A 57671-nucleotide genomic window follows, 5' to 3' on the forward strand; every position below is an offset into this window, starting at 1 on the left:
ACTGGGTTCCCGCCTTCGCGGGAATGACAATTACGCTTCAGCTTAACGAATCTCGGCGATGGTTTCAAGAATCACGCGACGGTCGAGGAAAGGTTCTGTTTTTCCCTGGACGATTTGACCGTCTTCGGGGCCTTTGCCGGCCACTAAAATAATGTCACCTGCCTGGGCATGATGCAGGGCGTACGCAATGGCTTGTCGACGGTCGGGAATGTCGTGGGCGTCCGGCGCGCCTTGTTTCAACTGGGCACGAATGACGTCTGGATCTTCGAACCGCGGATTATCATCCGTGAGGATTACTTGGTCTGCGTGATCAGCCGCCGCTTTTCCCATGGGCGGGCGGGTGCCAGGGTCACGACCACCGCCGGCGCCAAAGACAATCCATACTTGTTTTTGGGTGTGCTTCTTCAGGGCTTTCAGAACGGTTTGAATGGCGTCTTCTGCATGGGCATAGTCAACATACACAGCGGCGCCCTTTGGGGTGTTTGCCACGAATTCAAGTCGACCGGCGGGGGGGGTCAGATGCGGAAGGCCTTGGATAGCCCGCTCCACATTCACCTCTGGGTCGGCAAGCACCAGCCCGAGCGCGCAGAGGGCATTATAAACCTGAAACTCTCCCATAAGGTGAAACGTAATGGTGTAGGGCCGACCCAGCAAAGAGAGCTCTGCTTTCTGGCCCTGAGGCAGCGGGATGAGGGATTTGATATGCAGGTCTTTGCCGCTCCGACCATAGGTTAAGATTTTAACCCCATGACTTCTTTTTTTGAGAGCGTCAAACTCAGGAATGTCGGTGTTCAAAACCGCCACGCCATGGGACGGCGTGAGCAGATCGGAAAAGAGACGCCCTTTGGCATCGAGGTAATTTTCAAGCGTGCCGTGGTAATCCAAATGGTCCCGGCTAAAGCTGGTGAAACCTGCTGCCGAAAAGGACAGTCCGTCGAGTCGGTATTGGGTGAGGCCGTGGCTGGAGGCCTCAAGGGCCAAATGCGTGATGCCTTTGTCATGAAGGGCTTGGAGACTTTGGTGCAGATAAACGGGGTCGGGGGTGGTGAGATGTTTCTTGGCCTTAAACCAGGTGCTTTGAATCCCAAGTGTGCCCATACTGGCAGATTTGTACCCCAGATGTTCCCATAACTGACGGGCGAATTCCACGGTGGAACTTTTCCCGTTGGTGCCGGTGACGGCCACGATATGGGCGGGGGCTTTGGGGTAAAACAAAGCGGCGATCTTCGCGAGGCATGATTTTGCATTGTCTGTTTCGAGGAACGCCACCTGGGGAAAAAGGTCTTTGTATTGTTTGCACGCAGAGGAGGAAGCAACGATAACGGTGGCTCCTTTATTAATGGCTTCTGGAATGAAGGTTTCCCCATTGACTTGGGTGCCCTGAATGCCCACAAAAATAAAGTGGGGATGGAGGTCGCGCGTGGAAGACGTCACTCCTTTGATCTGTGTCGCCAGAAGGGGAGGAGGTGAGGACACAAGCGTCGCCACGCGCAGGGTTTTCAGCTGGGCGAGAAGCTTACTGAATTGCACGAGTGGCTCCTCGCCCTTCTTGTTGAATGCGCATGGCGGATTGAATGGCAGGGGACGTTTCGTCCACGGGCATCACCTCTAAGAGAGACGCTGCTTTTTCGATCACTTCCTTAGCGATGGGGGCAGCGACAGCGCCTCCGGTGGAAATACCGCCGGCAGCACCGCCATTTTTGGGTTCATCGAGCATGATGAAGACAAGGTATCGCGGACTGGTGATGGGGAAGGCCCCTACAAAGATGGCTCGGTGCTTACCTTTAGCCACATAGCCTTTGCCACCTTCCACTTTTTTGTTGGCAGATCCTGTTTTTCCGCCCACCATATAGCCGACCGCATTGGCTTTCTGGCCAGAGCCACTCTTTACTACCAGGTGCATGAGACGGCGCATTTTTTCTGACGTAGCGGCTGAGATGATACGGGTATAGGTGTCAGCCCCTTCTTTTTTAAGCAGGGTGGGGTTGCGCAGAACACCCCCGTTTACCAAGGTGGCAATGCCGTTGGTGAGATGCAGAGGGCTGATGGCCAAACCATATCCATAAGAGATGGTAGCCATGTTAATATCTTTCCACTCTCCGCGAGGGGCCATGGGAACTCCGTTTTCGCCTAATTCAATTTTAAGGGGTTTCAAGAAACCAATCTTCTCGAAGAATTCCTTTTGACGTTTTGCCCCCACTTTGAGGGCTGTTCTAACGGTTCCAATGTTGGACGAGTACATGAAAATCTCGGGGATGGAGAGCCATCTGTTTTTAGGATATAGATCGCTGATTCTGAACTTCCCCACATGGAATGGCTTTGATGTGTCGAATCCATCCTGTAAAGACACGACCTTGTAATCAAGAGCCATGGCAAAGGTGAAAATTTTGAACACGGACCCCATCTCGTAAACCCCGAGGGTGTTGGTGTTAAAAATGGCCTCGCTGGTTTTAGAGTGGTGGGGGTCAAAGTCAGGCAGGGATACCATGCCTAAAATTTCGCTGGTGTTGGCGTCTAACACGATCCCGCTGGCTTTTTTGGCCCCATATTTTTCAGCTCCATTCACCAAAGCTTCGCGCAGGATATGTTGGACCCGAAGATCGATGGAGAGCTGAAGGGGCTTGTCACCGGTTTTCAGCGAAGATTCAAAGTGGCGTTCTACACCCGTGAGGCCCTTATTATCCACATTGGTGTATCCCACCACGTGGGCGGTCAAGGTCTCGTGGGGGTAAATGCGCTTTTGTTCCTTTTGGAAATCCAAACCCACTTGGCCCAAATATTGTACCATTAGTTTTTGTTTGGGGGTGAGGTTGCGTTTGATCCAGACGAAAGGACTTTGAGAGGTGAGTTTTTGGGAAAGACTTTTCTCGGACATCTCTGGGAAAATCTTGGTGAGTTTTTTTGCGACCAGTTGGGGATCAGAAATGTGCTTGGGGTTCGCAAAAAGGGAAAAGGTGATTAAGTTGGTGGCGAGGATGGTGCCATTGCGATCCACAATGTCCGATCGTTTGAGCAGAGGGAGCTCTGGGGTGGAGGCACGGCTATGGGGCTGAGATAACACCATGACCCATAAGAGACGAATGCCGATAGCCAGAAAGACACAGAAGACCAAGATGGCTGCCACGGTAAAGCGCGTTAAAGGGGCCTCGGCCCCTTTTTGGTTTTGTTGCCCATCGAGGAAAGCTCGCATCCGGGATGGCGGGGTTTGGAGGGCCTGATCATACATTAAGGGGCCCTTTTATAAGCGACCATAATGCCCTTATTTGACCGCTGATGAAAGGTTTCAAGCGATGCAATTTGAACGGCCCGCATAGGGTGTAACTTAAGATGTTTCTGGCTGAGATTTGCCAGGCGTTTTGGGCTGGTTAAAAACCCCCATTCCGCCCGCATGGTGTGTAGGGATTCTTTGGTATTGAGGATCCGGAGCCGAACTTCCTGAAGGTCGTGCGCGGTATTCGAGACGCAATGCTTTAGATGATAGAGCCCAATGCCCATGAGGAGACTGAGAAAAATCAAAATGATCGAGCTTTTCCTTAAAAAATCATGGGACAACATGTTACAGCCATCCTTCCGGGAGGAGAGGTTGGGCAGTGCGACTGGCCCAACGCAGACGAGCTGAGCGCGCGCGCGGGTTCTGGGCAATCTCAGCCGCGGAGGGCTTGCGAGCTTTGCGTTCCTGCGTCAGGAAAGACAGAGAGGTCATCGTCTTTAGGGGGACGGGACTGTGTCGAGACGGATTTGGGATGTCCCCACTCTTCTGGCGCAGGAATTTTTTAACGCGTTCATCCTCCAAGGCATGGAAGGAAACCACCACCAATCTTCCCTGGAAAGCCAGGGTTTTTTCGGCAGACCGCAGCCCTTTTTCCAGGGACTGAAGTTCTCGGTTGAGGTGGATGCGTAAAGCTTGGAATGTTTTTGTGGCCGGATCAATTTTTTGATGGGGCTTTTTTTTGCAAATGGTGTGAATCAGGTGGGTGAGCTCAAGGGTGCGGGTAAAGGGGTGCGTTTTGCGCCGCTCCACAATGGCCTTGGCAATCTGCCGCGATTTGGGTTCGTCGCCATATTGCCAGAGGATGGTGGCCAATTCTTTTTCGGGAAGGGTATTGATCTCATCGGCCGCGGTGGGGCCTTTCTTTTCCATCCTCATATCGAGCGGACCATCTTTTTGGAAAGAAAATCCACGGTCTGGATCATCCAACTGGGGAGAGGAAACACCGAGGTCAAAGACAATGCCATCCACCAGACCCACGTGAGCGTCTGAGAGAAGAATATCAAGATTGGCAAAGTTGCCTTCTAAAATGGTGAAGCGTTTGTCTGTTGCTTGAAGTAACTTGCCGCGCTTCACGGCGTCTGGGTCGCGATCGACCCCATACACTGTACAATTGGCTGCCCTTAAAATAGCACGGCTATACCCGCCAACGCCGAAAGTGGCATCCACATAGATCTTACCCTCTTGGGGGGACAAAACATCAAGCACTTCTGATAACATGACAGGGGTGTGAAGGGTTTGATGGGTCATACGGGGGCTCCCTCTTTCGCGGGAAGCTTAAGGGTGATTTTTTTGCTGCGAATCCTCGCACGGGCCTCTTCTTGATGTTTTTCAAATCGTTGGGGGTTCCACAATTGAAAGGTAGGACCACGCCCCACAAAGGCAACGGAATCTTCCAGATGAGCAAAGGCCAGGAAAGAATCGGGAATCATGATGCGCCCTTCTGGATCCCAGGTGAGCTGTTGGGCATCGGCAAAAAGGGCAGCAGCTAAATCTTCTTGGTTTTCAGAAAACAAATCAAGCTGATCTAAACTGTCGCTGAGCGCCTGCATGCGGTCCCTATGGTATGCTTCAAGGGCTGGTAAGGTATAGGATTTGAAGACAATCACACCACCAGTAGGCTGGGAGGTCAGAGCGGCGCGAAAAGCAGACGGGACAGAGACCCGACCCTTTCGATCTATTTTATTTATATATGTCGATAAAAATAACGACATCTGCGGCCCTGACCTTTCATGTTATGCCTCTGTCTTATGGGATATCATGGGATGACATGGGAAGTCAATGAAATTTTGCCAAAAAATGTTCAGAAGGAGACCTAAAACATCATTAAAAACAAAAAGATAGAGAAGTTGGAATTGTAAGGAGGGAGGGGAAAATTGTAAAAACATTAGAGATTCTGCGCCTTAGGACGGGGGGGTAAGCTCAATCCCATTTTCGTTTGACAGCGATCAAAAAATATATGATTCTAAAAACCAGGAGGCTTTTAACCATGAAAAATATTTTATCTTTTGTTCTCATTTCAGTGTCACTTTGCGTCATAGCACCAAATTCTGTTGGGGATATTAGGCGACCTCTGAAATGTCGGACTTTAAACTCAAACAGATGTGTGGATGTAGATGAATTTAAAAAGGCAGTTAACACACGCTGTGATACTTTGAAATGCCGCAAAGTATTTTGTAAGCATAATTGTGATGTAAGAGAGAGGATAGAACAAAACCGGGCTCTCTGTGATACCCATTGTACCGGAAAGAAACTCAAGGGCAGCTCTATGTATGAAACCGCTCGTGGAACAATGGAGCAAGAAGCTAAACAAGCCAGGAGAGACGCAGCAACGTATCTGGACGATACAAAAATGGAGTGGCAACAGTTTCGCAAAAACCATCCTGAACACCAAAACTTATATGACCAATTAGAGCAATCCCAAGGTTTTTATAAAAATCTTGTGATTTTAACGAAAGCCTATGGGCAGCACGTAGAATGGGTACGAAATGGCTCAGGATTTAATGATGCTCGTGGTGATGCTAGCGGTACATTTAAAACAACTCTCGCTCAAATGCTCAAAAAAGCCTTTGGAAATGATAGAAAAAGAGCAAGAGAAGCGGCTGATGCCATGGTTCTTTTCTTTGGTAATACTCGTGATTTTATCAAGGGTTTGGTTGTCGACTCTCAAAGGGTCTTCGATGGGGACGAGATAGATTTCACACAAGAACAGTTTTCAGGATACGGAATAACAAGCAATTACGATAAATCAGGTACGTTTGAATACCTAGACTAGCTTCACTCGGACCGCTCTCTGATCAGACGCTTATACTGCTCTCGATAGAGATTAATGAGAGGATCTGTTGCTCGTCTTGCCGCCGTTACTTTCTTACTGGGAGAGAGTTCTTGATATTCCGGTATCCACTGTTGGGCGAGATAGTCGTTGAAGATCTTTTCCTTATTAAGACCGTTTAGAGTTTGTATAAGTAAAGTCTGATCCAGGTCTATGTGTTCATCTTCTAATTGGGAACATAGGCGTGCGGCCAATCTCACTCTGCTGTGCATTTGACGGTCTATCCTTTTTTGGAGATCGCGCTTACGCCTATAGAATTCTGCTTTTGAATTCCTTGCCATTTGGAATATCATCGTAGTACGCTGTTGGCTCTCCTCATGTGTTTGAACACGAATTGTTTCTAGAAACGCCCCTAGTCCTAACTTTTTAAGATACTCACTGTCGGAAGTAGGCTGCCCCTCCACCTTGCGCTGCACACCAACTCTTCTTCTTTCATTAACCTTGCCCATCCTTCTTTCTCTTGCAAAGAGGGATTCTTCCTCCTCAGAAACAGAAGCTTCATCGAAAAAGTCTACCCCTGTTGGAGAGATCGGCAACGGGGACGGAGGATATTCCTGCCATCCTTCTGCCTGAGCAGGAAATGTTTGAGGGATATAGAGCAAAGGAGGAGGGGGAACATTTCCTGCGGCAGCTCTTCCTTGACCAGGTAGATAAAAAAGAGGGGGAGGAAGGACCGTTTGTATCGACGAGTTCAAAGAAAGCCAACTCTGAGGTGTAACTACTTGCATATGGAACGTCAAAAAATCTGGATGGCGCCTACTAGTATAAAGGGTCTCTTGTTCATATTCCTCTTCACACGTCTCAACAAGAGCCCTAAACCCTTGTCCATTGCCTTGAGAAGAAACTAAGGAGGGATACCATTCTTCTGCCGTCACAGCCAAGGCAGACGACGGGACAACAAAAAGCCCTAAAAGGAACATAATACGGCTTAGAGTCTTCATCATCTTCATCTCTTTCATTGATTCATTCATTAAACCATCTTCCTAAATCAATCTCTCTCAAAAATCAATAAATATTTGATTTGTTTGACTATATCTTAGTTTATTGGTAATAATTCTTTTTTTTAAGTAGAATTGAATATAAAAATGATGAGACTGTATTTTATTATTATTTTTGGGATGTTGCTTTTGCCCCTCTCTGCCTTAGCAGCGCAAGGAGAAGAGGTTTCTATGGGGGTAGATAATCAACACCTCCTTTCTGTATCCCCCAAAGCCTCCCGAGAAGAACCTCTAGATCGGGGTACACTTTTGAGATTATTAGCCAAACCCTCTAGTCCTATATACACTCGTCCCGCACGCTCCTCTCCTAGACAAAATTTCTTGCCCACGGCGCGGTGTGAACGGCCCTTGGCGCAGTGTTTGGCCCAAAAACGCCAAGAACAGAAAATAGGGGAGGCCCTTGGCACTTTCGCCAGTCGAAGTGACACTTCCCCCTTAGCCCCAATGACTCTGGATCCCTCTATTGCCCTGGAAATCTCTCAGATTCTCAGCGGGTCCTTTGGGTCCGAGAGGGCCTCTCTTTTGAAAACAAAACTTCAGCACCTCAGGGACGACCATACCCTAACCATACAACAGATAAACGAGACAACCTTACAGTTTGTTTCCTGTATACGATTATCACAAATAGATGGTGAGCTTTTCCAAAAAAGAGACCAAATTTTCAGAGAGTCACACGCTAGTTTGCAGGCCTACTTTTTAGACCAAGAAGTGCTTATAACATCCTCCTTTCCCCGCTTAGATCAATGGCACCTCCACATAGCAGAGTTGATCGCCAGAACCTATGAAACCATGGTGATTATAAACGGTGAAACAACGGAACTGCTGAACCTGCTTCCTCAAAAACAAGAAATATTAGCAAAATTATTGGGAGACAAAATGCGTGAAGCTACCTTCAATACAACCCCCTTAGGGCAGATAAGATCCAGTGCTTTACACGCCATATATCTCACTCTCAGCCCTGACTATCAGGCTTTATGCGACCTCAATTCACTCTTCTGCGGAGAAGAAATCGACGTCCCTTAATATGGTGTGATCAAACCATAGGATTGTATTCCCCGCTGCTTACGGCGGGGTTTTTTCTTTTTTTAAAAACTGTCGGGTGGTAAGCTGCTGACCTTTCCCCACTTTTACTTTTTTGGGAAAGGGGGTACAATGAAAGAAAAACAAAAGCAAAATCAAAAGAGAAATAAAAAGCTGGGGAGAGGCAATGACAGGATTATTTTCGGGGTTGAGAAAAGGCCTCTTATATGGGAGCCTTATGGGTATGGGGTGTGTGGCCCAGGCGGCCTGTCTAAAACCTACCTTGCATAAAGTCATGGACACGGTGGACAAGGTTACAAGCCCACTCGCTCAAAACGTGACATGCTATACCGACTGTAACCAAAAGGTGGGGTGGCAAGGTGGGGAAGCATTTCAAACTTATTTTCGCCAGCATGCAAATTTGCCGGTGCCTCAGATCATGGCCTTGTTAGAGCAGCCAGCCACAGGATACCTCTCAGATACAGAGCAAGAGGCGAGGAAGGCTTTGCACTGCCTCAAGACGTGCCGCTTGTCGGTAACCGTACGGTTTCTAGCCCAGTTTTTGGGGTCCATGGAAGACGAGTCCACGGTGCGTGCCGTAGGGATTGTTTTAGGCGCCACTTCCTCTCACTGGACAAGACAAAGGGATCCTCAGCAGGTAGTTCGAGGAGAGAGTGAAGACACAAAATTATTTGGGGTGGCGTTTCATAAAGGGTTTTATCGGGGCGCTCGACGGGTGTTGCGTCATGAAGATACCAAACGAGCACGATTTATGAAGAACATGGATATTTTGAAACAAGTGTTCTTTGAAATGTATGGGCCCCTCAAACTAGCGCCCCAGTACGCCCGATCCCACGGGATAAGGTGACAGGGATCAAGCAAAGGGAAGGGGGAGGATGGTCCCCCTGTCTCTCCTCTAAAAGAGGTCTATTTAGACTTAGGACGGGAGGAAAGATAACCTTGTTTTGCTTTTGCTATTTTGAAGCAGTCTGCTTTCCAGGCGGTAATATCAACAGAAAGGGAGTCGGGAGAAGATCCGAACCTCATCTTAAGGTTGCCGTGCTCATCCGTAAATACTCTATTATCGAATATAGCATTGGTAATTTCTGCTGCGATGATGCCTCTTTCAACATTTTCAGCAGTAAGATTGAGTCTTGGGTCGTGGAGAGTTGAATCTTCCTGTATGTCAAGTTTGGCTAAAATTGTTCTTTGTCCATCAGTAAAAGAGCGAGAGACGGGGGTTCTTTCTAAGGGAAGGTCCCTAGGGGCATCGGCCGCTGCCGACGCATCTCTGAAAAGGATGAGTGTCAGAGTTAGGCTTAAGGATAGGATAGAAATAACGTTCATTTAAGGTCTCCATGAAAATAAAAACATAAAAAGGAAAGTAATTTATAGTAAAAAAATAAAAAAATATCAACATCTTATTTTATATTTTTTATTTGTTCACTTGGTATGAGTCTACACACTCAGGAAAATGGGCATTGAAAAAGAAGCGGAAGTTTTCTAGACTAAGACTATGATTGGATCGTCGTCTCTACAGAAAAAGTCCTTTCGTCTTTCGGGGCATGCCACCTCCATCGCGTTGGAGCCCATTTTTTGGCAGCAGCTGCAACGTCTGGCAGAGCAGCGGGGTATTTCTTTATCCCGCCTCGTGCAACAAGTTGACCTGAAGATGCCAGCTAATCTTGCCAGTGCGTTGCGGGTTTTGGTGGTGGAAGCCTTGATAGAGAAGGAGCTGGGCGTTATTTCAACGTCTCTGATTTAGCTGGGGCGCCAAGAGCATCGAAGGTTAGTTTTTCGATTTTCATCTGAGCGTCCTCCAGTTGGTTTTCACAATATTTTTTCAGCTGAATCCCGCGTTCATACAAAGAAATGGAATTCTCTAAGGAATCTTGACCCGACTCTAACTGACGGACAATGGTTTCTAGCTCTCCCATAGCTTGTTCAAAATTCTCAGGGAGAGGGGACGTTTCAGGTTTAGTCATCTGCATTCACTTCTTTTTTGATAGGGCTAATATAAACAGTGTCTCCTTGAACAGAGACAACCGTCACCAAGGTTTGGGCAGGGCAATCGGGGCCGACGAGGGTGTACGATTTTTCTCCCCACGTGAGGGTGCCTTTCCCCTTTTTAATGGGAGAGGTGAGGGCAAACACATCTTCTTTCCGAAGAGGATGCTGGGCAGAGGCAGGAGGGGCTGCATGAATAAACAGAAGACTCAAAATGAGGAGCACAAAAAAGATAGTCAGCTGAATAGTGGTGGAAAGGGGGCAGCTTTTCGTTAAAAAAGGATAAATAAAACTGATGGTGCCCGTGACAAAGGTAGTGCCACTGACAATTAATGGGATGCGTTTGGGAATAAACAAGGCCAGCAGCACAAATAATCCGCTGACAATCAGCCACCGATCAGGAGTAATGAGAAGAAAGGATGATATCATCACGCGGTTAACCCTCTTTTTGGCCCGCGGTTTTGATAAGACCCGACGGGAGTCCTGACCATATCATAAGCCCTTTAGGGTGGCAAAATTAATTTTTTTCTAAGAAAAAGGGAGGGCGGCGCCTTAATGAGAGAGAAAAGTCTGCTTAACGTCTTTTGGGTTTCTGTTTCCGGGCGTTCCGGTTCCATTGGTACCGTGGGTTATTTTTTTCATTCCTCACTTTATCAATAATAGCGCTTCTTATCTGTTTCCTAATGTTAGGGTCAGGGCTTAGCTCACCCACGTAGGCCTCTAAGAAAACCTTATAGAGAGGGAAATAGAGTTTGCTATTTTTACGCCAAGCGTACATGGGGAGGGCATAAAAACGTACCGCGTCATCCATGAATGATTTTCTGTTTTCTAAAGACTGTGCCATGGTTTCCGTATCAATAAAGTAAATAAACTTTCCATCGTAAAAAATATTATTGGGGTGGAAGTCTCCATGAACGATGGTGGTGCATTGCCCTAAATCAGTACCGCCTGTTAAGAGGCAATTTTGTCCCCCCATGAATCTTTTTTGGAAATGACCCAGAACTTCGCCCAATTTTTTGAACGCCTGGATGGTTTGGGGATTGTTTCCTAGCCTCAGGTATTCAACAAGGCTGTGTCCCTTGGCAGAATGGAGGAGAACAATGAATTTTTCCTGCCCCCTTGCATCATAATAGCGATAAAAGTCTTCGGCGAAGGTCATCTGGGGCAAGGACGGATTTCTGACTTTTCCCAGCTCTCTGAGGTAGGGGCTTCTTTGTAAAACATTGAGATTAACGGCTTCTCTCATCGCCTTTTTTGAGGGTAATTCCTTGATAATAAACGCCATTTTAAAAGGTTGGTCACGGGCGCAGTCTGGCCGATATCTGACAAAGAAAAGATGTGCAGTTGAAGACCCTCCTTTGGTATCAGTCTGCGTCACCGTCAAACAAGAGGGGTGGCTGAATAATTTAACATTAAGGAGCCGCGCTCTTTTGAGCCAGGCTTTCAGGTTGGAAGGAGTCAAGTCACCCCGTATACCGGTGTCTGGTGCATTTAACACCGCAGTCTGGGGGTTTTTTAGAGCCTCTTGATAATCCTGTTGCTGGCTTAGGGAGGAGGTGGCGCTGGCATTGAAGCAAACCATTCCCACAAGAAGACTTCTCAGAGATTTTTGGAACCATGCCACTTTGGTCGTACTGATTTGAGAAAGCGTTGTCATGAGACCCCTGTTTTATTATTACCTTTATTCTGGAGCTTCAGGGAGGGGGTGTCAAGGATAGGCTCGCGAAGGCGGCTCTACCCTTCTCACAACACCTTTTGGGGGGTCGGATCAATCTCTTTGTCGGTTAATTTTTCCCCTTTTTGAGAGAAGGTTTCTTCTCGGATGGGTTTCCCTTCTTCATTGTAGGTTACCCGTTTTAAAAGAGTGCCATCCTCAAAATACTGAAGTTGTTGGCCCTGGATTTTATTGTCTTTATAGATGCATTCCTCAAGCACCTTTCCACTGGGGTAAAAGAGTTTTGAGGGGCCCTCCAAAAGACCATTCACGTAGAGGCATTGACGCAGGAGAGTTTTCTGGGGGGTAAAGACTTGGAATTCCCCCTCAAGGTGGTCTTCTTTATAAGTGGCGAGGGCTTGGATCATCTCGCTTGCGCCGTAAAAAATGGCAGGGCCATTCCTTTTGTCTTGGTCGTAAGTAATTTCCGACAGTTTAGATCCTTGAAAATAGAAACGAGCCACGCCCTTTTTTTGACCCTGTACATAAGGGATTTCTTGGGCGACTTTTTGATAGTCATCGTAGGCAAGGAAGGTGCCCTCTATTTTTCCGTCCTTAAAGGGGATACGTTGAACCACCCGTCCTTGGGTGTCTTTGACTTCTTGCACCCCCTCTTTGGGTTCTGGAGAAGGAGGCGTCTCGACTGTAGGGGCAGCAGGTTCTGCTGGAGCTGGGGGTGGCTCTGTAACGGGCGGCACGGCACTCGCTGTTTTTTCTTTTTCTTTTAATTGGCCTAAAAAAGCGGATGAAAAGGGATCAGGCATCATTATCCTCCTAACATGACGGCAGGGGCTTTAACGGCAGCAAGCGCGCTGCTTTGTAGTACAGCTGTGGCAGTGCCTACGAGCACCAGGCCGGCTTGAGCCGTGCCTGTAATGTTTTGGGCTGCCATGATGACGCCGGTCTTGCCCGTCAGCGTGATGGTGTCGGCGGTGACTCCTGCCATGGTTTGGGCCACTGCCATAATCTGCATTGCTTTTACGCTCATGTTGGCGGTGACGTCCATCACACAGTTGGCTTGCGTCTTGATCATGATGTTGCCGGTAACAGTGAGGGTTAAGTTGCCTCCCACTGTGAGATCATAGTTGCCACTCACGACGGTGGCAACATTGCCCGTCACATTGGTGGTTTGATTTCCTGCAGCCAGTGTTATGTCTTGGTTTCCCTGTTGAAGGGTGGTTGCCTGGTTGCCTTGTGTGAGAATGATGGTTTCATTCCCTTGAGTGAGCGTGACGCTGCGGTTCCCTTTATCCAACAGGATGGTCTCATTCCCCTCATTGAGGGTCATGGTGCGATTTCCTTTTTTAAGGGTCAGCGTATCATTGCCGCCCGTGCCCTCATTATTGAAGATAGTGGCGGTGCGATTCCCATTAAACACTTCCGTATCCAAGTCTTTTTGGGCGTGCATAAAGATTTGTTCGCTGTCTTTTAAATCTTCAAATCGAAGCTCGTTAAACCCACCTCCGCCTTTTGAGGAGTTTGTCATGATGGTACTTTTCGTGGGAGTGTCGGGCAAATAGGGGGGAGGGTTATCCCCATTATAAACACAGCCCGTAATCAGCGGATAATCAGGGTCGCCATTTAAGAAGGAGACAATCACTTCTTGCCCGATGCGTGGCGTAAAGAGGATACCCCAACTTTTTCCAACCCAGCCTTGGCTGACGCGAATCCAGCAGGATGTTTTATCGTCTTTGGTATCGCTGAGGTCCCAATGGAATTTGACGAGAACGCGGCCATATTGATCGGTCCATATTTCTTCCCCCGCTTTACCGGTGACAATGGCGGTTTGTGTGCCATAAATTTTAGGCCGAGGTGTTTTAAGCGGAGGAGAGTAGGGTTGTATTTTATGGAAAAAAGTCACCTTGTTTGAGTACAGGGATTGCTCGAGATCCTCATTGGTTTCGGCTTGTTTTCCTTCATGCTGAATCTCATAAATGGCGAAGTCTTTTTTGTTTTCTGTTTGGCGAGGACAATTGGTCAGCGTAAACGTTGTGCCTACTTGAAGCAGAGGGATATTGGTACGGCCTGTACAATAAGCAAAGGGGAATTCAATGGCCGTCAAGCGACGATCTGAAATTTTGGTGCCATCCGTTTGTACCACGTAATTGCCCGGATAGTTGTACACCTCTTGGTCAGTTCCTTCTCCTTGAGAAGTGGCTTTTAAAGGGGCTGTGGGTTTCTCAAAATCATAATCTTGGGTGGTATAGATAGAAGACACTAATTCTTGGCAGACCCTAAGGTCAAAGAGACCGGCAAGATGGGCGCTGGGTTCGTTGGCATTTTGAATATTGGAGATGAGGCTTACCTCACTATTCGGTTGCAAAGTGGTGGAGGCATCACAGAGCACGAGGATATGGTCGCCCGCAAGGTGGGCAAAGAAATAGTAGATTCCTTCTGCTTCCATCAAACGAGAGATGAATTGAAAGTCACTTTCGTTATATTGCACACAATACTCCCGCACTGTTTGCCCAGCAGAAGAGGTGTTATCCATAATCGTGATGCTGTGATCGCCTAGAACCTCTTTGATGATATCGAGGGTCGCCATATTTTGAAAGATTTTGCAATTTTCGCGCAAGGTGGCAAGCCACAGTTTGGGCCTGAGGGTTAGATAGTAATACGTACGCTCCTGCTGTCGATAATTTTGCGGATCGGTCACCGCGACGGTAGACCCTTGTGTAAAGCGGGTGACAATGCCGCTGATGTATTTGACAGAGTCTTGAAATTGAATCGCAATGGTGGCGCTTTCCTGCAAAAGCGCGGTGAAATCAATATCGTTGTTGCTGGCGTTTGCTACATGGGTGGCATAAAGCTCGGCCTTAAATTCAAAAAGGGAGCAGAAGCCCTCTGTTCCTTCAAACTTATTGAGGATAAACGCGTCCTTTCCCAACGCCGTGGTGATGGTGAGATAAACGTTTTTGCCTGTGGTTAGGGGTGATACCATTCTGTAAAAGCCTCGCTAATAGTAGACGAGAATCCGTCGTTTTTATCAAGGGTTTTTTGAGGGTTATTTTAGGGAAAGAGGGGGGATGAATTTCTTTATCTTTTCTTTCACCAACAATCGGAGGTCTAGGGCTCTCCAATAAGGCCTCCGATGTTTCTTTTGATGGAGGTATTGATCATACGCTCGCCGAAGCTTTCGCGCCATTTCTTGAAGAAGGACTTCTTCCTCCGCTGTTAGCTCATCATCATTAATCAGCAAAAAGGGGGGGATCTTATTATCTTTAAAGAGGGGAGCATTCAGCAAAGTATAGAGGCGCTGCTTGTCCTTTGAAATCCCAACAACCGCATCGGCGGCGGTCTCAAAATTCTTATACTGTTTTATGTCGATGAAGGCGTCCGGATTAAAAAATCGTCTGGCGAGGTCTCCATCTCCCCAGTAGATAGGAATGGCGCCGGATTCAAAGACATTGGTGATTTTTTCCGTGAGATAGCCCGGACGATCATGATTTTCCATGGCAAGACCAAAGTTATATTGTTTATAGATGTTTTTCAGATCATAATACGTGCCGGGGGCTGCATACCCGGGGGTTTGAGAGCATTTGCCCAGCGAGATGGCTTTCTCGTTAAACCTTTCCCGCAGCAAGCGGAACATCTCGTCCCTTTCTTTGATACAGTGAGAGCTGATATAGGCCACTTGGAGGGGTCGGATCTTGTTCTTCTCCCGCTCTCTCATGGCTTCTTTTAGGAGCTTTCGCAGGTTTTGTTTTCCATACACAATATAGGGCATAAAAATAAAATTATCTCCTTGCCTATACCGAGCAGTTATCTCTAAAAAAGGATAGCCAGAGGGCAGATATCTTTTCCAGCGTAGATTGTCGTATTCTCCAGAGTAGGCCAAATAGGGGGCGTGTGTGGTATGCGTTTTATGGGTGGGGGTGTAATATTCTTTCAGAATAAGGTGGGGGGACGCTGACTCTGACGAAAAAATGACTTTATACTCTGGAAAGGCTCGGGTAATGATGCGTTGCATCGCGCGGGGGGCATTATTCCGCACATAAAACTCACCACCCGCTTGGGGAAGGGCAAATTGCCACTTTGTAAAACACTCATGGAAGGTTGCCCACAAGAAGTGTCTATATTGAGAGCCTATTTGAAAAAGGAGGACCCCCAGTGCCAACAGAAAAAAAAGACGGAAAAAACGAATTCTAGTGACCATGATCTATACCTTGGGAGCAACTTACAGGAAAAGAGGTCTCTCTTCAAAGAATTTTGAAGGCTTTTTTATTCATGGTGTTCTGGTGATCATCTTTTGTCCACTCGGTGCTTTTGCGATTAAGCCAGCTGGTCCAATGCAGAGCTATCCCTTGGCCCAGTTTCACCAGGGGAACTTCTTCTTTTTTGAGAATCAGATTTAAATGGAAATCTTGGTCTTCTCCGCAGAAAAAAGCCACCAGGATTTTAAGCGCGCTGTAAGCTTTTCCTGGCTTTAAGAAATTGATGTAGCCTTTAATGCCGAGGGGGCCCACATGAATCTTAATAGACTGTTGTTGTTCCCAGAAACGATCCCCTAAAATGGCTGTTTCTCCCAGCCGGTTAAATTGACCATCGTCCCCTATTTTTGTTTGTTGATCGAGGGGCACCTTCACCCACGCTCCTTGAAATTGATCGATCTTCACAGGGACATTAAAATAATTACGCAGTAGTTTTTCAAGGGCGACCACAGACCGGCGTTGCTGCCAGATCAACCCCGTGTAAAATAATAAAGAACGATTCAACACTTGAAGGCGACGATCTTTTTTATTCACCACCCCTAAGCCTAAAATAGACCTCAGCATTCTCCCCATAAAAGTGTCTTCAGGGGGATTCGCCGCCACACCCACCCAATACTTTTTGCGAATGCGATGCAAAAGCGAAATAAGGCGGTGATTAAAAATATCTAGAAAAGAATGGAGCGCCGTATCTTTTTGACGGTCACGATCCATCACCATTTGCGTGTACGGTGTGGGAAGAGGTCCTTGAATACCCGCCAGATTCAGGAAATTTGTCTTGATGATGGGTTGAGGCGACTCAATTTCTTCCACCCCAACCACATCTGTTGTTTGAAATCCGAACTCGAGGTGCGTTTTAATCCGGATGGATTCGGTGTGGGGATGATGCCCTTCCCCCAACGGAGTTGCCTCAGGATTGAGGCATTCAAGGATTTTGACCAACGCATGAAACTCAAATTGGTCAGCCTCCTGAGACAAAAGACCAATTAAGGAGCGTTTTTTTAAAGGAGTGTCTGTTCTCCGGCGCGTGCGGGCCATGTTTTCCATATACTTTCTTTGTGAATGCTTTTAAGGGATAATTCGGTAAAAGAGTTAATCTGGGTATAAAGCCCAAAAAAATGACTGAGAACTTGCGAAAATAAAAATACTTCCAATCCGCCACGAGGATCGTGTTCATCCACAGTAAGGGTGACGCCGGTGCCTTTTGTGAATCCTCGCCAAGCATCCGTTCCCATGCGTCGGACAATGGGGTTGGTTGTCATTTCTTTCAGGCAACTAACGGCCAAATTGAGATCTTCATCCATGGATACATTGAAGAGTCTCAATAGTTCTTTCAGCACACGCAAGCTTTCCTCTCCTGAAGAAAAGGAGAGATAGTTGACAGCTAAAGTGGAAATGAGCTGCCATTGGGTTTGACCATCTTCTGCAGGATAAAAGGTATCTGTTGGTTCGTGAAGACACACGATAGAATCCATGGGAACTGGATCATTACTTTTCAAAAAAGTATTGACTGTTAATAAAGACGCTAAATCTCGGTTTGTGCAGAGAAGGGAGGCATAGACCACGTCTGTGGGGGGCAATTCGGGTTTTAAATCCCAGTTGATAAAACTGAGCCACATATCAGTGCCAGGGACATCAAGATCAATGGTGGGGGTGCGTCGAGAGGCCCAAAAAATAGTATGACCTTCTTGGGCCGCTTGGTGTGTATAAGAAAAATAAGGCTGAACTTCTTGAACGGTAGAACTGTGAAGAGACGACATAAAGAGTTTGTCTATGCTATGAATCTCCGTTGTCACTTCCCGCCGATAGTCGGCTACGAGCCGATACTCTATTTTCTTATGCTCAAATCGCAGGGGTTCTGACGTGTGGGGAAATAAATTCACAATGGGGGTGCATCCCAACAATAAACGATAGTTCGTGAAAGAAAGAGACTGGGCAGCGGCTGTATCCGTCAGAGGGACATAAATAAAAACCTCTTCATTTGCTTGGCTAAAATCTAAATTTTCTAAATCAAAAAACATAAATTTCCGGGGGAAAGAAAAGTATTCCTGTAAAAGCCCGTAGGCAGGGTGGGCATTAGAGGGGCAGGGAATGAGATTTTCATCCAAGCCAAATCCAACCGATTTAACAGATTTTTCTGGAAGGATCTTCGGAGGTTTTCCTTTTTCATATTCTAGTGCAATTTTATACTCTTTTTCAAAAATCAACCGGTGCAAAATACTTTGTTCAACAGACGTCCCATTCATATAAAAACGCAATCGTTTGATATCGAGTTTATGAAAGGGCGTTTTTAAAGCCCTCAAGCTAATTTTCATGAGATACGGATGGGAAGAGAGAGAAAAATTAATGGTTTCTGCATTAATCAACTCAACATTTGAGACCTCAATAGGCCACACCTCGGTTTCGTATCCCGTCCGGAAGTAACACATGTCGTTAGACCTTGAATCCGCATACAAAGAGAAATGGCGTGGAATAATGGCACTGGAAGTAGCCGGTTTTGCACTAGAGGGATTAAACTGAGCAATACTCATGGGGGGGACAGGGGCCACCAAGTGAGGATACAGAATGCCCAATAAGGCTCTGGAAAACCGGGGGAGCTGATCATCAATGTCTTTCTGTAAAAATCCCGTCAAGAACGCAAAAGACTCAATCAGCCGCTCCATCTGCGGATCAGAGTTATCTTGGTCCAAAAAATTAAGCCGCCGCGCAATTTTCGGATACTTCCGAGCAAATGCCTTACCCATATGGCGCAAGAAAGAAAGCTCACGGTGGAAATAGAGTAGATCGCTATCGTTTGGCTTCGTCATATGATCCTCCCCCCATCGAAGGGTCCTGTTCCCCTGTTCTTACTCAATAGTGTAAGGTTATTTATTAGATTTGCCAAGTTCTTGAATTTGGTCTATCTCTACCGGAAAAGAGATGGCTTCGATTATTTTCCCCATTTGAAGATCGGCATTGACAATGAAATGGGCCGTTTGGGTGGATTGATCATATTGCCTCATTTCCACCACAATATTGCGCAGGCGACACTCAAATATACGCAACGCATTTGCCATAAAACGGCATAACTTCAGAACATCTTCGGTGCGTGAGGGATCTGCGTAAGAAGAATCAAACAGGCCGTACAATTCTGGGACACCGTAGGTGAGGACAGAGGGTTGTTGATCTTCATATTCTTTGTAAGGGATCGTACAGCGCGTGTTAAATAAGTTACTAGCTTCCCGGATGACGGACTCAATCAATTGTTGTTTATTATAATTCAATAAGAGGATGGGTTCTTCCGTTACCTCGGGATTCATATCCACGAGACGATCAAAAAGGGGCATAGGGCTGCCCGGAAATTCCCATTTTTTACGAGAGGCCATTTATAAAGCCTTTCAGAATTTAGGCCCCTGGGGCAGTGTTTGTGTGGACGTCAAAGGCAGCCACGATATTTCCTTGGGCGGCGCCTTTTTCATCATAGGGGAAATACGTCCACGTATAGGTATCTCCCACGATCGCTATTTTGACAGATTTTACAACGTGATCCGGGGTGCTGAGATCAAGGTTGGGATCCTTCAAGGCAGATATTTTTTCCCCATTTTGGGTGGTGACAAGATGATCTACGTTGGCCGTGACTTCTACGATTTTGGCATTGGTCACTTCAAGACGAAAAGAGGGCTTTCCCGTACTGTTGACCCCTGTATTTTTAAGGTTAAGCAGCGTAATTTTGGCAAAAATATCGCCCGAGAAGCATTTCTGAGAGAAAGCTTCTGTATACCGATGATCCATGATAATGGTGATTGCCCCAAATAACACGCGGGCACTGGCGTTTAAATGGCCATTGTATCCGGGGATAACGGGTTTACGAATGTCACATTCATAATAATAAACTTCATGCCCTGTTGCTACCGTATCGGAAACTGTTTCGTCTCCGGGGATCTCAGCACACATCAAGTAACAGAGGCCTGTACTGGCAACTTGATTTGATCTATTGGATGACATAAATTCCCCCCGTTTTTTCTTTAAGTTTTACTGGCGCTTATTTGTTTTGATCTACTGGCTTCACTTCCTATTTTTCCAGAACTCACACCTGTATCATCAAAGATGTTGCGGATCTGAGTCAGCGTATCATAAACAAGAACATACGTTGCAATTAAGCCTTCAGAGGTTGCTTCATCTTGGGCAACATCAAATTTAAGACTCACGGCAGTGATAAAGGTGTCGGACAGGATCATTTGGGATAAAATCTTAATTTGTCCTCCTTCTGTCGTCATTTGATAAATGCCCACGTCTCCCAAGTTACTTCCGTTTGTGACGCATTGAAAAGCAGCAATGGCACTTTTATCAACGATGGTTTCACATTCAACATAAAAGAATTCAGGGTTTCCAGAAGATCGGCTTTTAGCGCGTGATTTATCGGCCTCGTTCGTGATAGTTACCTGAGGCATTCTGCGCAAACGGACGGCACGGCTCATATCGGCATTGTCCACGTTTACTTTAACGCTTCCTGCAAAAAGTTTAAGGCCGTCATCTGTGGTTGGTTTTAAGAAAACCAAATCTTTATTCGCTTGGTGTGGTGCTGTTGACATTTCCTTTATCCCTTCTTAGGCTCCCCCTATTATTTTGCGGGTGGTGGCAATTCTGCAACGAGTCTGATAGACGCTGTTAACTCTTCTAACTGGAAGTGTGGTCTTAAAAATATGGTTGCCCGATACTTACCAGGATCGCCTGGGACGTCAAAGACATCAATGCGAGCTTCCCGAAGAGGAAACCGTGCTTTCAAGCTTTGAGGCGCTTCGTCGGTGAGCAACACATACTCAGAGATCCACGTTTGCAGATACTTCTGCACTTCGATACGGCTCATAAAGCTGCCAATCTTATCGCGCATAATCACTTTAATGTAGTGGGCGAAACGAGAGGCTGCCATGATATAGGGCAAGCGAGCCGATAAGTTGGCGTTGGATGTTGCCGTGTTGAGGTTGTACTTCTTTGGCTTTTGGCTGGTTTGGCCGCCAAAGAAAGCTGCCTTATCTGTTCCTTTACAGTGACAGAGAGAAATGAATCCAAGATCACTGAGTTCTTTTTCGCGACGATCGGTGATCGCAATCTGGGTCGGACACTTGAGGGCAATATCGCCTTCTGTGGTTTTGAAGGTATAGGAGGGAAGTCCTTCCACTAAACCACCTCCTTCTACGCCACGGATGGCCGCTGTCCAGCCATAATGAGCAAACGCATTGTTCACGCGTTGACCCATCATATAAGCAGGGTTCCCCCATACGAATGTGGAGAGTGTTTTTCCATTCACTTCTTCTTCATAGTTGATGCCATGAACAGGGAGCGTGGTTGGCCCATAAGGCAACCTCATCAGGACGCGCGGTAAGAATAAGGCCACATAGCGAGAATCTTCCATGTCCCGGAAAGATTTCCATTTAATTTTGTCGGCGCTTTCGAAGATCTTTGCCAAATCTCTGGGTTTCCCAAGATCGGCATAGGTGTCTAAGTTAAACATGGTGGGCGACGCTGCCGCTAAGAGAGGAGCGTGCGCAGCAGCGGCAACACCCGAAAGCTTCAGCAGAAGGGACATGTCAGGAGAAGTGGTATCAAAATCATAGTCCACCACTAAACAAGAGTAAGGATTTCCTCCATAGGTGCCGTATTCTTCTTCATATACCTTCTTAAACAAGCCGCTTTGATCAAATTCGATAGCTTTTTCCAGATCATCCTGAAGTTCAGTTTTCTGAGCGTTCATGAGGCGCAACTTTAATTGCGTACTGGTTTCAGTATTCATGACGAGATAGCTAAGACCACGCCAGCTGGCTTCCAGCTTTTGAAGCTTATCCGTATGAAGAAGAACATCCAGCTGTTTTGACAACAATTGGTCCATGGCCTCGATACGCTTTTGGATAAAGGCAACAGGATCTGTTCCAGCTTGTCCTGTGGCAAGGGCAATTTGGGCAATGAACTCGCCGAGCATACCTAAGGAATGATCCATATGTTCAGGGTCACGACCTAGCTTGCCATCTTCCATAATCTGATTAAAGAGTGGCTTTTGTGGTGTTGGTGTAGCTGCCATTTTTACGTCCTCCCTTGCGACCTTATTTTTTTGGTGCCGCTGCGGCGGCTGCTTTATCTAACGCTGCTTTTCCTGCGACAACTGCCTTTTGAACATCCCCGAGTGCTTTTGGATCAGACAGTATCTGAGAAAGCAGTTTAACAAGTGTATCGTTCCCGTCTGTTTTTGACATTAAGTCATGCATCAGGCTGCGAGAGGTATAAACCGCTGCTGCTGCGGGGACTTGGTTCAGAATTTTCACCGGATCAAAATCATCCATGTTAGAAAATTGCAAAAGAACATTCGTTTTTGGTGGTGTTCCATCTTTCCCTGGCGCAGAAATCATATCGTCCGCTTCGAACGCAACGCGTGGCGCAATATCAGCCATCACATCCATGAGATTATCACGATCGGTTTCTATGAATTTGCGATCCTTAAAAGGCTTTAAAGGTTTGTCTGGATCCCGATCTCCCGAAAGGTCTGCGATGATGCCCATAACAAAGGGCAACTCTCTCATCTCAATCGCATCACCAATTTCAACATCATAAGTGATTTGGACGCGCGGAGGCCGGACTCTATCCAATATGTGCTGGGTACTTTCTGTCATACCTTATGCTCCTGTTAAACTTTATTATCTTATATTCAGAATGCCACCTTATTTTTGGGATGTAAACAAAAAAAATAAAAGGGGAGTTAGGGGAGATAGATTTGTTTTATTTCTTTGTTCAATATCAAGAAGCTTTCTGAAAAAACAAAGAGTTAAAAGGGATGCACCGGCGTTTTGGCCGGCCACGCAAGATTACTATCTCGGAGTTTGACTTTGAGATTTTCCACCTCTAGACGAATAGATGCCTTTTGAGAAAAGGTAATAAAGACGTGAGGGGCGTCATAGTGAAGACTCAGAAGCGACAGATCAGGGGAGGAGAGGGGAGTGAGATCAATTCCTGTAAACTGGGCTTTTGTGACACAATCAAACAAGAGGGCTGCGTGAACTCTTCGGCCTCTTTCAGGGGCCTCTTTTTCTTCCCATCGGTATCGATTGACAAGCAACACAAATTGTTTCTGATCTTTATTGTATTGAATTTCTTTCAGAGGGACGAGACTGTCTTGAAGACAGGCCGACAAAATGGTTAAATCATCCGAATCTTTTCCCATAATTTTTAGAAGCTTGAGATCTTCCATTTTTTTCTCCCTTGATCGTTAAAGGACGCGTTCTATTTGCGCGCCACAGGCTTGGAGTTTCTTCTCCATGCTTTCATAGCCTCGATCTAAGTGATAGATCCGGCTGACAGTTGTCTGGCCTTTGGCGGCAAGTCCAGCCAACACAAGGCAGGCAGAGGCCCTGAGATCTGTGGCCATGACAGGGGCGCCCACAAGCTCTTTTTTACCTTTTACAATGGCGGAAGAGCCGTGAATTTGGATGTCAGCCCCCATGCGAGACAACTCGGCTACATGCATGAAACGGTTTTCAAAAATGGTTTCTGTAAGGGTGGAACTGCTGTCAGAGAGAGTCATGAGAGACATGAATTGGGCTTGCAAATCGGTGGGGAATCCGGGGTAGGGTTCAGTAATCATGTCAACACTTTTAAGGCGCTTTATAGGGTGAGAACGGGACACAGTAAATCCATGAGGTGTCCGCTCAAAGTAAAGTCCAGCCTCTTCCGCGAGAGAGGCAAAGGTGGGGAGAAGATCAAGAGAGGTGTGGGTAAGCTCGAGTTCTCCATTGGTGATGCCGGCAGCGACGATATAGGTACCTGTTTCGATGCGATCAGGTACAACACTGTAGGTCGTTCCTTTGAGGGCAGAAACTCCCTCGATGGTGATGGTATCGGTTCCGGCTCCGGAAATTTTAGCCCCCATTTGAATGAGGCAATTCGCAAGATCCACAACTTCTGGTTCACGCGCAGCATTGATGAGGCGTGTGGTGCCTTGGGCTAAGGTGGCGGCCATCAATAGATTTTCGGTGCCTGTGACGGAAATAAGAGGGAAGGCAATGTCGGCGCCTTTCAGCCCTCCCTTAGGGGCGGTGGCACGGATGTATCCATCCTCTAGGGTGATCTTCGCCCCCATCTTTTCGAGGCCTTTGATATGCAAATCCACAGGTCGGGTGCCCAGAGCACAGCCCCCCGGCAGAGACACTTCGGCTCTTCCATGGCGGGCGACTAAGGGCCCTAGCACCAAAATAGAGGCCCTCATTTTTCGGACGAGGTCATAGTCGGCATGCACATTGTCGAGATGGTCAGATTTAAGAATGAGTTTATCAGAATCCCTCCCCTCGGAGAGAAGAACAGAGACCCCTAACGAGGTTAGAACCCCCTCGAGCGTTCGAATGTCTGACAACTTGGGGATATTTTCCAGGATAATGGGCTCTTCAGTTAAAAGGGAAGTCGTCATCAACGGGAGGGCGGCATTTTTCGCCCCGCTAATGCGAATCTTTCCTTTAAGAGGAATACCCCCTTCAATACATAGTTTATCCAATTTAAATCCCTTGAGGGTTAAGTGTACTTCATCATTTTAGGAAGGGTGACCCCTTCTTGGCCCATATATTTTCCTGCCCGATCTTTGTAAGACGTTTCACAGACACCTTCTCCTTTGAAAAACAAGAATTGGCACACGCCTTCGTTGGCATAAATTTTCGCGGGAAGGGGGGTGGTGTTCGAGAATTCAAGGGTCACATGTCCTTCCCATTCAGGCTCGAGAGGGGTGACGTTTACGATAATCCCGCAACGGGCATACGTGGATTTCCCCAAACAAATCACCAAAATATCGCGGGGAATGCGGAAATATTCCACAGTGCGGGCGAGGGCAAAACTGTTGGGGGGCAAAATACAAACATTGGCTTCTCGATCCACGAAGGACGTATGAGAAAAGTTTTTGGGGTCAATGAGCGCATTGTCCACATTAGTAAAGACTTTAAATTCATTTGCGGCACGGGCGTCATACCCATAAGAAGAAAGCCCATAAGAAATAGTACCCTGAGCGTGCTGGGTTTCCACGAAGGGTTCAATCATCCCCTTCTTGGCTTGCTTGCGAATCCATGAATCTGGCATAATTCCCATGTTATTCTTCCTCCTGTTGGCTACCTGGTTGTTCTTTTTTTTGTTGTTTTTGCTGACGGCGCTTTAAAAGATTCTCTCGCAACACCTGGGCAAGGCGCTCTGCGTTGCGATCGCTGTAACTGCTTTTAGAGGGCTGAGTCATGACTCATTTTTAGCATAGGTTTTAGGGGAATTCTATAGATTTTTCCGTCTGTTTTTTTCAGGGTTGGTTTTGGTTCCGATTTAAGAAATTTAAGGGCCCTATATTGTCTTGCGCTGCAAACTGTGGCAATGTGTGCCCCAAATTCAAGTCGCCGTTGTGGCTCAGTGGCAGAGCACACCCTTGGTAAGGGTGAGGTCGAGAGTTCGATTCTCTCCAACGGCACCATTTTCCCTCCATTGAGATCATGGATGTTGCATTTTTACAACACCCTTTGAAGAAATCCAGACTTTTTCAATCATTATCTTGTTTTTCGCAAGGGGCGTGACTAGTGTGGTCACGTAAATTTTTAGGAGAGTAAAAATGAAGAAACAATTACTTGGTGTAGCCTTGTCTGCACTTTTGATATCGACAGCTGCTGAAGCCAGACACTTTGATGGTGGAACCGTTGGAGCCACTGTTGGATATGGTTGGCAGTCAATGAAGTTTAAGGATGCTGCGAGTCCTGCGGTTAAGGCTTCCATAGCTCCCGCTGGTTTGGATGTCGGCTTGAACGCTGGATATGCAGAAAAAGTAGGATCCCTGCTTCTTGGAGGAGACGTTCGTGCTGGTCTTGGATTTGCGTCTAAGAAGAAATCCCTGACTCTTAATGGTAACACTGGAAATGTAAAAGTTACACAAGATTGGTTAGCTGGTGTAGGTGCGATTGTTGGGGGGGAATTTGCCCGCAATTGGCTTGGATTCTTCCGCCTTGGGGTCGACTACGTTCATTATAAGACAAACACAACAACCGTAATTAGTGGTAAAAAATTCGGTTCTTGGGCCGTTGTTCCTGGTGTTGGTGTCAAAATGAAGGTTACTCATTCCTTGAGTGTTGATGCTATGTATGAATATAGCCATGGATTCTCGGCAAAAAATCCTTCTTCTACTGTGAAGTTTGATGAAAAACCAACCTCGAATAACATCAAGATTGGTATAAGCTACTATCTATAATTGAGGTTTCTTGCAAATCTTAATGGCGACCCAAAAAGCCTGGTGATAAAACACCGGGCTTTTTTTATTTGTGAATACAAAAATTGGCGTCCCCAACGGGATTCGAACCCGTGTTGCTGCCGTGAGAGGGCAGTGTCCTAGACCTCTAGACGATGGGGACTTTGTGTCTCATATAACTGACCTCTTTTCTTACCGTGGCCCTTGCTGTTTAGCAAGTTTTTTCTGAGTTCTGTGTTCCTAAGGGAAAACTTGTTTTTATTCCCATTTCTTTTCCAAAAATAGTCTGCTATGGGATTTTTCATCGCCGCCTCTTTAAGGTATGTGTTTTCTGCATATTTTTTAGGGTCATTTTGCCCTAGAACGGAAAACGCAAAGACATTAAGTATAGGCATAATAAACTTAAATAAAAATTTAATAGGATGTAACATGAGCCCCAGGAATTTATACGTGTCTTTGACTGTATTATCCTCTTTTTTCTCTTGCTCAATGGCTGCAGATAAGGCATCAGAAACAATTTCTCCCGCAGCAGAGGCACAATCTTTTTCTGATTTTTATGTGATAGGGGCGCTCGGCCATTCCCATTTATCTGTACCGAGGAAGGGAAATGTAACTGATGTGGTGGACCCTAGTCTTGTGGTGCAAAATAATGGTGGATTTAGTTCTGACAGGGCGGTTTTTTCCCTAGGGTTGGGGTATGAAACCTTTGTGAGTCCGTCTGTTTTACTGGGTATAGAGGTGAGTGGCTTCTGGGACAATCATCGGACAAAATCACAGACCAATATTGACCAGGGAGGGTCTCTTATTTCTTTTTCCGAGATTTTAAAAAAGCAGTATGGCGCGGAAGTGCGGGCTAAGGTGGGATATCTCATTCGGGAAGGTCTTTATGGGTATGCAGGCGTCGGGGTGGAGAACAGCTTTTTCTCATATAAGGGTACTTTAAGTACTGCGGGTTATACAAAAAAAGCATCCAAAGCCCTCTGGGGCGTTTTTCCCGTGGTGGGAATGCGTGTGTTTCTAGCCGAAAAATTGTCTCTGGATTTTTCTTATAAATACACCCTGTATCAAGGGATGTCGGTCAGTGGGGGGACTAGTGCCCAGTCATTTTATCGGTCCCTGAAACCCTCTGATTCTGTGGCCCAAGTGGGCCTTACTTATAAAATCAATTAATTAATCATTGAAGGAGTTTTTGTCGTGAAAAATATAAAAAGTCGTCGTCTTTTATCAACCGTTTCTTCCCTGGCCCTCTTTTCAGCCTTTTTTATGGCAGGGATGGTGAGGGTGGAAAATGTCTCAGCTGCTCTTACTGGTCGGGATTTAATGAATCACAACTCACTGGAGTATGCGAAAAGAGTGGGATGGGGACCAGCTGGGGACGAAAGTGTTCTGAACGAAGCTAAAGAAGCCGTCAAAAAACACAGAGAGGGCCTTGCAGAGCGGGCCAGGATTGAAGCAGAATTGCAGGAGTCCAGAAGGCAGAGTCTGGAAAGACTCCAAGAGATTCAAGAAAAAGAAAATACAATGGCAGGACTGTCAAAAAAGGTTACTGCGTTAACAGATCAGCTAAGGTTTGCCACGGCCAGCAGGGAAGAAACAGAAGAGAAAATCGCTGCTTTGCGCGCAGAGCTTATCATGGCGAAAGCTCATGAGGTTCGTTCTGAAACAGAGAAGGGGGATCTGGAGACGGAGACCAAAGCTCAGAAAATAAAAATCAGTTCTCTCCAAGAAAGGTTAGACAAATTAACGATAGACCAAGAATCCAAAATAGAAGAAATAGATTTACTCACCCAAGATCTTCAAGAGACACAAAGTAAATGGGAAGAACAATCCAAAGAAATGGCGACTCTGAGAGAGAGGGCAGCAGGTTTGGAAGCCGCACTTCTTGAGAACCAAGCGGCATTGCGACAGACCAAAGAACTTTTGACGGCATTAGAATCTAACTTCACAGAACAAAAAGGTGCGATTTTCGCAGGGGTTCGTGGGCTTGTGGAGACTCTTAACTTGGGGGACTCGTTTTCTTTGGAGTCATATTTTACAAATGAGGCATCCTTTGAGCGTCTCGTAGACGGGATGACTCTCGGAGGTCTTTTCCAAGATTTGACGCTGGATTTGCAGACTCGATTTTCAGGCATTGAAAGTCAGATACTTATACTGGAAGAGCAGAAAGCTCAAATGGGGAAGGATTCCGAGGAAGCCAGAAGAACAATGGCGCAAAGGGAAGCCGCCTTACAAGAAGAATCTGCCCAGAAAGATAGACAGATTGAACACCTAAATTCAAGTCTTACCGCATTAGAGGAACAAATAGGTACCCTAGAGGCAGAACGCCTTCAATTAAAAGAAACGTTGCTTGTAAGAGAACAGGAGTTAGGGGAAGCAAAGGGACAGAATGCTCAGCTTCAGGCGGAAGTCAATGCACTAGAGAGCGCCTTGAAGAAAGCGACAGCCAAAATAGAAGATTTGGAACAACGCATTCAATCCTTACAAGCAGAAAAACAGAGTATAGAAGAATCACAAGCAAATCTTGAAGAATGCCTAAAGCTCACTCAGGACATGACAAAGAAAAGCATCGCCACTTTGCAAGAAAAATTAGAATCGGTTTTGGCAGTCAATGAAGGGATGAAACATCAACTAAAAGAAGCTCAAGAAGCTTTAAGTAAAATTGCGGGTGGTGCCCCTGATGAAAGCATATCGCAGAGTCTGGGGGATGAGCTTGCGGCGGCTGAAAGAGGCGACACCCCTTCTCCGTCCATGGCAGACACAACCTCCAAAGTGGCCGCTTTGGTCAAGGCATTGAAAAGTGTAGAAAGAGAACTAGAGAGTAAACTTGCTGGTACAGAAGAGACTGTTAGGCAGCTGGAAAGGGACAAAACAGTACAAGAAAAAGTTGTTGAACGGTTTGCACAGCAGGTTACTCAGCAACAACAAGTGTTAGACGCGACGCGACAAGCTCTTCAGGAGAAGCAGTCGGCTGTTGAGGGGCTCCATCAAACGTTGGACGAGAAAGAAGATGTAATCATGGGACTGATACAGGATTGTGACAAATGTAATCTGGAGCGTATGGAGACAGAAACTCAAATTCTTATTTTGAGAGGGACAATGACAGAGTTGACAGAGAAAGAAAAAAGTCTGAGAGAAACCATCTCCAGTCTTCAGGAACAACTAGAACAGGAAAGGGTAAGGGTAGGAAAATTTGAGAGTCAACTTATAGAGATAAAAGAATCTCTTGCTGCGTCTGTAGAAGCAATAGCGTCTCAAAGAGTAAAAGAATCTGAAGCGGAAGTGTTGGTCTCTCAAGCGTATCAAGAAGTCCAGAAACAAAACGAAAACTATGCACGAGAAATAGAAAAGAACGAAGTACTTCTTGCGATCGAGAGGGGGAAAATGATCGCGATGCAGAAAGAAATGCAGACAATGAAAGACTCTGCAGAGAAACAAGTTGATAAAGCGTATGAGTTTTTGGATACCCAAATAAAAGCATTTGAAAGAGTGAGTGAGCGATTAAGGGCAGAATTACACGAAAAAGAAGAAGAGAAGTCATTGAGGGAAGCAGACCTTAGGCAACAAACCCTCCGTTTGGAAGCGCTGAAAAAACTTCACCAAGAGCTAAAGCAAAAGCACAAAGAGCTTGAGGCTAACTATACTCAAGCGCAGGCACTTGTTTCTTCTTTAACAGAACAACAGGCTCGTCAAACTCGGGCACAACAATCTGAGAAGGTTCTCATGGAAAGGGTTAAAGCGAAAGTAGAAACACAACAACAAGCTGATAAAAGTAAGGATTCAGCGGAAACATTATTGAGAGAGTTGGCAGAGGCTAGAGCAGGTCTGGAAGAGGTCAGAAATCAAAAGACATCTTTAGAGGAGTTGGTGAAAACGTTTGAAGAGAAAAGTCAATCCACAGCAGTGCCAAAGAGAGAAACAGCTGAGGTTGGAACCAGTCCTATGACGCCTGTGAGAGGGACCAGACCTGAAAGTGGAGCTGATTTTAGAACGCCCCTTCCTCGAGCAGAAGGGACTATGGACTCTCCCCTAAAGTCGGTCCTTCGTGCGATGACAGGTAATCCACACTTTGCACAAGGCATAGCTGCAACCTTAGAGGATTTTGGACCTATTGGTTCTAAGAACGCCCTCAGTGTTTTGGAGGCATTAGCGCAGCAGCTTAACATTAAGCTGAATCTGACGGGCACGCCACTGCGCAGTATTGGAAATATCATGAGCTTGTCGGGTGCGAAGATGCCTAGGCGTGATAAGAAGGGTCGAGTAAGGGATCAGAATGTTGCTGCCCCTCTTCCTCCCTTTCCCAATCAATAAAAGATAGATTGAGAAAAAACACAGAAAATCAACTGCTTACTTTCTTACGATTAGGTATTTGAATATTGCATATCGTTCTGACATCTACTACACTTTAAAAAGGGAGTTAGTAGATGTCATCGGGCCTCCTGAGGTGTTTTTGTTTTATCGTATATTTAGGAATGATGGGAGCCGTTGGATTTTCGACTTCTTCGGATGATTCTACAGATCGTTATAAAGGACAACAAAAGAAAAGCGATCTTTATGAAGATCAGTTAGATGACGACCCTTTCGAAGTTATTAACCGCAAGATATTTGCCTTCAATGAAGTGGTGGACGGGGTGTTCATTGATCCTGTTGCTAACATGTATCGCCTCGGCGTGCCAGACGATGTACAGATCATAATAGGTAATGTTCTACAGAATACAGCGGAACCCCTTATTTTTGTGAATGACTGTTTGCAAGCAAAAAAGAATAGAGCGTTAGAAAGCTTCTGCCGCTTTTTTATCAATACAGTTTTTGGGCTTTTGGGAACGATTGATGTGGCGAAGCATTTAGGTCTAGAGCCCCACGAAGAAAATTTTAACACCACTCTGAAATATTGGGGAGTGCCCCAAGGGCCTTACATTGTTCTCCCTGTCCTTGGGTCGGCGAATCCGAGATACATCATAGGGTGGGTGGTTGATTACTTTACAGATCCTTTCAACATTGCGGCAAAGCAAGCGGATAAAGATTCTTTGCTTTATTGGCGCACCAGCTTGCAAATAGTCACGACGCGCGCTAATATCACGGAAGACATTAAGAACTTCCGAGAAAATTCTCTTGATTTTTATGCCGCCATGCGAAGCTTTTACAAGCAATACATGGATGCAAGCCACATAGGGGGTGGAAAAGTGGAGTACACGAGTCCCTCTCTAGATGAGTTTATGTTTGATGATGATATGGAGCCTCATGATAAAAAAGTATAGGATTTTTCTTTATTCCCTTACGGCGTTGATGATGATTTTTTCAAAAGGGATAACAACCAATGTGCCGGCAGGGGGCTTATCCTCAGAAAAAGACGGTAAGAGTGCTGAGAAATTTATCCAAGACTTGGGGGATAAAGGGATCAAAACCCTGACAGGGAAAGAGCTGGGTGAAGCCGAGCGCCGAAGAAGGTTTGAAGCTTTATTTGTGGTGGCCTTCGATTATGATCGCATTGGAAAATTTGTTCTAGGTCGTTTCCGTCGTCAAATCAGCGAAACAGACATGAAAGAATACATGGATCTTTTTAAGAATATGGTTGTGCGTGTTTATGCGGCTAGATTTGGGGAATATAACCAAGAGAAATTCCATGTGTCAAGCAATCGGGTTATTGATAAAGAAGGGAAGACGATAGTGGTCTCTAGTAAGATTGTACGGCCAAATGATTCAAAAATCGCCATTGCATGGCATATGTATAAAGATACTGCCGGCAGTTTTAAGATTTTTGATGTGGTGGTAGAAGGGGTGAGTATGGCCTTAACTCAACGATCTGAGTTTTCTGCTATTCTCCAGCAAGGAGGCATCAAGAAATTGATTGAAGAGTTAAAAATAAAGAAAAACAACCCCATTGCCAAGAAGATGATTGAAGTCACCAACACAGCTATTAACAAAAAATGAGGGAAGCTGTCGCAGGATACTCTCTTTGAAAACTTGTAAAACATGACTTTTTTTCGTTCGATGGCTGCAGTGAGCGGCCTTACCCTTCTAAGCCGTTTTCTGGGATATTTCCGAGATGTTATGATCGGATCTATCTTTGGAGACAGCGGCCTTTCTGATGTTTTTTTTCAGGCCTTTCGCCTCCCTAATCTTTTTCGTCGATTGTTTGCAGAAGGAGCATTGAATTCGGCCTTTGTTCCCCTGTTTGCCCGATTGAACGAACATACGAATAAGCGGGCGGCACTCAAGTTTGCGTGCACCGTTTTTACAATCTTAGCTCTTGTTTTGATTGGGCTTGTCATTGTTTTCGAGTTGTGGATGCCCGAGATGATGGCTGTGCTGGCACCAGGGTTTAAAAAGATCCCCCACAAATTTCAATTAGCCGTGGACCTCGGGCGCATTGTCTTTCCGTATATTCTCTTTATTGCGCTCGCCGCACTCTGTGCTGGCATCTTGAATTCGCTCCACAAATTTGCGGTGGCGACAGCGTCTCCTGTCCTCTTAAACATTTTTTGCATTCTGGCGCTTCTGTGGCCTGTGTCGACCTTAGCAGAAACAAGTACTCTGTTGAGTTGGAGCGTTTTGATCGCGGGGATCGCCCAATTTGCGTGGGTGTTGGTTAGCTGCCATCACCTAGACTTCCCCTTGAAATTTTGTGCTATTAAGATGACTCCCGAAGTTAAATTATTGTTGCGGCGCATGGGGCCAGGCATGGCGAGTGCCGGTGTTTATCAGATTAACTTGCTTGTTTCCAACAGTGTGGCGTCTTTTGTGCCCATGGCTGTGTCTTATTTGGCCTATGCCGACCGTATTAATCAGTTTCCTCTGAGCGTGGTGGGCATTGCCATCGGGACGGTGCTGTTGCCTCTTTTAAGCCAACAGTTGGGACGGCACGAGGACAGGCAGGCCAACCATCTTGAGAATCGTGTTTTGCAATTTAGTTTTTTCCTAACATTGCCTGCGACGGTGGCCTTGTTTTGTCTCGCTCTTCCCGTGATCATAACCTTGTTTCAGCATGGTCGGTTTACCTTTGAGATGTCACGAGAGGTGGCGGGGATCCTCTCCATCTACATTCTCTCTCTTCCCGCAAATGTTTTGGTTAAGATTTTAAGTACCAGCTTTTTTGCGCGCCATAATACGTTTATTCCCATGATGGCAGCGAGTATTTCCATTGGGTCTAATTTAGTGCTGACGTTAATCCTATTTCATTTCTTTTCTTATTATGGTATTGCGGCAGCAGGGGTGATTTCTTCGTGGATTAATGTGATTATCTTGGGGTTGAGTCTCCTTAAAAAAACCCCCTTCACTTTTGATCAGCGGTTAAGATCGTCCGTCTTTCGACTCCTCTTGGCATCTCTGGGAATGGGGGGGATTCTTCAATTGATTTTACCCTTTGTTTTGCCGTATTTTGGGCAAGAGATCTTTTATGATTTTGTGCTTTTAGCGGGATACATGGCGGTGGGGTTGGGAACCTATCTTGCGTTGGTGGTTCTCTTCAAAGGATTCACCCGGAAAGAGTTCAACGCGGCCATGAATAAAACAGAGGAAGAGGAACAGACAGGACGATGACGAAAAAAAGAATATTTTCTGGCATTCAGCCTAATGAAAATCTCCACCTCGGAAATTATCTGGGAGCGCTCAAGAATTGGGTGACCTTGCAGCACGAGACGGAATCTTTTTTCTGCGTGGTGGATTTGCATGCGTTAACCACGCCTCAGGATCCGGCACAGTTGCGCGAGCAGATTGTGGATACGGCCATTACCTATATCGCTGCTGGGATTGATCCTAAAAAAAGCACCATCTTTGTGCAGAGCATGGTGCCAGCGCATAGTGAGCTCACATGGTTGCTGGCGTGCCAAACGCCCTTGGGGTGGCTTAACCGCATGACCCAATATAAAGACAAGGCTGGAAAGGCTCAGGAGAAACAAAAGCTTGGTCTCTATTCCTATCCCGTGCTCATGGCGGCGGATATTTTGCTTTACCGCGCGACGAACGTGCCCGTGGGGGATGATCAAAAACAGCATTTGGAATTGGCGCGGGATTTGGCCCAATTGATGAATCGCAGTTATAAGCAAAATCTCTTAGTGGTACCGGATGTGCAAATTTTAGGATCGGCCACCCGCGTGATGAGCCTGAAGGATGGACGAAAAAAGATGAGCAAGTCTGACCCTGCTGAAGGCTCGCGGATTAACCTGCTGGATGATCGGGATACCCTTTACAAAAAGATTAAAAAAGCCACTACAGATTCCCACCCCTTTCCCGAGTCTACCAAATCTTTGGAGGATCGGCCTGAAGTTGAAAATCTCATTCGGATTTATGCCACCTTGACGGGGGGAACCCTCCAAGAGGTGTGTGACCGATATGGGGGGAAGAATTTCTCGGACTTCAAAGAAGATTTAGCCACGGTTTGTATGGACACCCTCGGCCCTTTGCGGGAGAGATTTTTAGAGATCAAAAAATCGCCCGAGCAGGTACAAGCTGTGTTAGAAGAGGGAGCCGAGAAAGCCAGGGCTGTTGCGAACCAAACCTTAAATGAGGTGAAGCGCGCTTTAGGCTTGCCTGTTTAAAGAAACTTGATCCGGCTTCTTTTGTGTTCACGGATAGGCGGGTTTCTTCACCTACACTGGGTCCTCAAATAATGACTAGCCATTATCATCATCATCATTATCATCATCAGAGTTATCATCATTTTGATTCGATGACTGTTGTGGATTGCCCGCGGCGATGCTGAGGGTGGTGCAGAGAGGAATCTGAGGGTTTGAAAAACAGGAAATGTATTGGTTGTATTTGTCCAAAGCCCTTTTTCCCTCGTCATAGGTAGATCCTATCCCCACCAGCAGAAGAGGGGGGGCGGTATAATAGGTGGGATTTTGAGATAAGAACTGTCCAAATTTGGTCATCAACCTTCCGATGAGAGCCCCGTTGGTTCTGTACCAGTCGGGACTGTGAAGGCCTTGTCTTCTCGGAAAAGAGGTTTGTTTCGCCACGCTTTTATTGTTGGCTTCAAAGGACGAGGGAAAACTCTGTTCCGCCTCCTTGGTTTGACGAATCAAAAGTCTTAATTGTGCCAAGTCTATCAAAAAAAGAATCTGGCTCATTTGGTTGCGATCCCCGGGGCCGGGGGTGCTGAGAGCCTGATTTAAAACGGCTTGATCCTCCTTAATTTCTTGTTCACTTCCTGTAATCTGGTTGGGGGTAGAGTTGAATTGGGAGGCGAGGAGTTGCCATTTTGCCATGATGGCATTCACTCTTTGCCCGAGGGGGGAGGAGGGACCCATATTTATCATGGGCTGAGGGAAATAGGCGGCCTTACTGCCGGGCAGAAAAAGGGCAGCCAAACAAAAAGCGATGGAATAGAAAAAAAGTTTGTTCATGATATTATTCCCCATTGTCTATTTTATCTTATCTGCTTGGCGGCCGAGAGAGAAGTTTTTTTTGTAGTTAATGGGGATAGACGATGGCGAGGGATTAAATTTCCTGCAATTTCCACAGCTTGCTATAGAGGCTTTTCGGATCACGGATCAGTTGGGTGTGGGTGCCTTGCTCCACGATCTTGCCCTTATCGAGCACCAGGATACGGTCCATATGTCTCAAGGTGGAGAGGCGATGGGCAATAGCGATCACTGTTTTCTTTTCGTCATCTAGGAAGAAGTTGAGACCCTCTTGGATAAACTGTTCTGTTTGACTATCCAGAGACGAGGTTGCCTCATCTAAAATCAGAATGGGTGCTTTCTTTAAAATGGCGCGCGCAATGGCGATGCGTTGCCTTTGTCCTCCCGAGAGTTTGAGGCCCCGTTCCCCCACATAAGATTGATACTTCTCGGGAAGTTCCATGATGAACTCATGGATGTGAGCTTTTTTACTGGCCTCAATGACTTGGGCTTCTGTGGCGTGTGGATTACCATACTGAATATTCTCCATCAAGGTGCGATGGAACAGCATGGTGTCTTGGGGAATAACAGCGATGTGTTCCCGCAAGGAATCTTCCGTGACTTTGTTGATGTTCTGCTCATCAATGAGGATCTCCCCTTGATCATTTTTAAAGTACCGCAGCATGAGATTGACGAGGGAAGATTTGCCGGCACCAGAGTGCCCCACGAGACCGACATTCTCGCCCGGATTAATGGTGAGGTTCAGGTCTTTGAAAAGGATTTCGCCGCTGTCATACTTAAAGGTCAAATCCTTAAATTCAATCTTGGGGGTGTCAATTTTAAGAGGGATAGCGTCTTTCATATCCTGGTTTTGATGGGGAATGTTTAGGATGGAGAGCGAGCTTTTAAAGTCTCCAAGGGTGCGAGAGAGTTCTTGCATCGACACGGTTGTATCCCAAATGTCTTGGCTCAATACCGTGAAGATGCCGAAAACAAAGGCAAAGTCTCCCACCGAGACAGCTCCCTTCATTTTCAAATGAATCATGTAAAACAAAATAAAGGAGGTCATAATGAGATAAAAAATACCGGCCACAATTTGCATCTTGAAATCATACTTAGCTACTCGTATTTGTTTTGGAATAGAATCTCGGGTTATCTGACGGTCAAGGCCTTGGAATTCTCTTTTCCGAGAAGCAAAAGAAAAGAGGGAAATAATGTTCATGATCTTATCTGAAACTTGTCCAATCAGATCATGCCGACTTTGTGTTTCTTCAAAAGAAAGTCCATTCAATTTTTTGGAAAGTTTATACATAATGGGCACATAAACGGTGCACCACAAAAAAACAAAGAAACCAAGCATTGGACTAATAAAGACCAGGGCGAACAAATTTACAGTGCTTTTTAAAATTTTAAGAAAAAGTCCGTAAGAGAGTTCTACCCAAACTTTATCATATCCATCCAGCAATCCTTTGAGCTTACTACTCAGTGTTCCTGTAAAATTATTCTGAAAGAAGGTATAAGAATGGTGTTGCACATAGTCATAGGATTGCAACAGGATAGATCGCCGCACATAGGGCTCTGACTTCCATCCCGCCATCTGGGCTATACGCCAAATCACTTCTGTCAGGAGAGACAATGAAAGAAAGAGTCCGATGGGAACGATAATATGGTGATAGGTGAGGGGACCCTCTTGGGTCATGGCATCCAAAAAAAGTTTAATAGCGTAATTATACATAAAAGGATAGAACGCAGAAGTTAGAGGCGCCAAAAGCATCACCACATAAAACCACTTATAGGGTTTTATGTGATACCAGCAAAAAGAAAGGACAGACATATGTTTCATGAGATTTCACTCTGTGCTCATTATAGAGAGCAGGACGGTGGATAGCAATGGGAAGAGCAAAAAGAGTCCCCTTCAATCCTTATCCACAAAGGGGTTTTTGCCCGATCGGGGGGAGAGGCGCAGGGGGACACCTTGCAATCCAAAGTCTTTTGCCAATCGATTTTTCAGATACCGCAAATAGCTCTCGGGTAGCTCCTTCGCTTGGCTGACGAACAGAACAAAGGTGGGTGGCCGGGTCTTGATCTGGGTCATATACCGAATTTTAAGGCGACGCCCTTTGGCGAGCGGCGGGGGATGATGGGCCTGGATGGCGGCGAGCCACGTGTTCAGCTTCCCCGTTGAAATGCGTTGGTTCCAAATCTCATAGAGCTCGAAGAGCTTGGCAAAAATTTTATCAATGTTCCGGCCAGCGAGCGCCGAGATGTGAACCATGGGCAGCATCACCACCTGGGGCAACTCTTCCGCAATCCTCAGGCGCATTTCTTTTAAGAAGGCATCAAGATCAGGTACCAGATCAATCTTATTGAGAACCAAAAGCAAAATGCGCCCCTCGCTCACCACATGGTGGGCGAGGGTAAGGTCTTGCCGCTCGAGCGGCGTGGTGGCGTCAATGATCAAAAGAACAGCCTCTGCAAACTGAATGGCTCGATCCGTTTCTCTCGCCGAGAGTTTTTCCAGGGTACGTACCACCCGGGCTTTTTTACGAAGTCCCGCCGTATCGAACAATTCAAGGGAGCGTCCTTGCCATTGAAATTCCACAGACTGGGTGTCTCGAGTGAGGCCCGCGATGGGGCCGGTGAGGAAACGGTCTTCCCCAATGATTTTGTTAATGAGGGTGGATTTGCCCGCGTTTGGGCGCCCCACCACGGCGATGTTTAGGGGTTTGAGGGGGACTGGGGCCTCTTCGTTAAAATCGAGGGCGTTGAGTGTGGAAAGAGGTTTGTCCTCAAAGGGTAAAAAGGCCTCATACAGAAGTGCCATACCCTCTCCATGCTCGGCTGACACGGGGATTGGAGGCCCAAACCCAAGGGTTTCAGCTTCTCGGATTGCCTGCATGCAGGATTTCCCCTCGGCTTTGTTCACCACCACGAGGCAGGGTTTGTTGAGCTTCCTTATTTTTTGCGCAAACTCTTGGTCAAGAGGGGTGAGCCCTTCGCGACCATCCAGCACCAACACAACCAGAGTGGCACCCTTGAGAGCGTGCTCAGTCTGCTGCCAGACGCCCAGAGACAAGCTTTCTTTTTCTTTGGGGGCGTGGGTCGATTCGATGCCAGGGGTATCAATGACCCCGAAGGTTAAGTCGGCAATATGCCCTGTACCAAACCGTCTGTCCCGCGTCACGCCTGGTTCATCATGGACAAGCGCTATCTTTTTCCCGACGAGGCGATTAAAGAGGGTAGATTTTCCCACATTGGGGCGGCCGACAAGGGCAATGGTCAGTGACATGATTCATTTACTCGACAGCGACCAGAGTACCCGATTCTGTTAAGAAGTAGGCGACTTTGTTGGCCACAATGGGGGGCAAAGAACAAGGCCCAGGCAAGGTGAGTTGATCCACATTCTCGCCTGTTTCTGGGTTCAAGAAGATGGCTTTCCCCTCTGAGCTGGTGATGATCAATTTATGACCCGCCAAAACAGGGCCAGCATAAGACGTTTTTTCCCTGGCCCCATATCCTGGCAATTGGGCGACCCAGATAATTTTACCAGAGTGGCGCACAAGGCAAACGGCTTGATGGTCAGAGGTGACCACAAAAATAAAGTTCCCATTCACCACAGGGGTGGAGGTGCCGAGAATTTCACGATCCCACACAATGGTGCCGGTACGATAGTCAACGCCCACCATGCGCCCGCTTTGGGAAGCGGCAACCACCAGGTCTCCATCCACCACGGGGGAAGCCTTAATATGGGAAACAGTCGCCGCTGAGCTGAATACTTTGAAGGCACTCAGAGATTCTGCCCAAAGAGGGAACCCATTCTCACGACGAAGGGCATAGAGCTCTCCAGACGAATAGGGGGCAATCACTGTGTCATATTGGACAGCGGGTTTGCCGCCCCCCACAAGGGAACAAGAATTCTCGCTCCCCTCTTGTTGCCAAACCTTCTCTCCTGTCAAGGCATTGAGGCAGATAATACGGTTATTTTTGGTAACCAGGTAAAGGTATCCTTTATAGAAGGTAGGTGCAGACCGAATAGAATGGGGAAGAGTGATATGCCAAACCATGTCACCGCTGGTACTGTCAAGAGCCACCACATCTGCTGACGAGAAGGTTGCAAAAATTTTGCCATCTCCCAAAGAAATCCCGCCCCCAGAACACTCATCCCGACGAGAGGTTGTTTCTAAGCGGCGCTGCCAGACATCGTTTCCTGTTTGCAGATTTTTGGCTTTAATGCGTCCGGCTGTGTCGAGAGTATAAATGATCTCATTTTCAATCAGAGGCGTGCTTAATAAAAAGCCGGTTCTTGTGGCCCCCTGCCCAATGCTGGTTTTCCAAATGACATTTTTAAGATCACCGGCTTCTAAATGAGGGATTTTGTGAGTGGCGTTGTAGTCTCCTTGGGGCCAATCCATATTGAGGGTTGGGTCTTCAATGGTGACAGCAATGCTTTCGGCTTCAGCATCCTTTTCCAAAACTTTGACGACAGGCAAAATTTCTGTACGATCGCCCGTCAGAAGATCTTTGGATGTAGAACATCCTTGAAGGAGGAAGAGCCCGACGTTAGACGCAATAATAAGAAAAGCAGAAAATAATTTCATCGGGTTATTTTTGATCTGTGTTTAAATAATTAATAATGGCTTGGGCGCGAACCTTAAAGGCGGCGGGAACTTTAGGGTCTTCCAGAATTTTATGGAGGGAGGACCGAGCCTTTTCTTTATCTCCCTTTTTCAGATAGGACAGACCTAAAAGCTCGTTCCCTAAATGTCGCCAGGGAGAGTCTGCAGAGGCATACGGTGTGGCTTTTTGGATAATGATTTGGGGGTCCACTGTATCGATCTCAATATAAAGGCCGTGAAGCTGGGCCAATTGACCCAGGATTTTTAGGGAAGAAGACGCAAAAAGCCCACTCGAGTTCTGATAGATAATATCATAGAGCTCTTTTGCTCCTTTGGTGTCTCCGCGTTCGAGTAAGATGGCCGCTACCCAGAACCGAGAGAGCTGCGCATAAATAGTTTCGCCTTTGGCCGGGATGTGTTCAAAAATTTTGAAAGCGCGCTCGGGGTCAGATTCCGAAATTACGAGGGCTTGGGTATATTCATTAGACTGAATGGATGTCTTCGAGGTCTGATGGTTTTGCCACCACATCATGCCAGCTGCGATCACAAGAACAGCTGTCACACCGCTGTAAACATGATTCTGATACTTTTTCCACAAAGAGAGCCAGCGCTCTTGATCCACTTCTTGTTTAATTTCTTCTAGAATATTTGACATCATAAAACTCCGGATACGTGAAACTGTTCCTTAAAATACATGCCATGCAAGGAAAGTTCAACGATTATGTTCAGAAATCAAATGAGGGTAGTATCTTAACCTCTCTAAAAAAGGAGAGAGTTTTTTATTACCACACCAATCTGGGTATAACATACTGGGGATAAATGTCCTCGCTCTTGAACTTTTCTTCTAGGACAGCGAGGGAGTCTTGGTGATGGAGTCCGCCATGCACCAATACGCTGTCAATCTTCATGGTATTAGCTCCTTGGATATCGGTATGGAGGCCATCCCCCACAGCTAGGACATTTCTCAATGTGGGCGAGCCCAGTTTTTTCAAAGCAGATTCATAAATGGGAGCATAGGGTTTGCCATAATAAAGAACGGTTCCGCCTTGTTTCTCATATTTCTGAGCCGCCAGCCCTGGGCAATAGGCAACAGTATTGCCATGCATAGCCATCACATCGGGGTTGGCACATAAGAGGGGGAGATCTAACTTTAGCGCTTGTGCCAAGACCGCATCCGTCAGCGGGGTGAGGGCCGTGAACAAGACATAAGACGCTTCTTCTAGCGTGAAGACTTGTTTTCCTGGGATTCGGGGCAAGAGGGGGTGGTCAGAGGACGTATCCCCCAAATAATAATATTTTTTAGTGGCCCATTTATGGACGGGATCATTCAAACCTTCAATCACCGCGTCCCCAGAGCTGTGGATATCATCGTAATGAGTGCCTCTCAGGATCCCCATGTTGGCCACCAGTTGGGCCAGGATTTCACCGGGGCGCGATGAATTGGTGATGAACAAAATAGGCTTGTTGTCGCGCTTTAGCGTCTCTAAACAATCAATGGCCCCTGGTAATGCTTCCACGCCATTATGTACCACGCCCCACATATCCAATAAAAAATGGGAATAGTTGGGCGCAATGTCGCGGAAGTGATCGTAGGTCCCTCGATAAGAAAAGTGTTTCATGGTATGAATTGACTGTAGAGGAAGAGGTTTTCATGAGTCAAGTCTATACATCAAAAAAGAACAACCCCCGTCATTGCTGTGCAACAATGACGAACCCTTAAATCTCAATCACCATGCCATCATACGCGGGCTCTACCCCCTTTGGTAACTTTTGTTTTAACGCTTCATAGTCCAGTTGTGGCCCAAGGTGGGTTAAGATGGCGCGGCGGGGTTTCACATGGCGGATCCATTCCAACGTTTGGCTGAGATGAGAATGGGTGGGGTGTTCTTGTTCTGATACGCAATCCACCACCCACGTTTTCACGCCTTTCAGCATGTGGAAGGCTTCTTTTGAGAGGGTCTTTACATCGGTGGAGTAGGCAAAGTCTCCGATGCGGAATCCTATGGAAATACCGTACCCATGGTCTTGTTCAAAGGGCAAGAAGGTCACGCCTCCTGTTGAAAACTCTTGGCCAGGTTTAATGATGTGTTTTTCCAAGAAGGGAGCATAATGGGGAATGTCAGAGTGAAAGGCGTGGCCAAAAGATTGGTTCAAAGCAGCGAAAGTCTCGCGATCCATAAAGGTGGGGATAAGGCGTTTTTCTATGCGGTTAATAATACCAACATCATTAATACCGTGGGCGTGGTCGCTGTGGGCGTGAGTATAGACGACAGAATGGAGAGTGGGAATATTCTCCCGTAACAATTGATAGCGCAGATCCGGAGAGGTATCGATGAGGACATTATTCTTGCCATGTTGAATGAGGATGGACGGACGGGTGCGACGGTTCCTCGTGTTGTGAGGATCGCAATTTATCCATCTCTCCCCAATCATAGGGGTCCCGCAGGCATGTCCGCATCCTAAAACAATGACTTTCATGGGTGTATTATATTCCTCTTTGTTTTTGAGAAAAGGGTAAAAAAGTTATGGGTGGTGATTTCTTGGATTTTTTTGAGGGAAACGCCCTTGAGTTCTGCTAGCTTTTCGGCCGTATGAACCACAAAAGAGGGCTCATTTCTTTTGCCACGATGGGGAGTGGGGGCGAGATAAGGGGCATCCGTTTCAATGAGTAGGCGATCAAGGGGAACAGTCTTGGCAATCTCGCGGAGCTCTTCCGCATTTTTGAAGGTGAGAATCCCCGAAAAAGAAATATAAAAACCTAAGTCCAATGTGGCGTCCGCAAAGTCTCGGGTGCCACTAAAACAATGGATCACACCAGGGGTCATATGGTCTCGAACTTTTTCTTCTCTGAGAAGCTGCAAGATATCCTCTTCCGCGTTTCTAGAGTGGATCACAAGGGGGAGGCCTGTTTCCTTCAGGGCGTGGATATGATGTCGAAAGCTGAGTTTTTGATGTTCCTGATGGCTGTGTTCGTAATAATAGTCGAGGCCAGTTTCGCCAATGCCCACTGCTTTGGGATGATGAAGGGCAGTGAGGAGATCTTTTAAATCCGGTACGCCTTCTTTGTCTACTTCATGGGGATGAACGCCGACGGTATGGTAAATCTCGTCGTACGTTTCAGAGAGTCTTTCAAGATCAGGAATCTCTTTCAGCTCGGTGGAAATGGTGAGGATGCGGCCTATCTCTAAGGCTTTGGCTCGCGCTAATAACTGCGGGAGGTCTTCTTTAAATTGAGGATCATTAAGATGGCAGTGGCTATCAACAAACATAGGGCTCTGGCTCAATGCGGGGAAAGAGGGGGAACGGCACGGGCAAGGGATGGGCTTGTTTTAGGCAGAAAGAACTTGAGAGATGAGCAAAGGTGCGCTGATCTCTCGGAACTGCCAGGGCATCCAATAACTTTTTGGCTGTCTCAGGGATCATGGGTTGTAATAGAATCCCCAAATACCTCAAGGTTTCCATGACGGTGTACAAGACCATCTCCATGCGGTGAAAATCTGTCTTTTTCAAATTCCAGGGTGCCTGTTCATCCACATATTTGTTGGCGGCCCACACCACATTCCAGAGGGTGTCTGCATATTTATGAAGCTCTTGCTTGTCAAGATGCTCGCGGGCGAGACCCAGGAGACTTTGTGCTTGGGTGAGAAGGTTTTGATCCTCATCGGAAAATTCTTGGAGCAACGTGGGGATTTGACCTTCGCAATTTTTATTGACCATGCTGAGGATACGTTGGGCCAGATTCCCCAATTCATTGGAAAGTTGGGTATTGGCGCGTTGCACCAGAGCTGTTTCGGAAAAATCGCCATCACTGCCAAAAGATACGCCGCGTATTAAGAAATATCTCACCACATCAGCTCCGTATTTTTCTACCAACGCATAGGGGTCTACCACGTTTCCTAAAGACTTTGACATCTTTTCACCTTCCACTGTCCACCAGCCGTGAGCAAATATTTTTTGAGGAGGGGAGAGATCAGCCGCCATTAAAAAAGCGGGCCAGAAAATGGCATGGAACCGCAAAATATCTTTGCCCACCATGTGGAGATCCGCCGGCCAGAACTTTTTGAAGTCTGGGGTGGTGGTGTCAGGATATCCCAAAGCAGTGATGTAATTGGTGAGCGCATCGATCCACACGTACATGATGTGAGAAGGATCATGGGGCACGGGAATCCCCCATTCAAAGGTGGTGCGCGAGACTGAGATATCTTTCAGACCCCCTTTCACAAAGCTGATCACTTCATTCCGACGAGATTCAGGGCCAATAAAGTGGGGATGATCTTCATAAAACTTTAGAAGCTTGTCTTGCCAGTGGGAGAGGCGGAAAAAATAGCTGGATTCTTCCACCCATTCCACGGGTGCGCCTGTGGGCGCCCTCCCATCCACCAGGTCACTTTCCGTATAAAAGGCTTCATCTCGAACAGAATACCAACCCGCATAGTGTCCCAAATAAATTTCGCCTTTCTCCACCAGTTTTGTCCAAAAAGCTTGAGCGCCTTTTTTATGACGAGGCTCCGTCGTGCGGATGAAATCGTCACAAGAAAGGGCGTAGGCGGGGATGAGCTGTCGAAAATTTTCGGAAATCTGATCTACAAATACTTGGGGGGGTAAGCCCTTATCTTTGGCAGCTTGTTCTACCTTTTGGCCATGTTCATCAGTCCCCGTGAGGAACTTGACGTCATAGCCATCAAGCCGTTTAAAACGGGCGAGTATATCACAGCACACGTTGGTATAGACAGACCCAATATGGGGAGTGCTGTTGGGATAGTAAATGGGTGTTGTAATGTAATACGTTTTTTGCATCATGCTCTTAAATTTTTTAACTCAAAAAAGAGGGTGAGGACAAGTTGGCGCCCATCAATATCAAGATTCTTTTTCCATTTAATGATCTTAGAAATTGTTTGATGGATGTCAAGCAAAGAGGCGAGGGAACACTGGATTGTGAAAAAACAACGCTGCTGAAGGGCGACTTCTTTCACGGCATTTTGGAGCCACCATTCCACAAGGGACAAGAAAAGAGTGAGCTTGGAGGCATCCCTTCCCACCGTTTGGGCGAGAGTATGGGCAGGGGCATAATGATCCTGTTCCACAAGAGACCGCACCGCTTGCTGGAAAGAGCCATACAGAGAGAGGGCTTCTTGGTCCAAGAGATCCTGCAAATGGGCGGGGCATCCATGGGCAAGTGCGAGGAGAATCGTTTGCTCTTGAAGAGAGAGTCCTTCGGGAAGAAACGGGAGTAAGTCAGTAGAGGACGGTGCGGCAAAGGAAAGCTTCGCACATCGAGAAACAAGCGTGGGTAGGGGAGAGGCTCCATTGTGTTGAATCAAGAAAAACACGGTATGGGGGGGTGGGGATTCCAGAATTTTTAAAAGCCCATTGGCTCCATTAGGGGTGAGTGTATTCAAGCTATCGAGAATCACAATCCTCCATCCCCCATCAGGCGCGGTTTGTTGTAAGAATTGAAAAACCCCACGTATTTGCTCAATGGAAATAGCTTGGGTAGGAGAGGCCTCTGGAGAAATGTATAAAAAGTTTGGGTGATTTTGATTCTCGATTTTGGTGTAGATGTGGTCGTCAGGGGTGATTTCTGTCAGTAATTGTGCCGCTATATGCTTGGCGAAGTCCACTTTCCCCACGCCTTGAGGACCTTTTAAAATCCAGGCATGATGGGGGCGTTCTTTGAAATCTTGGAAAAAAGTTTGCTTTAAGTCTTTGTGTGCCGTTATGAGATTCATTGTCATGGCCTTACAGTGATAGAGAAAATTTTTCTTGTAAAGCCTTAAAAATCACTTGAGTCATGTGGGGAGGGGCCAGCTTTCCCGAGACCGTAAAAAATCTCGGATTTTGATGAGCTAGAACCTTATATCCTTCATAGACTTTTTCATGAAAGTCGAGAGTCATGGATTCAAAAAAGTCTTGCTGACTTCTTTTGCGCGCTCGGTGTAACCCCTCTTTGGGGGGGAGGTCGAAGAAGAACGTCAAGTCAGGCTGAAAGTTTTTCAGTGTGGCTGTGTGAATAGATTGCACGAACTCGATGCCTAAGTTTTGAGCGTAGCCTTGGTACACAAAAGTGGAATCTGCAAACCGATCACAGAGGACCCATATATTGCGGGCTAAGGCAGGTTTAATCACTTTTTCCACTAAGTCTCGCCGGGCTGCGTACAAAATAAGGACTTGAGAAACGGCATCCCAGTGCGTCTCAGGATGGTCTTTAAGGGCAGCCCGTAACAATTCTGCACCCGTGGTCCCTCCTGGCTCTCGTGTTTTGATGACGTGATAGCCTTTGTTTTTTAAAGCTGTTTCCAAGAGCTGAATCTGGGTGGTTTTCCCAGCCCCTTCTCCGCCTTCGAATGTAATAAATTTTGCTTTCTGAGTCACAGCTAACAAGTCTTTAAATTAAGGATTCACAATACGGGCATCGGGAAGGTTATATCCCTTTTTAGTTTGGGCAAGCACTTTATTGGCGTCCGAGAGAGAGGAAAAAGGACCCACTCGAACTCGATGGAGGGAACGACCATTAATAGTCACGGGGGACGATTCCACAAGACCGATAGACCCTAGTTTATGACTTAGGTTTTTAGCGTTCTCAGGATTTCCAAAGAGGCCGGCTTGAACGTAATAGGCTTTTTCAGGGAGGGAGACTTGTTCCACGGGGGCCATGCCCGGACCCGCTGGGGGCACTTCTGCGGGAAGGATCTCAGCTTGGGATGCAGGGGATGTAGGGGTTGCCTGATCAAATAAAGCTTCAGAGGGACTTTCCTCTGGGGCTGGGGTGGACGCAACAGTGACAAAACTCTCTGTGTTTTCCACGGGAGCTGGCGTCTCAGGATCTTTTGTAATCACGGGGGGTGGATAGGCGGCATGAGGAATGGCAGGTTTCTCGCCTCCCTGAAGGGCAGCGGCGGCGGTTTTTGATTCTGGGTTCATGATTTCAACCCGCACCTTCACATTCCCATCTTCTGGAAACTCTAGGAGAGTCGCAGCCTTGTCTGAAATATCAAGCAGCCGATCGTTTACAAAAGGACCGCGGTCATTAAGACGCACCACAATGGATTTATTGTTAGAAAGATTCGTCACCTGCACAATGGAAGGTAACGGGAGGGTTTTATGGCAGCCTGTGAGAAGGGTATTACTGTAAATTTCTCCATTCGCCGTTCTTTGTCCTTGGAAGGATTTAGGATAGCGAGACGCAAACCCAATTTCATCATACCGAGTGTTCTCGGCTGGGAAGTACCAAACACCGTTGACCTTGTAAGGTTTTCCGAGTTTATAAACGCCATCTCCTTTGGCGTGTGCCCAAGCGGGAAGGGAGCGTTGAGCCTCTTCTTCCGTTTGGGGCGTGGGGAGAGCCTCCCCTCTTTCTTCTTTGGGAGATTCACTCTTTTTAACAATCATATCCTCTTTGATCAGAACAGGTTCGGGAGGCAACAAACGCTCAGGCTTTTGTTCTTTCATTACGCAAGAGGTGAGTAAAAAGAGAGAGGTAAAGAAAAAAGAATTTCTATAGAGATGTGTCATTGATAAGACCTAATTTGATCTGCGAATTGGCAGACAGTTAACGCAAAGCAGGTAGAGCGGTTCCACTTTAAGATAACTCTAAAGTTATTGTAAACAAGAAAAGCTTTCTTTTGATTTTCGGGAATAAGGAGAGATCCTTGAAGATCGGGGAGGGACGTGTCTTTTTTCGCGGGTTTAACCCCGAGAGCAGCCCAATCTTGTTTGGATTTCTGAACAGAAAGAGTGGCCAATCTTTCGTCAAAGCCATCAGGCAACGTCACCTCTAGGCCCCATGGCTCATTCGGTTTCCATCCCGAGTTAACCAGATAATTGGCAATGGACGCAAAAACGTCATCGGTGGAATTCCAAATATCTTTGTATCCCTTTTTGGTGGCATCTACAGCATGAGCATTAAAGGTGCTAGGCATGAACTGACATTGGCCCAGTGCCCCTGCCCAAGACCCCTTGAGGTGGTGGGGGTGCATACTTTGATTTTGTAGAATTTTAAGTGCCTCCACCAGCTCTCGTGTAAAGAACTCTCGTCGACGCCCTTCGAACGCCAGTGTTGCGAGCGTATGCACAATAATAAATTGGCCCATGTTCGTGCCAAAGTTTGATTCAAGCCCCCAGAGAGAAAGGATCATTTCTTTGGGGACGCCGTAGGTGTTTTGAACAGTGTCTAAAACACGACCATGTTTTTTCGCTTTTTTCCGAGCGGTAACAATGCGGGGGGGAATCCGTTTTTCTTGGTATTGGATTAGGCTTTGGGTTTGCTCGGGTTGCTTGCCGTCGAACGTAATGGATTGTGGCATGTGCTTTACATTCTGGAAAGCACGATTCAGAGTTTCTGGCGTGATGCCTTTGTTCAGGGCAAGGGGTTTAAACTCTCTATTGAGCCAATCTTCAAACTGGGGAGGCGAGCCGGCTTGTGCTGAGACCACAAAGCAAAGCGCCATGGTCATTATAGATAAGATCTGGTGTATCTTCTTCATGTGCCTCCCTCTATTTCATAAAATGTAGCCTATAGAGGAATAGGAAACAATAAACTTCTTGACCCCGCTTCAAAGTTTTGCAACAAAGGGGAATCCTTGTGGATGGGTGGCCGAGCGGTTGAAGGCACCGGTCTTGAAAACCGGCAGGGGTGCAAGCCTCTCGTGGGTTCGAATCCCACCCCATCTACCATTTAAATTTCGATCGTATTGACATGGATATTAAGACGTAACCTACAGAAAAATAGGCCTTCTTCTCCCTAACCTATTCAAATACTTGAAATAAGACGTCAATCTGTTTTACACTAAGGAAAATGGGGGACGGAAGAATGCTCTTAGCAGCGGTATTGAAACGATTTATTCAGCAGGGAACGTTGCACGTTATTGATGCTGCGGGGAAGAAACACACCTTTTCAGGAACTCCTGGTCCTGAAGCCACCATACGGCTCCACGCAAAAAGCATAGAATTAAAGATGATGTTAAACCCTGACATCGCCTTGGGGGAGGGATATACAGAGGGGGAGATTACCGTTGAAGAGGGAACGCTCGCGGGCCTTCTGGATGTATGTACCCGCAATTTGGCTCTGCATCCTCTTAACGCGCTCACCAGTATTGTGGAGGTTCTATGTTATCCTCTTCGGTTTATTTTTCAGCATAATTCTCTGACGGGATCCCGCAAGAATGTGTCTCACCACTATGATCTAAACGGCAAACTTTATAAACTGTTTTTAGACAAAGACATGCAGTATTCGTGCGCCTATTTTAAGAAGCTGACAGATAGTTTAGAGATAGCTCAGGAAAACAAAAAGAAACATATTGCCAAAAAGCTGTGTCTTCAGAAGGGCCAAAAAGTTTTGGATATCGGATCTGGCTGGGGCGGATTGGCGCTTTTCTTGGCCAAATCTGCGGGCGTGGAGGTGACAGGGCTCACCCTTTCGGAAGAGCAATTGAAGGTTTCGAGGGAGCGGGCCAAGGCAGCGGGGCTGGATCACAGAGTGAAGTTCTTCTTAAGGGACTATCGCGAGGAAAAAGGTAAATACGACCGCATCGTTTCGGTAGGGATGTTCGAACATGTGGGCACGCCGAATTACAATGATTTTTTCCACCAAGTCCATGACTTGCTGACACCTCAAGGGATGGCGGTGTTGCACTCCATCGGAAAATCAAGCGTGCCGGGGAATGCCAAAGGGTGGATTAGCAAATATATTTTCCCTGGGGGGTATTGCCCGTCTTTATCAGAGGTCATGGGGCCCATTGAGAACTCAAAGCTGTTCGTGACAGACATTGAAATTCTGAGATACCATTATGCCGAAACACTGAAGCATTGGCGGGAGAGATTTCAAGAGAAGAGGGATCAGGCCCAGGCGCTTTATGACGCGCGGTTTTGTCGCCTATGGGAATATTATCTGACATCTTGTGAGATGGCATTCCGAAATCTTGGCTTTATGGTTTTTCAGATCCAACTCATGCGTGACCCAAGGCTTGCGCCTCTCACACGAGAGTATATGTATGAAGGGTCGAAGTAAGACCAAGATTTATCACATTTTTTGAACAAAAAGGGTGACAAAGTACCTGTCTTTTATGTTATTATAAAAATAACAGGGCTATAATTTATGAGGTGATATGATGAGCGTAAAACATTGTTTTAAAGTCACTCCGTTTCACTCTGACCCTCCGATGATCATGAATGAATTTATACGTTTTCTAGATGTAAAAAAACTAACCAGTCTGCCGGCCACCTTTACGTTTGTAGCGAATGACAAAGAAAAAGAAGATCTTGCCAAGCGGTTAGATCTGGTCGTTCTAAAAAATCTTCAGGTTAACTGCCAAGTGCAAGGGAAAGTGGGAGAATTCCCTCTTCAGGTATCTGCTGTCGTAAAGGCAGAGGTGATCCAATCGTGTGTCACCACGCTGAAAGACTTACCTGATGAGGTAGAAGAGCCCATCAAGTTGGAACTTTTCCCCTCTATCACAGATGAGTCTACCTTGCCGGAAAATTTTGAGGAAGATCAGCCCGAACCTGTTGTGCTCAACAAAGATGGAACGGTAGATGTGGGCGAAATCTTTGTTCAGTATCTCAGTTTGGCTTTGGATCCCTACCCTAAGTTTGAAGTCGACACCCCCTCGTAACGTTTTGGTTTTTAGAAAATTTATTATATACTCCCCCTATGAGGTTATACATGAGGCATTTTTTATCGTTCGTGGTTCTTTGCCTGGCGCTCTCTGGGTGCCATCGACATATGAAAAAAGAAGTGGAAAACCCATTCCCTCTGAAATTGGATTTGAAAAGCTATACGGTGGTGAACTATATTCCGCTTCGCAAAGGCGAGAATTTAGACCATCTTTTAGATCTGGAAAAATGGGCCCAAGAAAAAGCGATGGTGGCAGGACTCCAGGGTGAAGGAGTGCTGGGGTTATTAGAAGGCCGGGCGTCTTTGGAAAATCACCCAACAGATCCTTTGATGAAGACTCTTTTTGTGGATATTATCCTTAGTTTTGAATTCAGAAATCAGCCCACCTATGGCAAAGGCAAGGCTTATTTCAGATTGTCAGAAACGCATGATCTGACAGAGGGAGATGTTCCCAGCATTCAAAAATATATTCACCAAAAATTAGAATCCATGGATAAACGATTCTTGTCTGTGGTGACGAGTCAGTTCCCCTTGCTAAGGAAGCCTTCTTAAGATAAAGACAAAATGACAAAAACATCAGAACCAGATTCTTTCCCTACCCGATCCCTACCTTTTCAGAGCACCTCTGAGGATATGGGACAATATTTCAGAAAAATTAAAAGCTATCCCATTCTAGAACCAGACGAAGAATATGAATTGGCCCAAAGGTGGTATCAAAGCCAAGATGCTGACGCGGCCCAAAGATTGATCACTAGTCATCTACGGTTGGTGGTGAGGATCGCGGCCGGCTATCGGGGCTATGGGCTGCCCATGGCTGACCTCATTGCCGAAGGAAATATCGGCATTCTCAATGCCATGAAGAAATTTGATCCAGAGAAAGGATTCCGATTTTCGACGTACGCCATATGGTGGATTAAGGCAGCCATCCAAGATTATATTGTAAGAACGTGGTCTTTGGTTAAGATTGGAACTACTGCAGCGCAGAGAAAGCTCTTTTTTAATTTAAAGCGTATGAAAAAAGAAATCTCAGAATTGGAAGATGATTTTCAAGGTATGACGGATAAAGATATTCGCGTGATTGCAAAGGAATTGAAGGTCACTGAAACAGAAGTGCGGGAAATGGAAGAACGACTCAGTGGCGGGGATGCCTCTTTAAATGCCTCTCCGTCATCGGAAGGAGAGGGGCCAGAATGGCAAGATTGGATTGAAAGCGCGAGTCCTAGCCAGGAAGAGAAGTCCATTGAAACAGATAAAGCGCGGAAGCAAACAGAAATTCTGGAAAAATGCCTTCAATATTTAACCCCGCGTGAAGTGGTTATTTTAAAGGCCCGTCGGCTCGAAGAACCTCCGAAAACGCTAGACGCAATTTCCAAAGAAGTGGGGGTTTCAAAAGAACGCATCCGTCAAATTGAAGAGCGCGCTTTTGCAAAGTTGAGAGAAATCATGCGCCAAGAATTTTCCAAACGTGGGTGGACAGATCTTGATAGAGGATAAGACATGAAGAATCGGTTAACACTTGAACAGAAAATCGGGCAACTTTTGATCGTCGGGTTTCACGGGACTACCCCCCAAGATGAGGGCGTTGAAAAGATCCTGGAAGATATTAAATTATCGCGCGTTGGGGGAGTGATTGCGTATGGCTATAACATTGTGGACCCTCGGCAAATCACCGTCCTGAATCGGTTATGTTTAAGCGCGGCTGAAGACGCCGGATTGCCACCTGTGTTTACCACGGTGGATCAAGAAGGGGGTAAAGTGCAGCGCCTCACAAAAGACAAAGGCTTTATAGGGTTTTCCTCTCCGGAAGAGATGGTTAAAAAAGGGATGGAGGAGATGGCGCGCCTCTACCATGAGATGGCGATTGAATTGAAAGAACACGCGTTTAATTGGGATTTCGCTCCGTGCGTTGATAGAGATCCTAAGGAGTATAAGTGCCCGATTTTAGGGGCACTGGGCAGGGTTTATGGGTCAGACATCGCCTCCATCGTCAAGTATGCCGGCATTATGGTGGATGCGTTTCACGAGGTGGGTGTCTTGAATTGTATTAAGCATTTCCCGGGCCATGGCAGTGCGAAAAAAGACAGTCATCAGGGGTTTGTGGATGTGACAGACCTGTGGCGCGCAGAAGAAATGGATCCTTTTTTTCAACTGGCGAAAAAAGGAAAAGTGGATGCAGTGATGACAGCCCATATCTTTAACGCCAAGTTAGATTCCAAGTATCCCGCCACCTTGTCCAAGGGAACGCTCCAAAAACTGAGAGACCACGGGTATGATGGGGTCATCATTAGTGATGATTTGCATATGTCAGCCATCCAAGAAAAATTCGGATTTGAAGAAGCAGCCGTGAAGGCACTGCAGGCGGGCAATGATATGGTGATTTATTCCAATAATAAATCAGCCGCTGCCAGTATTAAAGGATTTGAACCCGATCCAGAACTGCCGGAGAAATTTGGTCGCGTTATCTTGGAAGCCATTAATCGGGAAGTACTCTCCGAACAGCAAATCGATGAAGCCTTTGAGCGGGTGTTGCGGTTGAAGAAGAAATTTGTCTAAATGCGCTCGCCGAACCCCTCTTCTTTCAAAAATTTTTCCACCCCCAAAAAAAGGCACACGCAGTGGTTTGTCTTTGGGGTGGTTTTCTTGGGGGTGGCTGGATTGGGAACAGCGGGTTTTTTCCTATGGGAAACCCAATCTGGTAAAGGAGAGGAGATAAAAGCAAAAGAAACCATCTCTCCTATAGTTCCCCCACCAGACACCAAAAAGCCAGAAGACGCCTACCGAGATTTTGAAGAATCTGAAGAAGTGGGGGAAGTCGGGTCCCAAGATATGGAAGAGGGAAATGATGCGTCCTCTCGTGAGGATGATTCAGAACTCGTGAAAATTTTTAAAGACCAAGAGCGTCAAAATCTGGCCCCTTTCTCCGCTGATTCTTTGTGGCAGAAAAATGCTCAGAAGAGAGTGGCTGTTCCCAAAGGTAAGCATCAGGTGGGGATCGTCATGGACGGGATGGAATCTTTATCAGCAGAAGACTGGCAAGTCATCCATAAGCTGAAGGTGCCACTTACCTTTGTCTTGTCGGCCCAACATCCAGAAGCGAGAGCTTTCTCTGAGAAGGCTTGGAAGCAGGGGCGAGAAATTATGGTGAGGTCAAAGGCTGGGAAAGAAAGGCTGCTCGAAAAACAGTTCCCCCATCTCATGGGTCTGGCAACAGAGGCGCCTTCTAAAATCCTGCCCCTCTATTTAAATCTCTCGCGATCGAAGGGTTTAAGAGGAGGTCTCTCCCATCGAGTATTCTCATTCCCTCTGATTCGTGACAAAAAAGCTTTCTTAAAAAGTGAGCGGTCTATTGTGTGGATTTCCCTCAGTCGGGGTCGTGTGCGACAGGTGGTGGAGTGGGTACAGCAACAGAAGTCAAAAGTGGTGTTTGTGCCCCTATCCCAATTTGCCGAGAAAAAGGCAGAGCCTGTCAAACCAGAGACTATGATCGACCCTAAAAAACTGAAATCAAGTCGTGTGGGGCTTGTTTAAGACAGGGGTTTCACAATCACAGTGCCGTCGGCAAATTGGAGGTCAGCTCTCTCTTGGGTTTTCATGTGTTGGGCAGAGGTAATCAGATTTCCAGCGGTGTCTTTAACGAGAGCAAACCCACGCCCCAGCGTTTTAGTGTAAGAATAGCTTTCTAAGAGTTGGGCCAAACGATCGTATTGGCTTTTGTTTTTTACCAATGCCTCTTGCCGCACTTGGTGCAATCGATGGCTGATAAATTTTAGGGTTTGTGTGCTCTGATGTATTTTCTTCTCCAGCGCGGCGGAGAGACGCTCTTGCCGTTCATCCAAGATCTGGGCTTTCATCTGGAGGGATTGCTTGGGGCTGACAAGTCCCCGGGCAAGACTTTGCAGGGAGGTATAAAGATGGCGCATGTGCGTGATCATGGCCGTGTGGAGACGATGGTGGATGTGCTGAACGTTCTCCAGAAGGTCTAGCCGAACAGGCACGGCCATTTCAGCCGCCGCCGTGGGGGTAGGCGCTCGGCGATCGGAGGCGAAATCAATGAGAGTTGTATCGGTTTCGTGCCCCACAGCAGAGATCAGCGGAATCTGGCTGCCGGCAGCCGCACGCACCACATTCTCTTCGTTAAAGCTCCACAAGTCTTCTAAACTGCCGCCTCCTCGGGCGACAATGAGCAGATCTGGTCTTTGGTCTGGGGGCAGCGCATTAAAACCCAGAATAGCGTTCGTCACTTCCTGGGCGGATGTTGTGCCTTGTACCGCAACGGGCCACAAGATCACATGGCACGGAAATCTCTCTTTTAACCGGTGCAGGATGTCTTGAATGACAGCCCCCGTGGGAGAGGTGATCACCCCAATCTTTTTGGGCAGGAAGGGAATGGGTTTTTTGTGCTCTGCCTCAAAGAGACCTTCCTTGGCCAATTTTTCTTTTCGCTCTTGCAGGAGTTTTAAAAGAGATCCCACGCCCGCGAGTTCCATGGATTCGATGATGATTTGGTATTTCGAGCGTGCGCCATAGGTGGTGATGCGGCCATGACAGATAACTTCCAGTCCATCGGCAGGGGTAAGAGAGAGGTTTGTACCGCGCCAACAAATGGCATCAATGACGGACGTATCATCTTTCAGGGAAAAATAAGAATGTCCGGAAGAGTGGGATTTAAAACTGGAAATTTCCCCCCGTAACCGTACGGAGCCAAAAGCACCCTCAATGGTCTTCTTCAGGACAACAGAAAGCTCTGTCACCGTTAGAATAGGGCTTTGAACCCGAATGTCTAAGTCAATGTGTTCCATGAATGTGATTCTAAAGGTCATTTAACCTGAATTTAAGTGGAAAGGGAAGAGGGAAGTGACGCAGCACATAGGTTGGATGAAACAAAAAAACCTCTTGACTTTTTTAAAAAAGAGCTTTAATCTAACCATAGATATGTAACCATAGGAGTATTAGATGATTCGAATGGGCGCAGGTGAATTTAAATCAAAATGTTTAAAGCTCATGGATTTAGCTGAACAAAAACATGAAACCATTGTTATTACAAAGAGGGGCATTCCTGTGGCAAAGTTGGTTCCTTATGAGGACTCTCCAAAAATATTATTTGGGTTTATGAAAAATTCTCTTCTTATTAAAGGAGACATTCTTGATCCTTTAGAGGACCTGTGGGATGCAGAAAACAACTAACCTCCAACTTATTCTAGATACTCATATTTTTCTTTGGCTTATGAATGGAGACAAAGGGCTTTCAGAATTTTCCCTAGAAAAAATAACTCATTTCCTCAAGGGGGGCTACTTAGGTATTAGTGTAATTTCTTTCTGGGAAATTAGCATGCTACATTCTCGTCAAAGAATTCAACTTAATCAACCTTGCTTGAATTGGATTAACCAAAGTCTGAAAGCGCCAGGTATTGTCCCCTGTTCTTTGTCTCCCGAAATCTGTGTAGAAAGCTCTTTGTTACCAGGAGAGTTCCATGGGGACCCTGCTGATCGAATTATTGTGGCAACAGCACGTGTTTTTGGAATTCCTCTCATGACTCGAGATAAAAAAATATTGGATTATAGTACGCAAGGATATTTGAGTTCGCTAAAGGGATAGTTGAGGCGTCACTAAAATCAATTTTATCATAACATTCCCAAAGTCCCCTCCTCAGCTAAGGTACCGAGTTTACTCTTGTTTATAGTTATGTAGGAAAATTTCTAATACCAAAGTGGTCGGGGAGAGAGGATTCGAACCTCCGACCCCCTGGTCCCAAACCAGGTGCGCTACCGGACTGCGCTACACCCCGAACATATACATGGCTGAATATCTATAAAAATCTCTCAGCTGTAAAATTAGTTACTTATAAACCGAAATCAGATAAACCATCAAGTTAATTCTTTAAAAGCTTCAGACTTTCCGTCTCAATTTCTTTCTCTAGACGTGCCATGAATTCTGCTTCTCCTAATCCGGGAGGAATGGGGTCGAGGAATTTTACGCGGATGGTACCAGGGTATTTCATAAAGGTGCGTTTGGGCCAATAAACCCCCGAATTCAGAGCCACCGGCACGAGGGGAATATTCAAATTTTTATAGAGGAAATAAATCCCTTTTTTGTAGGGATTGTGGGTTCCCGGCATCGACCGTGTGCCTTCCGGAAAAATAATGATAGACCGTTTTTGGTGGATTCGATCTTTTGCCTGGTGTAACAAATTTTTAAGAGTTGAAATCCCCCCCCCTCGGTCAAGGGTGATCATGTCGGCCTTCTGTAAATAAAACCCAAAAAAAGGAATCCAGAGAAGCTCTTTTTTCAAGACATACACAGGTCGGTTCAGAATGTGGTTCAAAGCGATTGTTTCCCACGCAGATTGATGTTTAATCCCAAAGAGGACGGGGTCTTGGGGGATCTGACCTTCCACGCGATACGGGGTTTTTACAATGACCCGTAGGAGGGAGGAGACCCACGAAGACCACATCCGAGGAATAGCTCGGCTAAATCTTTTTGATAAGAAAAGGAGAGGAAAAAAGGATATCAACCAAATAATGGAGCCAAGATAAAAAGCAATGTTGAAGAAAATAGATCGAATCATCATGTTGGTTTTGCCAGAAGTCTATTTAAGGAAAGATCTTATACGCATTTCCAAAAAAACAATCAAATATTTATTGTATTCTTTAAATAAAAGCTGCCACAGGTCAGGCTCGCTCAGCCATCTCCGGTTTTGAAAAGAGGGGGAAATGATAGGATATGGAATGAGGATAATGTGGGGGAGAGCTGCTTTAAGTTCCAGTAAGCTGCGCGGGATATGATAATGAGAGGTCACTACCGTTAAAGAAGAGCAGGATTTTTCCTTGTTCCAGT

Annotated in this window: 59 protein-coding genes and 4 tRNA genes (1 of these 63 only partly in view); 21 read left to right on the plus strand and 42 right to left on the minus strand. The window is 46.4% G+C overall.

What is annotated here, in order from left to right:
- Positions 1-42: 42 nt before the first annotated feature.
- The 5 genes from A2621_02210 to A2621_02230 are packed head-to-tail and all read right to left on the minus strand — an operon-like array spanning position 43 to position 4983.
- Positions 43-1503 (minus strand): UDP-N-acetylmuramoyl-L-alanyl-D-glutamate--2,6-diaminopimelate ligase, encoded by a 1461-nt coding sequence (locus tag A2621_02210; GenBank protein OFW90119.1) that lies wholly within the window; start codon positions 1501-1503, stop codon positions 43-45.
- Positions 1504-1516: 13 nt separating this feature from the next.
- Positions 1517-3226 (minus strand): hypothetical protein, encoded by a 1710-nt coding sequence (locus tag A2621_02215; protein OFW89698.1) that lies wholly within the window; start codon positions 3224-3226, stop codon positions 1517-1519.
- Positions 3226-3555, minus strand: coding sequence for a hypothetical protein (locus tag A2621_02220; protein OFW89699.1), 330 nt, complete (start codon positions 3553-3555; stop codon positions 3226-3228). Before A2621_02220 ends, A2621_02215 begins: the two co-directional genes overlap by 1 nt.
- Before the next feature lies 1 nt (position 3556).
- Entirely contained in the window at positions 3557-4519 is a 963-nt protein-coding gene (locus tag A2621_02225) for a 16S rRNA (cytosine(1402)-N(4))-methyltransferase (protein ID OFW89700.1), read from the minus strand.
- Positions 4516-4983: a cell division/cell wall cluster transcriptional repressor MraZ gene (locus A2621_02230; protein ID OFW89701.1), complete on the minus strand. Its 468-nt coding sequence runs from the start codon at positions 4981-4983 to the stop codon at positions 4516-4518. Before A2621_02230 ends, A2621_02225 begins: the two co-directional genes overlap by 4 nt.
- A 275-nt stretch (positions 4984-5258) precedes the next feature.
- Here A2621_02230 and A2621_02235 point away from each other — a divergent pair, with 275 nt between their 5' ends.
- Positions 5259-6044, plus strand: coding sequence for a hypothetical protein (locus A2621_02235; protein OFW89702.1), 786 nt, complete (start codon positions 5259-5261; stop codon positions 6042-6044).
- A 2-nt stretch (positions 6045-6046) separates the two neighbouring features.
- On the opposite strand, the gene A2621_02240 is transcribed toward A2621_02235, so the two are convergent.
- Complete coding sequence (locus A2621_02240; protein ID OFW89703.1) at positions 6047-7072, minus strand: hypothetical protein; 1026 nt, start codon at positions 7070-7072, stop codon at positions 6047-6049.
- A gap of 114 nt (positions 7073-7186) precedes the next feature.
- Between A2621_02240 and A2621_02245 the strand changes: the two genes are divergently transcribed.
- The gene (locus tag A2621_02245; protein ID OFW89704.1) at positions 7187-8122 is read left to right on the plus strand and encodes a hypothetical protein; all 936 of its coding nucleotides are present in this window, start codon (positions 7187-7189) and stop codon (positions 8120-8122) included.
- 39 nt (positions 8123-8161) lie between these two features.
- Here the strand turns inward: A2621_02245 and A2621_02250 are convergent, their stop codons facing one another.
- Positions 8162-8416 carry a hypothetical protein gene (locus tag A2621_02250; protein OFW89705.1) on the minus strand — a complete coding sequence of 85 codons (255 nt, stop codon included), beginning with the start codon at positions 8414-8416 and terminating at the stop codon, positions 8162-8164.
- Between A2621_02250 and A2621_02255 the strand changes: the two genes are divergently transcribed.
- Complete coding sequence (locus tag A2621_02255; GenBank protein OFW89706.1) at positions 8415-8987, plus strand: hypothetical protein; 573 nt, start codon at positions 8415-8417, stop codon at positions 8985-8987. The two genes, A2621_02250 and A2621_02255, sit on opposite strands and share 2 nt — an antisense overlap.
- Positions 8988-9046: 59 nt before the next feature.
- Here A2621_02255 and A2621_02260 read toward each other — a convergent pair whose 3' ends face one another.
- The gene (locus A2621_02260; GenBank protein ID OFW89707.1) at positions 9047-9466 is read right to left on the minus strand and encodes a hypothetical protein; all 420 of its coding nucleotides are present in this window, start codon (positions 9464-9466) and stop codon (positions 9047-9049) included.
- 169 nt (positions 9467-9635) lie between these two features.
- On the opposite strand from A2621_02260, the gene A2621_02265 reads away from it, so the two are divergent.
- A complete protein-coding gene (locus A2621_02265; protein ID OFW89708.1) occupies positions 9636-9884 on the plus strand; it encodes a hypothetical protein in 249 nt (82 codons plus the stop codon).
- On the opposite strand, the gene A2621_02270 is transcribed toward A2621_02265, so the two are convergent.
- The 16 genes from A2621_02270 to A2621_02345 all read right to left on the minus strand — a co-directional run bounded on the left by A2621_02270 (position 9862) and on the right by A2621_02345 (position 25141).
- Positions 9862-10104, minus strand: a complete 243-nt coding sequence (locus tag A2621_02270) for an exodeoxyribonuclease VII small subunit (protein OFW89709.1) — start codon at positions 10102-10104, stop codon at positions 9862-9864. The genes A2621_02265 and A2621_02270 overlap by 23 nt on opposite strands.
- On the minus strand, positions 10097-10555 hold the full coding sequence (locus A2621_02275) for a hypothetical protein (protein ID OFW89710.1): 459 nt from the start codon (positions 10553-10555) through the stop codon (positions 10097-10099). Before A2621_02275 ends, A2621_02270 begins: the two co-directional genes overlap by 8 nt.
- Positions 10556-10700: 145 nt before the next feature.
- Positions 10701-11783, minus strand: a complete 1083-nt coding sequence (locus tag A2621_02280; GenBank protein OFW89711.1) for a hypothetical protein — start codon at positions 11781-11783, stop codon at positions 10701-10703.
- Between the two features lie 86 nt (positions 11784-11869).
- Positions 11870-12604 (minus strand): hypothetical protein, encoded by a 735-nt coding sequence (locus A2621_02285; protein ID OFW89712.1) that lies wholly within the window; start codon positions 12602-12604, stop codon positions 11870-11872.
- A gap of 2 nt (positions 12605-12606) precedes the next feature.
- Positions 12607-14781 carry a hypothetical protein gene (locus A2621_02290; GenBank protein OFW89713.1) on the minus strand — a complete coding sequence of 725 codons (2175 nt, stop codon included), beginning with the start codon at positions 14779-14781 and terminating at the stop codon, positions 12607-12609.
- Positions 14782-14844: 63 nt separating this feature from the next.
- A complete protein-coding gene (locus tag A2621_02295) occupies positions 14845-15996 on the minus strand; it encodes a hypothetical protein (protein ID OFW89714.1) in 1152 nt (383 codons plus the stop codon).
- A gap of 43 nt (positions 15997-16039) precedes the next feature.
- Positions 16040-17095: a hypothetical protein gene (locus tag A2621_02300; protein OFW89715.1), complete on the minus strand. Its 1056-nt coding sequence runs from the start codon at positions 17093-17095 to the stop codon at positions 16040-16042.
- Positions 17050-18855 carry a hypothetical protein gene (locus tag A2621_02305; GenBank protein ID OFW89716.1) on the minus strand — a complete coding sequence of 602 codons (1806 nt, stop codon included), beginning with the start codon at positions 18853-18855 and terminating at the stop codon, positions 17050-17052. Before A2621_02305 ends, A2621_02300 begins: the two co-directional genes overlap by 46 nt.
- 57 nt (positions 18856-18912) lie before the next feature.
- Complete coding sequence (locus tag A2621_02310) at positions 18913-19413, minus strand: hypothetical protein (protein ID OFW89717.1); 501 nt, start codon at positions 19411-19413, stop codon at positions 18913-18915.
- A gap of 19 nt (positions 19414-19432) precedes the next feature.
- Positions 19433-20032 (minus strand): hypothetical protein, encoded by a 600-nt coding sequence (locus A2621_02315; GenBank protein OFW89718.1) that lies wholly within the window; start codon positions 20030-20032, stop codon positions 19433-19435.
- A gap of 20 nt (positions 20033-20052) precedes the next feature.
- A complete protein-coding gene (locus A2621_02320; protein ID OFW89719.1) occupies positions 20053-20619 on the minus strand; it encodes a hypothetical protein in 567 nt (188 codons plus the stop codon).
- Between the two features lie 29 nt (positions 20620-20648).
- Positions 20649-22103: an EvpB family type VI secretion protein gene (locus A2621_02325; protein ID OFW89720.1), complete on the minus strand. Its 1455-nt coding sequence runs from the start codon at positions 22101-22103 to the stop codon at positions 20649-20651.
- A 22-nt stretch (positions 22104-22125) separates the two neighbouring features.
- Complete coding sequence (locus tag A2621_02330) at positions 22126-22689, minus strand: type VI secretion system-associated protein (protein OFW89721.1); 564 nt, start codon at positions 22687-22689, stop codon at positions 22126-22128.
- Between the two features lie 152 nt (positions 22690-22841).
- The gene (locus A2621_02335; GenBank protein OFW89722.1) at positions 22842-23264 is read right to left on the minus strand and encodes a hypothetical protein; all 423 of its coding nucleotides are present in this window, start codon (positions 23262-23264) and stop codon (positions 22842-22844) included.
- Positions 23265-23282: 18 nt separating this feature from the next.
- Complete coding sequence (locus A2621_02340) at positions 23283-24560, minus strand: UDP-N-acetylglucosamine 1-carboxyvinyltransferase (GenBank protein ID OFW89723.1); 1278 nt, start codon at positions 24558-24560, stop codon at positions 23283-23285.
- Positions 24561-24577: 17 nt separating this feature from the next.
- Positions 24578-25141, minus strand: a complete 564-nt coding sequence (locus A2621_02345) for a dCTP deaminase (protein OFW89724.1) — start codon at positions 25139-25141, stop codon at positions 24578-24580.
- 292 nt (positions 25142-25433) lie between these two features.
- Here A2621_02345 and A2621_02350 point away from each other — a divergent pair.
- Together A2621_02350 and A2621_02355 are read left to right on the plus strand one after the other, a co-directional pair.
- Positions 25434-25508 (plus strand) — tRNA-Thr (locus tag A2621_02350).
- A 135-nt stretch (positions 25509-25643) separates the two neighbouring features.
- A complete protein-coding gene (locus A2621_02355; GenBank protein ID OFW89725.1) occupies positions 25644-26273 on the plus strand; it encodes a hypothetical protein in 630 nt (209 codons plus the stop codon).
- 84 nt (positions 26274-26357) lie between these two features.
- Here the strand turns inward: A2621_02355 and A2621_02360 are convergent.
- Positions 26358-26433 (minus strand) — tRNA-Glu (locus A2621_02360).
- 266 nt (positions 26434-26699) lie between these two features.
- Here A2621_02360 and A2621_02365 point away from each other — a divergent pair.
- From A2621_02365 to A2621_02390, 6 genes are all read left to right on the plus strand, one after another.
- Complete coding sequence (locus A2621_02365; GenBank protein ID OFW89726.1) at positions 26700-27440, plus strand: hypothetical protein; 741 nt, start codon at positions 26700-26702, stop codon at positions 27438-27440.
- Between the two features lie 24 nt (positions 27441-27464).
- A complete protein-coding gene (locus A2621_02370) occupies positions 27465-30578 on the plus strand; it encodes a hypothetical protein (protein ID OFW89727.1) in 3114 nt (1037 codons plus the stop codon).
- A 113-nt stretch (positions 30579-30691) separates the two neighbouring features.
- Positions 30692-31525 (plus strand): hypothetical protein, encoded by an 834-nt coding sequence (locus A2621_02375; GenBank protein OFW89728.1) that lies wholly within the window; start codon positions 30692-30694, stop codon positions 31523-31525.
- Entirely contained in the window at positions 31509-32198 is a 690-nt protein-coding gene (locus A2621_02380) for a hypothetical protein (GenBank protein OFW89729.1), read from the plus strand. Before A2621_02375 ends, A2621_02380 begins: the two co-directional genes overlap by 17 nt.
- Positions 32199-32240: 42 nt before the next feature.
- Positions 32241-33806, plus strand: coding sequence for a murein biosynthesis integral membrane protein MurJ (locus tag A2621_02385; GenBank protein OFW89730.1), 1566 nt, complete (start codon positions 32241-32243; stop codon positions 33804-33806).
- The gene (locus tag A2621_02390) at positions 33803-34804 is read left to right on the plus strand and encodes a tryptophan--tRNA ligase (GenBank protein ID OFW89731.1); all 1002 of its coding nucleotides are present in this window, start codon (positions 33803-33805) and stop codon (positions 34802-34804) included. The genes A2621_02385 and A2621_02390 overlap by 4 nt, the downstream gene beginning before the upstream one ends.
- 75 nt (positions 34805-34879) lie before the next feature.
- Here A2621_02390 and A2621_02395 read toward each other — a convergent pair whose 3' ends face one another.
- The 13 genes from A2621_02395 to A2621_02455 form a co-directional block, all read right to left on the minus strand.
- Entirely contained in the window at positions 34880-35611 is a 732-nt protein-coding gene (locus A2621_02395; GenBank protein OFW89732.1) for a hypothetical protein, read from the minus strand.
- Positions 35612-35705: 94 nt separating this feature from the next.
- Positions 35706-37442 carry a hypothetical protein gene (locus A2621_02400; protein ID OFW90120.1) on the minus strand — a complete coding sequence of 579 codons (1737 nt, stop codon included), beginning with the start codon at positions 37440-37442 and terminating at the stop codon, positions 35706-35708.
- A gap of 81 nt (positions 37443-37523) precedes the next feature.
- The gene (locus tag A2621_02405; protein ID OFW89733.1) at positions 37524-38897 is read right to left on the minus strand and encodes a ribosome biogenesis GTPase Der; all 1374 of its coding nucleotides are present in this window, start codon (positions 38895-38897) and stop codon (positions 37524-37526) included.
- A 7-nt stretch (positions 38898-38904) separates the two neighbouring features.
- Positions 38905-40206 (minus strand): hypothetical protein, encoded by a 1302-nt coding sequence (locus A2621_02410; GenBank protein ID OFW89734.1) that lies wholly within the window; start codon positions 40204-40206, stop codon positions 38905-38907.
- Between the two features lie 4 nt (positions 40207-40210).
- Positions 40211-40879 carry a hypothetical protein gene (locus tag A2621_02415; GenBank protein ID OFW89735.1) on the minus strand — a complete coding sequence of 223 codons (669 nt, stop codon included), beginning with the start codon at positions 40877-40879 and terminating at the stop codon, positions 40211-40213.
- A 127-nt stretch (positions 40880-41006) separates the two neighbouring features.
- Complete coding sequence (locus A2621_02420) at positions 41007-41843, minus strand: hypothetical protein (GenBank protein ID OFW89736.1); 837 nt, start codon at positions 41841-41843, stop codon at positions 41007-41009.
- 97 nt (positions 41844-41940) lie between these two features.
- On the minus strand, positions 41941-42702 hold the full coding sequence (locus tag A2621_02425) for a hypothetical protein (GenBank protein OFW89737.1): 762 nt from the start codon (positions 42700-42702) through the stop codon (positions 41941-41943).
- Entirely contained in the window at positions 42699-43493 is a 795-nt protein-coding gene (locus A2621_02430; protein ID OFW89738.1) for a LuxR family transcriptional regulator, read from the minus strand. The genes A2621_02425 and A2621_02430 overlap by 4 nt, the downstream gene beginning before the upstream one ends.
- Positions 43483-45024, minus strand: coding sequence for a methionine--tRNA ligase (locus A2621_02435; GenBank protein OFW89739.1), 1542 nt, complete (start codon positions 45022-45024; stop codon positions 43483-43485). The genes A2621_02430 and A2621_02435 overlap by 11 nt, the downstream gene beginning before the upstream one ends.
- Positions 45021-45953: a hypothetical protein gene (locus A2621_02440; GenBank protein OFW89740.1), complete on the minus strand. Its 933-nt coding sequence runs from the start codon at positions 45951-45953 to the stop codon at positions 45021-45023. Before A2621_02440 ends, A2621_02435 begins: the two co-directional genes overlap by 4 nt.
- Before the next feature lie 10 nt (positions 45954-45963).
- Positions 45964-46596, minus strand: coding sequence for a dTMP kinase (locus tag A2621_02445; protein OFW89741.1), 633 nt, complete (start codon positions 46594-46596; stop codon positions 45964-45966).
- Positions 46597-46614: 18 nt separating this feature from the next.
- A complete protein-coding gene (locus tag A2621_02450; protein OFW89742.1) occupies positions 46615-47736 on the minus strand; it encodes a hypothetical protein in 1122 nt (373 codons plus the stop codon).
- Positions 47733-48707: a hypothetical protein gene (locus A2621_02455; GenBank protein OFW89743.1), complete on the minus strand. Its 975-nt coding sequence runs from the start codon at positions 48705-48707 to the stop codon at positions 47733-47735. Before A2621_02455 ends, A2621_02450 begins: the two co-directional genes overlap by 4 nt.
- Before the next feature lie 100 nt (positions 48708-48807).
- Between A2621_02455 and A2621_02460 the strand changes: the two genes are divergently transcribed.
- The 7 genes from A2621_02460 to A2621_02490 all read left to right on the plus strand — a co-directional run bounded on the left by A2621_02460 (position 48808) and on the right by A2621_02490 (position 54364).
- Positions 48808-48897 (plus strand) — tRNA-Ser (locus tag A2621_02460).
- A 136-nt stretch (positions 48898-49033) separates the two neighbouring features.
- A complete protein-coding gene (locus A2621_02465) occupies positions 49034-50230 on the plus strand; it encodes a cyclopropane-fatty-acyl-phospholipid synthase (GenBank protein ID OFW89744.1) in 1197 nt (398 codons plus the stop codon).
- A 100-nt stretch (positions 50231-50330) separates the two neighbouring features.
- On the plus strand, positions 50331-50834 hold the full coding sequence (locus tag A2621_02470) for a hypothetical protein (GenBank protein ID OFW89745.1): 504 nt from the start codon (positions 50331-50333) through the stop codon (positions 50832-50834).
- A 50-nt stretch (positions 50835-50884) separates the two neighbouring features.
- Positions 50885-51388, plus strand: coding sequence for a hypothetical protein (locus A2621_02475; GenBank protein ID OFW89746.1), 504 nt, complete (start codon positions 50885-50887; stop codon positions 51386-51388).
- A gap of 12 nt (positions 51389-51400) precedes the next feature.
- Entirely contained in the window at positions 51401-52330 is a 930-nt protein-coding gene (locus A2621_02480) for an RNA polymerase factor sigma-32 (protein OFW89747.1), read from the plus strand.
- 3 nt (positions 52331-52333) lie between these two features.
- Positions 52334-53389, plus strand: a complete 1056-nt coding sequence (locus tag A2621_02485; protein OFW89748.1) for a hypothetical protein — start codon at positions 52334-52336, stop codon at positions 53387-53389.
- Entirely contained in the window at positions 53390-54364 is a 975-nt protein-coding gene (locus tag A2621_02490) for a hypothetical protein (protein OFW89749.1), read from the plus strand. It begins immediately after the preceding gene.
- On the opposite strand, the gene A2621_02495 is transcribed toward A2621_02490, so the two are convergent.
- Positions 54361-55635, minus strand: a complete 1275-nt coding sequence (locus A2621_02495; protein OFW89750.1) for a hypothetical protein — start codon at positions 55633-55635, stop codon at positions 54361-54363. The two genes, A2621_02490 and A2621_02495, sit on opposite strands and share 4 nt — an antisense overlap.
- 154 nt (positions 55636-55789) lie before the next feature.
- Between A2621_02495 and A2621_02500 the strand changes: the two genes are divergently transcribed.
- Both A2621_02500 and A2621_02505 read left to right on the plus strand, forming a co-directional pair.
- Positions 55790-56020, plus strand: coding sequence for a prevent-host-death protein (locus tag A2621_02500; GenBank protein ID OFW89751.1), 231 nt, complete (start codon positions 55790-55792; stop codon positions 56018-56020).
- Positions 56004-56432, plus strand: coding sequence for a hypothetical protein (locus A2621_02505; protein OFW89752.1), 429 nt, complete (start codon positions 56004-56006; stop codon positions 56430-56432). The genes A2621_02500 and A2621_02505 overlap by 17 nt, the downstream gene beginning before the upstream one ends.
- Positions 56433-56545: 113 nt before the next feature.
- Here A2621_02505 and A2621_02510 read toward each other — a convergent pair.
- The 3 genes from A2621_02510 to A2621_02520 all read right to left on the minus strand — a co-directional run.
- Positions 56546-56622: transfer RNA gene (locus tag A2621_02510), tRNA-Pro, on the minus strand.
- Between the two features lie 84 nt (positions 56623-56706).
- Entirely contained in the window at positions 56707-57405 is a 699-nt protein-coding gene (locus A2621_02515; protein OFW89753.1) for a hypothetical protein, read from the minus strand.
- Positions 57406-57423: 18 nt separating this feature from the next.
- Positions 57424-57671 carry the 3' end of a hypothetical protein gene (locus tag A2621_02520; protein ID OFW89754.1) on the minus strand. It continues 325 nt past the right edge of the window, so only the last 248 of its 573 coding nucleotides appear in the window; its start codon lies off the right edge, out of view — the gene reads right to left on this strand; the stop codon is at positions 57424-57426.

Source organism: Alphaproteobacteria bacterium RIFCSPHIGHO2_01_FULL_41_14, assembly GCA_001767855.1.
Classification (GTDB): Bacteria; Pseudomonadota; Alphaproteobacteria; order UBA7879; family UBA5542; genus 2-01-FULL-41-14.

Bases quoted from the DNA above. Each gene is read 5' to 3' on its own strand.
- A2621_02395 (OFW89732.1), bottom strand. From the start codon at position 35,611: ATGAACAAACTTTTTTTCTATTCCATCGCTTTTTGTTTGGCTGCCCTT.
- A2621_02345 (OFW89724.1), bottom strand. From the start codon at position 25,141: ATGGGAATTATGCCAGATTCATGGATTCGCAAGCAAGCCAAGAAGGGG.
- A2621_02415 (OFW89735.1), bottom strand. From the start codon at position 40,879: ATGTCAAATATTCTAGAAGAAATTAAACAAGAAGTGGATCAAGAGCGC.
- A2621_02500 (OFW89751.1), top strand. From the start codon at position 55,790: ATGATTCGAATGGGCGCAGGTGAATTTAAATCAAAATGTTTAAAGCTC.
- A2621_02240 (OFW89703.1), bottom strand. From the start codon at position 7,072: ATGAATGAATCAATGAAAGAGATGAAGATGATGAAGACTCTAAGCCGT.
- A2621_02330 (OFW89721.1), bottom strand. From the start codon at position 22,689: ATGACAGAAAGTACCCAGCACATATTGGATAGAGTCCGGCCTCCGCGC.
- A2621_02450 (OFW89742.1), bottom strand. From the start codon at position 47,736: ATGACACATCTCTATAGAAATTCTTTTTTCTTTACCTCTCTCTTTTTA.
- A2621_02310 (OFW89717.1), bottom strand. From the start codon at position 19,413: ATGGCCTCTCGTAAAAAATGGGAATTTCCGGGCAGCCCTATGCCCCTT.
- A2621_02225 (OFW89700.1), bottom strand. From the start codon at position 4,519: ATGACCCATCAAACCCTTCACACCCCTGTCATGTTATCAGAAGTGCTT.
- A2621_02400 (OFW90120.1), bottom strand. From the start codon at position 37,442: ATGTCTGTCCTTTCTTTTTGCTGGTATCACATAAAACCCTATAAGTGG.
- A2621_02490 (OFW89749.1), top strand. From the start codon at position 53,390: ATGCGCTCGCCGAACCCCTCTTCTTTCAAAAATTTTTCCACCCCCAAA.
- A2621_02465 (OFW89744.1), top strand. From the start codon at position 49,034: ATGCTCTTAGCAGCGGTATTGAAACGATTTATTCAGCAGGGAACGTTG.
- A2621_02480 (OFW89747.1), top strand. From the start codon at position 51,401: ATGACAAAAACATCAGAACCAGATTCTTTCCCTACCCGATCCCTACCT.
- A2621_02220 (OFW89699.1), bottom strand. From the start codon at position 3,555: ATGTTGTCCCATGATTTTTTAAGGAAAAGCTCGATCATTTTGATTTTT.
- A2621_02515 (OFW89753.1), bottom strand. From the start codon at position 57,405: ATGATGATTCGATCTATTTTCTTCAACATTGCTTTTTATCTTGGCTCC.
- A2621_02440 (OFW89740.1), bottom strand. From the start codon at position 45,953: ATGAATCTCATAACGGCACACAAAGACTTAAAGCAAACTTTTTTCCAA.
- A2621_02355 (OFW89725.1), top strand. From the start codon at position 25,644: ATGAAGAAACAATTACTTGGTGTAGCCTTGTCTGCACTTTTGATATCG.
- A2621_02325 (OFW89720.1), bottom strand. From the start codon at position 22,103: ATGGCAGCTACACCAACACCACAAAAGCCACTCTTTAATCAGATTATG.
- A2621_02405 (OFW89733.1), bottom strand. From the start codon at position 38,897: ATGTCACTGACCATTGCCCTTGTCGGCCGCCCCAATGTGGGAAAATCT.
- A2621_02315 (OFW89718.1), bottom strand. From the start codon at position 20,032: ATGTCATCCAATAGATCAAATCAAGTTGCCAGTACAGGCCTCTGTTAC.
- A2621_02365 (OFW89726.1), top strand. From the start codon at position 26,700: ATGAGCCCCAGGAATTTATACGTGTCTTTGACTGTATTATCCTCTTTT.
- A2621_02235 (OFW89702.1), top strand. From the start codon at position 5,259: ATGAAAAATATTTTATCTTTTGTTCTCATTTCAGTGTCACTTTGCGTC.
- A2621_02455 (OFW89743.1), bottom strand. From the start codon at position 48,707: ATGAAGAAGATACACCAGATCTTATCTATAATGACCATGGCGCTTTGC.
- A2621_02375 (OFW89728.1), top strand. From the start codon at position 30,692: ATGTCATCGGGCCTCCTGAGGTGTTTTTGTTTTATCGTATATTTAGGA.
- A2621_02430 (OFW89738.1), bottom strand. From the start codon at position 43,493: ATGTTTGTTGATAGCCACTGCCATCTTAATGATCCTCAATTTAAAGAA.
- A2621_02260 (OFW89707.1), bottom strand. From the start codon at position 9,466: ATGAACGTTATTTCTATCCTATCCTTAAGCCTAACTCTGACACTCATC.
- A2621_02435 (OFW89739.1), bottom strand. From the start codon at position 45,024: ATGATGCAAAAAACGTATTACATTACAACACCCATTTACTATCCCAAC.
- A2621_02245 (OFW89704.1), top strand. From the start codon at position 7,187: ATGATGAGACTGTATTTTATTATTATTTTTGGGATGTTGCTTTTGCCC.
- A2621_02255 (OFW89706.1), top strand. From the start codon at position 8,415: ATGGACACGGTGGACAAGGTTACAAGCCCACTCGCTCAAAACGTGACA.
- A2621_02390 (OFW89731.1), top strand. From the start codon at position 33,803: ATGACGAAAAAAAGAATATTTTCTGGCATTCAGCCTAATGAAAATCTC.
- A2621_02475 (OFW89746.1), top strand. From the start codon at position 50,885: ATGAGGCATTTTTTATCGTTCGTGGTTCTTTGCCTGGCGCTCTCTGGG.
- A2621_02505 (OFW89752.1), top strand. From the start codon at position 56,004: ATGCAGAAAACAACTAACCTCCAACTTATTCTAGATACTCATATTTTT.
- A2621_02495 (OFW89750.1), bottom strand. From the start codon at position 55,635: ATGGAACACATTGACTTAGACATTCGGGTTCAAAGCCCTATTCTAACG.
- A2621_02270 (OFW89709.1), bottom strand. From the start codon at position 10,104: ATGACTAAACCTGAAACGTCCCCTCTCCCTGAGAATTTTGAACAAGCT.
- A2621_02410 (OFW89734.1), bottom strand. From the start codon at position 40,206: ATGAAATTATTTTCTGCTTTTCTTATTATTGCGTCTAACGTCGGGCTC.
- A2621_02295 (OFW89714.1), bottom strand. From the start codon at position 15,996: ATGGTCACTAGAATTCGTTTTTTCCGTCTTTTTTTTCTGTTGGCACTG.
- A2621_02485 (OFW89748.1), top strand. From the start codon at position 52,334: ATGAAGAATCGGTTAACACTTGAACAGAAAATCGGGCAACTTTTGATC.
- A2621_02265 (OFW89708.1), top strand. From the start codon at position 9,636: ATGATTGGATCGTCGTCTCTACAGAAAAAGTCCTTTCGTCTTTCGGGG.
- A2621_02290 (OFW89713.1), bottom strand. From the start codon at position 14,781: ATGGTATCACCCCTAACCACAGGCAAAAACGTTTATCTCACCATCACC.
- A2621_02215 (OFW89698.1), bottom strand. From the start codon at position 3,226: ATGTATGATCAGGCCCTCCAAACCCCGCCATCCCGGATGCGAGCTTTC.
- A2621_02275 (OFW89710.1), bottom strand. From the start codon at position 10,555: ATGATATCATCCTTTCTTCTCATTACTCCTGATCGGTGGCTGATTGTC.
- A2621_02250 (OFW89705.1), bottom strand. From the start codon at position 8,416: ATGACTTTATGCAAGGTAGGTTTTAGACAGGCCGCCTGGGCCACACAC.
- A2621_02285 (OFW89712.1), bottom strand. From the start codon at position 12,604: ATGCCTGATCCCTTTTCATCCGCTTTTTTAGGCCAATTAAAAGAAAAA.
- A2621_02230 (OFW89701.1), bottom strand. From the start codon at position 4,983: ATGTCGTTATTTTTATCGACATATATAAATAAAATAGATCGAAAGGGT.
- A2621_02300 (OFW89715.1), bottom strand. From the start codon at position 17,095: ATGGAAAACATGGCCCGCACGCGCCGGAGAACAGACACTCCTTTAAAA.
- A2621_02335 (OFW89722.1), bottom strand. From the start codon at position 23,264: ATGGAAGATCTCAAGCTTCTAAAAATTATGGGAAAAGATTCGGATGAT.
- A2621_02380 (OFW89729.1), top strand. From the start codon at position 31,509: ATGATAAAAAAGTATAGGATTTTTCTTTATTCCCTTACGGCGTTGATG.
- A2621_02320 (OFW89719.1), bottom strand. From the start codon at position 20,619: ATGTCAACAGCACCACACCAAGCGAATAAAGATTTGGTTTTCTTAAAA.
- A2621_02420 (OFW89736.1), bottom strand. From the start codon at position 41,843: ATGAAACACTTTTCTTATCGAGGGACCTACGATCACTTCCGCGACATT.
- A2621_02305 (OFW89716.1), bottom strand. From the start codon at position 18,855: ATGACGAAGCCAAACGATAGCGATCTACTCTATTTCCACCGTGAGCTT.
- A2621_02385 (OFW89730.1), top strand. From the start codon at position 32,241: ATGACTTTTTTTCGTTCGATGGCTGCAGTGAGCGGCCTTACCCTTCTA.
- A2621_02470 (OFW89745.1), top strand. From the start codon at position 50,331: ATGAGCGTAAAACATTGTTTTAAAGTCACTCCGTTTCACTCTGACCCT.
- A2621_02425 (OFW89737.1), bottom strand. From the start codon at position 42,702: ATGAAAGTCATTGTTTTAGGATGCGGACATGCCTGCGGGACCCCTATG.
- A2621_02280 (OFW89711.1), bottom strand. From the start codon at position 11,783: ATGACAACGCTTTCTCAAATCAGTACGACCAAAGTGGCATGGTTCCAA.